Annotated in this window: 58 protein-coding genes (2 of these 58 only partly in view); 31 read left to right on the top strand and 27 right to left on the bottom strand. The window is 64.0% G+C overall.

The features are described 5' to 3' along the window. The 4 genes from xth to AC1RLU_RS20740 all read left to right on the top strand — a co-directional run. On the top strand, positions 1–82 hold the end of the coding sequence (xth, locus tag AC1RLU_RS20755) for an exodeoxyribonuclease III (RefSeq protein WP_492797939.1). The gene continues 689 nt to the left of window position 1, outside the view; only the last 82 of its 771 coding nucleotides appear in the window; its start codon lies beyond the left edge, outside the window; its stop codon occupies positions 80–82. 57 nt (positions 83–139) lie between these two features. Further along, positions 140–265, top strand: a complete 126-nt coding sequence (locus AC1RLU_RS20750; RefSeq protein ID WP_492798219.1) for a DUF4113 domain-containing protein — start codon at positions 140–142, stop codon at positions 263–265. A 108-nt stretch (positions 266–373) separates the two neighbouring features. Further along, complete coding sequence (locus AC1RLU_RS20745) at positions 374–808, top strand: pyridoxamine 5'-phosphate oxidase family protein (RefSeq protein WP_492797938.1); 435 nt, start codon at positions 374–376, stop codon at positions 806–808. 172 nt (positions 809–980) lie between these two features. Further along, a complete protein-coding gene (locus AC1RLU_RS20740; RefSeq protein WP_492798218.1) occupies positions 981–1,583 on the top strand; it encodes a hypothetical protein in 603 nt (200 codons plus the stop codon). A gap of 64 nt (positions 1,584–1,647) precedes the next feature. Here the strand turns inward: AC1RLU_RS20740 and AC1RLU_RS20735 are convergent, their stop codons facing one another. From AC1RLU_RS20735 to AC1RLU_RS20725, 3 genes are all read right to left on the bottom strand, one after another. Further along, complete coding sequence (locus AC1RLU_RS20735) at positions 1,648–1,881, bottom strand: hypothetical protein (RefSeq protein WP_492797937.1); 234 nt, start codon at positions 1,879–1,881, stop codon at positions 1,648–1,650. A gap of 292 nt (positions 1,882–2,173) precedes the next feature. After that, complete coding sequence (locus AC1RLU_RS20730; protein ID WP_492797936.1) at positions 2,174–2,593, bottom strand: phosphatase PAP2 family protein; 420 nt, start codon at positions 2,591–2,593, stop codon at positions 2,174–2,176. A 128-nt stretch (positions 2,594–2,721) separates the two neighbouring features. Beyond that, complete coding sequence (locus AC1RLU_RS20725) at positions 2,722–2,934, bottom strand: DUF2934 domain-containing protein (RefSeq protein WP_492797935.1); 213 nt, start codon at positions 2,932–2,934, stop codon at positions 2,722–2,724. 366 nt (positions 2,935–3,300) lie between these two features. On the opposite strand from AC1RLU_RS20725, the gene AC1RLU_RS20720 reads away from it, so the two are divergent. The 8 genes from AC1RLU_RS20720 to AC1RLU_RS20685 all read left to right on the top strand — a co-directional run bounded on the left by AC1RLU_RS20720 (position 3,301) and on the right by AC1RLU_RS20685 (position 10,540). Further along, positions 3,301–3,507, top strand: a complete 207-nt coding sequence (locus AC1RLU_RS20720; protein WP_492797933.1) for a hypothetical protein — start codon at positions 3,301–3,303, stop codon at positions 3,505–3,507. Between the two features lie 455 nt (positions 3,508–3,962). Further along, entirely contained in the window at positions 3,963–4,172 is a 210-nt protein-coding gene (locus AC1RLU_RS20715; RefSeq protein ID WP_492797931.1) for a cold-shock protein, read from the top strand. Positions 4,173–4,394: 222 nt separating this feature from the next. Beyond that, positions 4,395–5,648 (top strand): phospholipase D-like domain-containing protein, encoded by a 1,254-nt coding sequence (locus AC1RLU_RS20710; RefSeq protein ID WP_492797930.1) that lies wholly within the window; start codon positions 4,395–4,397, stop codon positions 5,646–5,648. Between the two features lie 737 nt (positions 5,649–6,385). Then, entirely contained in the window at positions 6,386–6,829 is a 444-nt protein-coding gene (locus AC1RLU_RS20705) for an acyloxyacyl hydrolase (protein WP_492797929.1), read from the top strand. A 60-nt stretch (positions 6,830–6,889) separates the two neighbouring features. Continuing rightward, on the top strand, positions 6,890–7,513 hold the full coding sequence (locus AC1RLU_RS20700) for an SH3 domain-containing protein (protein WP_492797927.1): 624 nt from the start codon (positions 6,890–6,892) through the stop codon (positions 7,511–7,513). 116 nt (positions 7,514–7,629) lie between these two features. Continuing rightward, entirely contained in the window at positions 7,630–8,184 is a 555-nt protein-coding gene (locus AC1RLU_RS20695; protein ID WP_492797926.1) for a lipocalin family protein, read from the top strand. 1,145 nt (positions 8,185–9,329) lie between these two features. Continuing rightward, positions 9,330–9,584, top strand: coding sequence for a hypothetical protein (locus AC1RLU_RS20690; RefSeq protein WP_492797925.1), 255 nt, complete (start codon positions 9,330–9,332; stop codon positions 9,582–9,584). A 395-nt stretch (positions 9,585–9,979) separates the two neighbouring features. Further along, the gene (locus AC1RLU_RS20685; protein ID WP_492797924.1) at positions 9,980–10,540 is read left to right on the top strand and encodes a hypothetical protein; all 561 of its coding nucleotides are present in this window, start codon (positions 9,980–9,982) and stop codon (positions 10,538–10,540) included. A 351-nt stretch (positions 10,541–10,891) separates the two neighbouring features. Here AC1RLU_RS20685 and AC1RLU_RS20680 read toward each other — a convergent pair whose 3' ends face one another. From AC1RLU_RS20680 to htpG, 6 genes are all read right to left on the bottom strand, one after another. Next, entirely contained in the window at positions 10,892–11,080 is a 189-nt protein-coding gene (locus AC1RLU_RS20680) for a hypothetical protein (RefSeq protein ID WP_492797922.1), read from the bottom strand. Positions 11,081–11,907: 827 nt separating this feature from the next. Beyond that, positions 11,908–12,258: a hypothetical protein gene (locus AC1RLU_RS20675; RefSeq protein ID WP_492797920.1), complete on the bottom strand. Its 351-nt coding sequence runs from the start codon at positions 12,256–12,258 to the stop codon at positions 11,908–11,910. Continuing rightward, positions 12,242–12,541, bottom strand: coding sequence for a hypothetical protein (locus AC1RLU_RS20670; protein WP_492797918.1), 300 nt, complete (start codon positions 12,539–12,541; stop codon positions 12,242–12,244). The genes AC1RLU_RS20675 and AC1RLU_RS20670 overlap by 17 nt, the downstream gene beginning before the upstream one ends. A 773-nt stretch (positions 12,542–13,314) precedes the next feature. Next, positions 13,315–13,518, bottom strand: a complete 204-nt coding sequence (locus AC1RLU_RS20665) for a CsbD family protein (RefSeq protein WP_061966307.1) — start codon at positions 13,516–13,518, stop codon at positions 13,315–13,317. Between the two features lie 40 nt (positions 13,519–13,558). Next, positions 13,559–13,960: a PRC-barrel domain-containing protein gene (locus AC1RLU_RS20660; protein WP_492797916.1), complete on the bottom strand. Its 402-nt coding sequence runs from the start codon at positions 13,958–13,960 to the stop codon at positions 13,559–13,561. Positions 13,961–14,159: 199 nt separating this feature from the next. Then, the gene (gene htpG, locus AC1RLU_RS20655) at positions 14,160–16,043 is read right to left on the bottom strand and encodes a molecular chaperone HtpG (protein ID WP_492797914.1); all 1,884 of its coding nucleotides are present in this window, start codon (positions 16,041–16,043) and stop codon (positions 14,160–14,162) included. Positions 16,044–16,508: 465 nt separating this feature from the next. On the opposite strand from htpG, the gene AC1RLU_RS20650 reads away from it, so the two are divergent. Both AC1RLU_RS20650 and AC1RLU_RS20645 read left to right on the top strand, forming a co-directional pair. Continuing rightward, entirely contained in the window at positions 16,509–16,928 is a 420-nt protein-coding gene (locus AC1RLU_RS20650) for an MOSC domain-containing protein (protein WP_492797913.1), read from the top strand. 337 nt (positions 16,929–17,265) lie between these two features. After that, positions 17,266–17,676, top strand: coding sequence for an antitoxin Xre/MbcA/ParS toxin-binding domain-containing protein (locus AC1RLU_RS20645; protein WP_492797911.1), 411 nt, complete (start codon positions 17,266–17,268; stop codon positions 17,674–17,676). 44 nt (positions 17,677–17,720) lie between these two features. On the opposite strand, the gene AC1RLU_RS20640 is transcribed toward AC1RLU_RS20645, so the two are convergent. Further along, positions 17,721–18,386: a DNA-binding protein gene (locus tag AC1RLU_RS20640; RefSeq protein ID WP_492798217.1), complete on the bottom strand. Its 666-nt coding sequence runs from the start codon at positions 18,384–18,386 to the stop codon at positions 17,721–17,723. Positions 18,387–18,483: 97 nt separating this feature from the next. On the opposite strand from AC1RLU_RS20640, the gene AC1RLU_RS20635 reads away from it, so the two are divergent. The 4 genes from AC1RLU_RS20635 to AC1RLU_RS20620 are packed head-to-tail and all read left to right on the top strand — an operon-like array spanning position 18,484 to position 23,680. Continuing rightward, complete coding sequence (locus AC1RLU_RS20635) at positions 18,484–18,645, top strand: hypothetical protein (protein ID WP_492797910.1); 162 nt, start codon at positions 18,484–18,486, stop codon at positions 18,643–18,645. Positions 18,646–18,656: 11 nt separating this feature from the next. After that, a complete protein-coding gene (locus AC1RLU_RS20630) occupies positions 18,657–20,012 on the top strand; it encodes a TniB family NTP-binding protein (protein WP_492797909.1) in 1,356 nt (451 codons plus the stop codon). Then, positions 19,960–20,724: a hypothetical protein gene (locus AC1RLU_RS20625; RefSeq protein ID WP_492797907.1), complete on the top strand. Its 765-nt coding sequence runs from the start codon at positions 19,960–19,962 to the stop codon at positions 20,722–20,724. The genes AC1RLU_RS20630 and AC1RLU_RS20625 overlap by 53 nt, the downstream gene beginning before the upstream one ends. A gap of 19 nt (positions 20,725–20,743) precedes the next feature. Then, positions 20,744–23,680, top strand: coding sequence for a TniQ family protein (locus AC1RLU_RS20620; protein WP_492797905.1), 2,937 nt, complete (start codon positions 20,744–20,746; stop codon positions 23,678–23,680). Positions 23,681–24,269: 589 nt separating this feature from the next. On the opposite strand, the gene gyrB is transcribed toward AC1RLU_RS20620, so the two are convergent. The 10 genes from gyrB to AC1RLU_RS20570 form a co-directional block, all read right to left on the bottom strand. Then, positions 24,270–26,708 (bottom strand): DNA topoisomerase (ATP-hydrolyzing) subunit B, encoded by a 2,439-nt coding sequence (gene gyrB, locus AC1RLU_RS20615; protein WP_492797903.1) that lies wholly within the window; start codon positions 26,706–26,708, stop codon positions 24,270–24,272. 143 nt (positions 26,709–26,851) lie between these two features. After that, entirely contained in the window at positions 26,852–28,690 is a 1,839-nt protein-coding gene (gene recQ, locus AC1RLU_RS20610) for a DNA helicase RecQ (protein WP_492797901.1), read from the bottom strand. 60 nt (positions 28,691–28,750) lie between these two features. Then, positions 28,751–29,104, bottom strand: a complete 354-nt coding sequence (locus AC1RLU_RS20605; RefSeq protein ID WP_113586144.1) for a hypothetical protein — start codon at positions 29,102–29,104, stop codon at positions 28,751–28,753. Positions 29,105–29,110: 6 nt separating this feature from the next. Continuing rightward, positions 29,111–29,725, bottom strand: coding sequence for a LysE family translocator (locus AC1RLU_RS20600; RefSeq protein ID WP_492797899.1), 615 nt, complete (start codon positions 29,723–29,725; stop codon positions 29,111–29,113). Positions 29,726–29,801: 76 nt separating this feature from the next. Then, on the bottom strand, positions 29,802–30,929 hold the full coding sequence (recF, locus tag AC1RLU_RS20595) for a DNA replication/repair protein RecF (protein WP_492797897.1): 1,128 nt from the start codon (positions 30,927–30,929) through the stop codon (positions 29,802–29,804). A gap of 10 nt (positions 30,930–30,939) precedes the next feature. Then, positions 30,940–32,055 carry a DNA polymerase III subunit beta gene (gene dnaN, locus AC1RLU_RS20590; protein ID WP_061970752.1) on the bottom strand — a complete coding sequence of 372 codons (1,116 nt, stop codon included), beginning with the start codon at positions 32,053–32,055 and terminating at the stop codon, positions 30,940–30,942. Positions 32,056–32,207: 152 nt separating this feature from the next. Continuing rightward, the gene (gene dnaA, locus AC1RLU_RS20585; RefSeq protein WP_244512008.1) at positions 32,208–33,728 is read right to left on the bottom strand and encodes a chromosomal replication initiator protein DnaA; all 1,521 of its coding nucleotides are present in this window, start codon (positions 33,726–33,728) and stop codon (positions 32,208–32,210) included. A gap of 780 nt (positions 33,729–34,508) precedes the next feature. After that, entirely contained in the window at positions 34,509–34,775 is a 267-nt protein-coding gene (gene rpsT, locus AC1RLU_RS20580; protein ID WP_061970750.1) for a 30S ribosomal protein S20, read from the bottom strand. 181 nt (positions 34,776–34,956) lie between these two features. Continuing rightward, positions 34,957–35,940 carry a threo-3-hydroxy-L-aspartate ammonia-lyase gene (locus AC1RLU_RS20575; protein ID WP_492797895.1) on the bottom strand — a complete coding sequence of 328 codons (984 nt, stop codon included), beginning with the start codon at positions 35,938–35,940 and terminating at the stop codon, positions 34,957–34,959. Between the two features lie 108 nt (positions 35,941–36,048). Continuing rightward, the gene (locus AC1RLU_RS20570) at positions 36,049–36,822 is read right to left on the bottom strand and encodes an enoyl-CoA hydratase (protein ID WP_492797894.1); all 774 of its coding nucleotides are present in this window, start codon (positions 36,820–36,822) and stop codon (positions 36,049–36,051) included. A 414-nt stretch (positions 36,823–37,236) separates the two neighbouring features. On the opposite strand from AC1RLU_RS20570, the gene AC1RLU_RS20565 reads away from it, so the two are divergent. From AC1RLU_RS20565 to AC1RLU_RS20555, 3 genes are all read left to right on the top strand, one after another. Beyond that, entirely contained in the window at positions 37,237–37,674 is a 438-nt protein-coding gene (locus AC1RLU_RS20565; RefSeq protein WP_492797893.1) for a hypothetical protein, read from the top strand. After that, positions 37,671–38,864: an HlyD family secretion protein gene (locus AC1RLU_RS20560; RefSeq protein WP_492797892.1), complete on the top strand. Its 1,194-nt coding sequence runs from the start codon at positions 37,671–37,673 to the stop codon at positions 38,862–38,864. Before AC1RLU_RS20565 ends, AC1RLU_RS20560 begins: the two co-directional genes overlap by 4 nt. Before the next feature lie 176 nt (positions 38,865–39,040). Next, positions 39,041–39,634 carry a class I SAM-dependent methyltransferase gene (locus tag AC1RLU_RS20555; RefSeq protein ID WP_492797891.1) on the top strand — a complete coding sequence of 198 codons (594 nt, stop codon included), beginning with the start codon at positions 39,041–39,043 and terminating at the stop codon, positions 39,632–39,634. Positions 39,635–40,150: 516 nt separating this feature from the next. Here AC1RLU_RS20555 and mutM read toward each other — a convergent pair. Beyond that, complete coding sequence (gene mutM, locus AC1RLU_RS20550; RefSeq protein WP_492797889.1) at positions 40,151–41,047, bottom strand: bifunctional DNA-formamidopyrimidine glycosylase/DNA-(apurinic or apyrimidinic site) lyase; 897 nt, start codon at positions 41,045–41,047, stop codon at positions 40,151–40,153. A 99-nt stretch (positions 41,048–41,146) separates the two neighbouring features. Here mutM and ubiE point away from each other — a divergent pair, with 99 nt between their 5' ends. Then, entirely contained in the window at positions 41,147–41,923 is a 777-nt protein-coding gene (gene ubiE / locus AC1RLU_RS20545; protein ID WP_492797887.1) for a bifunctional demethylmenaquinone methyltransferase/2-methoxy-6-polyprenyl-1,4-benzoquinol methylase UbiE, read from the top strand. 16 nt (positions 41,924–41,939) lie between these two features. Next, positions 41,940–43,496, top strand: coding sequence for a 2-polyprenylphenol 6-hydroxylase (gene ubiB / locus AC1RLU_RS20540; RefSeq protein ID WP_492797886.1), 1,557 nt, complete (start codon positions 41,940–41,942; stop codon positions 43,494–43,496). Between the two features lie 7 nt (positions 43,497–43,503). Here the strand turns inward: ubiB and AC1RLU_RS20535 are convergent, their stop codons facing one another. After that, positions 43,504–44,958 (bottom strand): AMP nucleosidase, encoded by a 1,455-nt coding sequence (locus tag AC1RLU_RS20535; RefSeq protein ID WP_492797885.1) that lies wholly within the window; start codon positions 44,956–44,958, stop codon positions 43,504–43,506. Between the two features lie 154 nt (positions 44,959–45,112). On the opposite strand from AC1RLU_RS20535, the gene AC1RLU_RS20530 reads away from it, so the two are divergent. From AC1RLU_RS20530 to AC1RLU_RS20515, 4 genes are read left to right on the top strand one after another with little or no spacing between them, the layout of a single operon-like run. Beyond that, positions 45,113–45,460, top strand: coding sequence for an ArsR/SmtB family transcription factor (locus AC1RLU_RS20530; RefSeq protein ID WP_492798216.1), 348 nt, complete (start codon positions 45,113–45,115; stop codon positions 45,458–45,460). A gap of 40 nt (positions 45,461–45,500) precedes the next feature. Continuing rightward, on the top strand, positions 45,501–46,046 hold the full coding sequence (locus AC1RLU_RS20525) for an SRPBCC family protein (protein WP_492797883.1): 546 nt from the start codon (positions 45,501–45,503) through the stop codon (positions 46,044–46,046). A 41-nt stretch (positions 46,047–46,087) separates the two neighbouring features. Next, entirely contained in the window at positions 46,088–46,570 is a 483-nt protein-coding gene (locus AC1RLU_RS20520) for a DUF1579 domain-containing protein (protein ID WP_492797882.1), read from the top strand. Positions 46,571–46,602: 32 nt separating this feature from the next. Beyond that, positions 46,603–47,037 (top strand): VOC family protein, encoded by a 435-nt coding sequence (locus AC1RLU_RS20515; protein ID WP_142114369.1) that lies wholly within the window; start codon positions 46,603–46,605, stop codon positions 47,035–47,037. Between the two features lie 122 nt (positions 47,038–47,159). Here the strand turns inward: AC1RLU_RS20515 and AC1RLU_RS20510 are convergent, their stop codons facing one another. The 5 genes from AC1RLU_RS20510 to AC1RLU_RS20490 form a co-directional block, all read right to left on the bottom strand. After that, a complete protein-coding gene (locus AC1RLU_RS20510; protein ID WP_113586133.1) occupies positions 47,160–47,915 on the bottom strand; it encodes an SDR family NAD(P)-dependent oxidoreductase in 756 nt (251 codons plus the stop codon). Further along, complete coding sequence (locus AC1RLU_RS20505) at positions 47,888–48,925, bottom strand: ketopantoate reductase family protein (protein WP_492797880.1); 1,038 nt, start codon at positions 48,923–48,925, stop codon at positions 47,888–47,890. The genes AC1RLU_RS20510 and AC1RLU_RS20505 overlap by 28 nt, the downstream gene beginning before the upstream one ends. Next, the gene (locus tag AC1RLU_RS20500; RefSeq protein WP_113586131.1) at positions 48,922–49,869 is read right to left on the bottom strand and encodes an isoaspartyl peptidase/L-asparaginase; all 948 of its coding nucleotides are present in this window, start codon (positions 49,867–49,869) and stop codon (positions 48,922–48,924) included. Before AC1RLU_RS20500 ends, AC1RLU_RS20505 begins: the two co-directional genes overlap by 4 nt. Positions 49,870–49,945: 76 nt before the next feature. Continuing rightward, positions 49,946–51,538 carry an ABC transporter substrate-binding protein gene (locus tag AC1RLU_RS20495; protein ID WP_142114372.1) on the bottom strand — a complete coding sequence of 531 codons (1,593 nt, stop codon included), beginning with the start codon at positions 51,536–51,538 and terminating at the stop codon, positions 49,946–49,948. Then, positions 51,535–52,101, bottom strand: a complete 567-nt coding sequence (locus AC1RLU_RS20490; RefSeq protein WP_492797879.1) for a MarR family winged helix-turn-helix transcriptional regulator — start codon at positions 52,099–52,101, stop codon at positions 51,535–51,537. Before AC1RLU_RS20490 ends, AC1RLU_RS20495 begins: the two co-directional genes overlap by 4 nt. 139 nt (positions 52,102–52,240) lie before the next feature. On the opposite strand from AC1RLU_RS20490, the gene AC1RLU_RS20485 reads away from it, so the two are divergent. The 4 genes in view from AC1RLU_RS20485 to AC1RLU_RS20470 are tightly spaced (at most 22 nt apart) and all read left to right on the top strand, a layout consistent with a single transcriptional unit that may run on beyond the window. Beyond that, positions 52,241–52,942 carry a creatininase family protein gene (locus tag AC1RLU_RS20485; protein WP_492797878.1) on the top strand — a complete coding sequence of 234 codons (702 nt, stop codon included), beginning with the start codon at positions 52,241–52,243 and terminating at the stop codon, positions 52,940–52,942. Between the two features lie 22 nt (positions 52,943–52,964). After that, positions 52,965–53,939: an ABC transporter permease gene (locus AC1RLU_RS20480; protein ID WP_492797876.1), complete on the top strand. Its 975-nt coding sequence runs from the start codon at positions 52,965–52,967 to the stop codon at positions 53,937–53,939. Then, positions 53,936–54,814 (top strand): ABC transporter permease, encoded by an 879-nt coding sequence (locus AC1RLU_RS20475; RefSeq protein WP_492797874.1) that lies wholly within the window; start codon positions 53,936–53,938, stop codon positions 54,812–54,814. Before AC1RLU_RS20480 ends, AC1RLU_RS20475 begins: the two co-directional genes overlap by 4 nt. Beyond that, positions 54,811–54,927 carry the 5' end (the start) of a dipeptide ABC transporter ATP-binding protein gene (locus AC1RLU_RS20470; protein WP_492797872.1) on the top strand. The gene runs 1,596 nt beyond the window's last position, so the window shows 117 of its 1,713 coding nt (coding positions 1–117); its start codon is at positions 54,811–54,813; the stop codon falls past the right edge of the window. Before AC1RLU_RS20475 ends, AC1RLU_RS20470 begins: the two co-directional genes overlap by 4 nt.

The raw sequence follows: 54,927 nt of genomic DNA, 5'->3' as shown, positions 1-54,927 counted from the left end.
GCTCAAGCGCGCCGAGGTTCGGCGTTCGCCGCGCGGCTGGGAGCACACCAGCGACCACGCTCCAGTGATGATTGAGCTCTAGTGCCCCGGGCCCCGGAGAGCTCGTTCGTTTGGGAGACAGCCGGCTGGCAGGCATGTCCTGCTTCCTGCCGCGGCACTGGTGGCGACCCAGCGCAAGGCCTGGGTCACCAAGTTCGACCGCCGCTCGCCGCACGACACCGCGCGGCTCGACGAGGTGCCCGTCGTCGGTTCGCGCGCCCACTGACAAGCCGCGAGATCCGTCGCGAGCCGGACGGGATCGCACCGAAGGGAACACGACCTTAGCCCGCCCGTTCGATCTCCATCGAAAGCGGTCAACAGGCTGGAGGATACCATGGGCGAGCTCACACTCAGCGACATCGCAGAGAAGATGAAGGACATCGATTTCTGCATGCTCACGACCGTGACGGAGGGCGGCAAGCTTTCCAGCCGGCCCATGAGCAACAACCGCGATGTCGAGTACGATGGGGATTCCTGGTTCTTCGCGTATGATGATGCGCGGTTCATCCAGGACATCCAAACCACTGATCAGGTCGGCCTTACCTTCTCGGGCAACAAGAGCCTGCTCGGCAAGCCAGGCATCTTCATCGGCATCGAGGGCAAGGCCAGCTTGACCAAAGACCGGGGCGCTCTCGAAGAGCACTGGGTCGACGATATGGAGCGCTGGTTCCCGCAGGGCATTGAGACCCCGGGCATCGTCCTGGTTCAGGTTCACGCGTCGCGCGTGCACTACTGGGACGGCGAAGATGAGGGAGAGGTCGCGGTCTGACCGCTTCCGCCCAGCGCGGCGAGGTTGCGGCCCCTCAGCCGCCGTGCCCGAATCCCCCCAGCCTTCGGTTTTGCCGGCGCCAAGGGTCAGAGCGTCGCTGCGTCGAGGCCGACCCGGGCGATCGAACCGCGGTAAGCAAGCCTGAGCCGAGCATCATGTGAAGCGCACCGCAATGCATCTGGCCGAGTGGCCTCTTCCTTCGTCCGTCACCTTGGGATCGTCGGTTCGCGCCAAGGGGATCGAACGCGAAATCAAGCGTCGACTGCCTTGGGCATGGAGGAAATGCCTGAAGGTCGAAGCCGGCAAGGTGACACTCGATGCGCCGGGCGCCGACGCGGCGGAATTCGACGCGCTTTCAGCAATCGTCGGCGAGACATTGGCCGGCATCGCTGCGTTGCCTGTCCTCCCGAGCGAAGCTGAGGACATTCTAGCCATCTCTTCTCGCCAGCGCCACAAATGGCTCGACGACGGTCGCCTTCAGAGTGCGGGGACCAAAACGGTCAAGCTGCGTGGCCGCGCCAAGGCCGTCACATTCCACGTATTCGATCCTCGCTTCATTGAGCATGTCCTTGACAGCGGACTGACAGAGATCTGGCGGGAAGAGGATATCGCCGCGGCAGCGGAGAACAGGCGGCGCGCCGCGGGAAAGGCGGCCCAGACCCGCCCGGGCAAACGGCCTGACAAAGCGCAGAAGGCCGTGAGCAGCTCGAACGACGAAGTCCCGCCGGACCTAGCCGGCTGGGATGAATTCGATGCTGAGGGACTGCTTCGCTAGCGCTCCCGTGGCGGCGCGAGGAGCGACGGCGATCACACTTCGAATGAGCAGCCAGCTCGCGGTTTCAATCAGCCAAAGGTGTTTCGATACGGAGCTGGTTGATTTCCCTGGTCGGCATAGAGTGCGACCCGAGCGGATGTTCGATCGGCGGATCCACCGCCACCGCGGTCGCGCACACCTTGAGGGGAATTGCGGCCGCCCGGAGGACAGGAACCTCGGCCTCGCCTTGAGGCGCGGCTGCGTGGGCGAACGAGTTCCAGCCCATCGAGAAAGCGGCGAGAAGAAGAAGCGATTTCATGCGGAGACCTCGAAGGCTGGACGGATCACAACCGGCCGCCTCAGTCAGAGTTCCCCTCGCCCGTCAGCAGCATCCGCCGCGGCTCGAAAATTCGTTGGCGGGCTCTGGGAACCAGCGTTTTCCAGCAGCGTTCATGCGCTCAAAGTGGAGGCGAAAATGTTGCGTCTTTCGTTTCTTTCGGCGCTGTTCTCCGTAGTAGGCATCACCTCGGTCCTGGCATCCCCCGCGATGCGCGCTCCTTGGGTCGGCGATCTGGCGTGGCTTATCATCGCGGCGACTTGCATCGTCGCCGTTATGGCTTCCGAGAGTGAGAGCGCGTAACCCACCTGGTGCAACGCTCGACAACCACGCCGCCGACGAACCCCAGCGCTACGCCCGAGGGCCAATGCGCGAGCATGCCCACCCGGGCTGACGCCAAACCCAAAGCAGCTGACCACAGAGCCGCGGGACAAGCCACGCCGTCAGCGAAGAAGGCCGCCATCGCACCTGCATGCATCGCGTGGCCCGAAGGCATCGCGTCGAGCGCTCTGCCGGTCTTCAATCGCCCGGATCCAATCACTCGGTCTGGCCGTATCTGGTCGACGATCTGCTTGACGGCATGATGCAAAGTAGCCGTGGCGGCAATAGTCGACAGAAAGCGAACAGCATCACTGCGGGCAGCGCTTTGGCCCGGCGTCGCCAGAAGCCAAAGTGCGCCCCCTCCCAGCAGCACGCGCGCATCGGCTACCCACCCGAGTGAGAACGCGACACGCGCACCCGGCGAAGGCAGACGGGCGGCTCGCGTGACTGCGCGATCAATCTCAGACACTGGCAGTGCAATGCGCGGCACCAACTGGCGACTCAGCTCTTTTTCGTACGCGGCTTGCGAATGGGCTTTTCAGGGTCGGCACCGGCTTGCTGCTCGCTTACAGCGTGCAGCCCGTGCCTCTGCATGGCCCACGCAGCTTTTGCTGCGGCCCAGTGTTCTCGGTCTCGCCCGTCTGGCTGCCCCTCCTTCAACCAAATCTGGTAGGCCAGTCTGCGGATTTCTGCGTGGTCACCGTCGTGGTTCATCGGTGTCGTCTCCGGGGTCTTCGCGGCGGAAAACGCCCTCGGTGGACCTACAGTTCCGCCTCCGTTGCCGACTTGCCGACCGGTTGCGAATGCGGCGCCCCCAGGTGCTGCCCAGATCTTCCTGATCGCGCTTCACCTCGCGCGTCCCTGACGGCCATCTGCCGGGACTGCCTAATCCCGCTCGCGGGGCCGCCCGTCGCTTCGCGTTCGGCGGCTTTGTCGAGCGACGGTGGCGGACGGCGCCCCTTTCGCTGGCCTCTAAGCAGACCGGAACTGGAGCCGAACGGCGACAGTTGACCTGTTTCAGGGATCGAACGATTCCCGGAGCATTCGGCCCCCGCCAGGACACCAGTGAGGACGATTGAATTGGCCGAGGAAGAAGCCCCCGAAACTGCCCAGAGACCTTCATTGGGCGGCCCGCGATTTTCCCCTCTGCGTGGCGTGCTGAAATTGCTCGTCGAGGCAGACGGATCCCGTCTGGTGCTGAGCCGTCTGCGAGCGGCCACCATTTTGGTCGCGGCTCTGTCGGTCTTTGCATTCCTCGGATATCTGCTGCCGACGCTGGTGTGGTGAGGGCGCAAGCCCCACCCTTCTTCCAGCGACACAGCGGGTTGTTGTAGGCCCGCCATAACGATGGCGGGCTGCTGCTTTGTCGACCTAGCGCGAAGCGTAGTGAACGACAATCCATGCTACTCCGACGAGGAGGAGCCCGCCTATCAATACCGCGAGCACTGGACGACCCAGGAAACCCTGCCGCCCTTCGACGGGCGTCTCCACGGCCGGCTCAATCGTCGAGTGCTTGTCTGCCCGCAGCGGCGCGACCACCCCCCCACCCGGACCTTCACTCTGCTGGTCTGCACGCGCGTTTGCCGCGCGGACCTCTGTGTCTTGGCTGTTGGTCATCGCCTATCTCCATTTTGCATCTGATAGGGAGACTGTGTGTCGCTTCTGATTGTTCCGCCAAGGTCGCCAACGCTTGCGCTCTTGGGCTGGAGCCAGCATCCTGCCGGTCCACTATGGAGATGCGTATGGCTACCGGCACTGTGAAATGGTTCAACGAGACCAAGGGTTACGGCTTCATCACCCCCGACGGCGGCGGCAACGACGTTTTCGTGCACATCAGCGCGGTGGAGCGCGCCGGATTGCGGAGCTTGAACGAGGGACAGAAGGTTTCCTACGAGATGGTCGCCGACAAGAGGTCGGGCAAGCAGTCGGCGGACAACCTCAAGGCGGAGTAGCGTCGCGGCCACTTTAGTCGGCTGAGACAGCCCGCCTCCATCGGGAGGCGGGCATATTTATCGGGCGCCGTCCTTCATGACCCGCTTCCCCCTTCTCAGTTTCGATCGGGAGCACAAAAAGGGCGCGCGCCAAAAGGCTCGCGGAACATCAATCAGAATGGGCTATCAGCACGTCTCCTGCGCGGCCTCACGGCCGTGAACCGTTGGCGAAACCAGCTCCTCGTGGGATTCCTGTCGGCATTGGCGGGTGCGGTCGGATGCCTCGTCGTCTATAACCTGATGCCTGAGCCCCAAGAGCTGAGGGAGCCGCTTCCCTATCACCTGGCTTCGTCCGATCGCCAGCTGAAGACGTCGATGGGCGCCCTTTTTGGGTCGAACTATATCCCCGGCAACAAGGTCGAGACGCTCGTCAACGGCAACCAGATCTTTCCCTCGATGCTGGGCGCCATCCGTGAAGCCCGGCAAACAATCAGTTTCGAAACCTACATCTACTGGCGCGGCGACATCGCGGTAAAGTTCGCGGATGCTCTCTCCGCTAAAGCCCGCGAGGGGCTGAGCGTGAAAGTGCTGCTCGACTGGGTCGGCAGCCTCCCCATGGACGAAGCGCTGATCAAACGCATGCAAGGGGCGGGTGTCGAGGTCGTGCGGTTCCGCCCCGTTACCTGGTACACGCTCGACCGCGTCAACAACCGAACCCACCGCAAGCTCCTGGTCGTGGACGGCCGCGTTGGCTTCACCGGTGGCGTCGGCATTGCGGATGAATGGAACGGTGATGCTCGCTCACCAAGTGAGTGGCGGGACAATCACTATCGCGTGGAGGGGCCGGCCGTGGCTGAGTTCCAGGCGGCCTTCGCCGAGCACTGGATCGAGGCTACCGGCGAACTCCTGCTCGGCGATCGCTATTTTCCGGATATTGTGCCGATAGGCGAGCGTGCCGCGCAGGTCGTCGTCAGCTCGACCCACCAACGCAACGTCATGCATCTGATGCTGATGACGGCGCTCGCTTCAGCGAAGAAGAGCATCCGGATCGCGACGCCGTATTTCGTTCCGGACAAACTCACGCGCCAACAGCTGCTGGAAGCGCGCAAGCGCGGTGTGGACATCCAGATTATCGTGCCCGGTCCCCAGACCGATGCGCGCGTGGTCAGAAAGGCATCGCGGCACCTTTGGGGCGATCTGCTCGAAGCCGGCGTAAAGATCAGCGAGTACCAGCCGACCTTTTTCCACTGCAAGCTCGTGGTCGTCGACGACGTCTGGGCCTCGGTGGGCTCGACGAATATCGACGACCGCGCGCTGCGGCTCAACGACGAGGCCAACGTCAACTTGTTCGATCAGGACTTCGCCCGAACGCAGACGACCGTGTTCGATCGGGATGCTGCAGCCTCTCGGCCCTACACGCTCCTTGAATGGCAAAATCGATCAGCAGACGAGAAGTTCTCGGACTGGGTGTCGAGCTTGGCCCGGTCACAGATATGATCCGCCTCCTTGGCGACATGTTGGCGGCCGTCAGGAGCGGCAGAATGTAGGATGGCAATCGTCCTCATTGAAGCGAGGAGCTCGGCGTGAATTCCAAGCGTGGGCACGGCAGCGCCGCGACCGCAGTCTCCCGGCATACAAGGCTCGATGACCAACCTGGGGGCGGAGCCCGATCGAAAGTGCGTTGGCCTGCGAGAGAGCGGCCGGGTTTATGACTACTGAAGCTGCGTGACGACCTGCTCAGTCCAGAGCGAGACCAGTTGTCCTGTCGGGCGGGGAGGAGATGGTCAAGCTCCGGATCGACAGCGATGTCTTGGCCAATTTCAAGGATGGAAGGGCCAGGCTGGCAGGATCGGATCAACGAGGCGCTTCGGAAGGCGTTGCCGGCACCGGCAGACCAAGGGCTCAGGCCCGAGGATGTCAACTCGTCGAATGACGGTTGATCGCGGCTACGCGATCTTGGAGCGCTTAAAGACAACTTGAGGCGGCGGCGCCACAGCCGGCAAATTTTACGACGCGAATATGGTTAGCGATTTCCTAATAATCCGCCCCCGATAACCTGTAGCGGGGGAATCGCTGGGAACGCTGCTATGTGCCGTGCGCTGACTTGCCTTGCCTTCGCCCTGTGTCTCCTGATTGGCGCTACTTGGGAAGCGAGCGCGGCTGACCTCGCCAACCCTCTCGCATATGCCCCGCCCGTCGTAGCCCGTTCGCTAATCTCCGAGATTCGCGGAGGGGTGTTCGCCCATGCCGTTGGGACTCGCGAGGATGGATCAATCGACATCAACGGCGAGGTGCTATTCTCGAAGCCGCTAACGCCGGCCGACCCGCTCATGGCTTTTCTTGTGCCGCGGCTCCACCTTGGCACCACGATCAACACAGCCGGCGATACGAGCCAGTTTTACGCCGGTTTCACCTGGACCTACGACCTCACGTCCAAGGTCTTCGTCGAGGCCGGCGTTGGAACGGCCTTCCACACCGGGGAGACCGGGCGCTTCCGTGTGCCGGATCGACTGAGCCTCGGCTGCTCGCCTTTGATCCGAGGGACCGGCTCGGTCGGCTACCGCTTCAACGAAAATTGGTCGATCATGGCGACCGTCGAGCACATCTCGAACGCCAATCTCTGTCATGCCAACCAAGGCCTGACTAACTACGGCGTCCGCGTCGGCTATACCTTCTAGACCGGGTTCGTCACCATTCGTCGCTAGGCTTCGTATCACAGCGCCAAGGCGGAGATGGCAATGGATAATGCGTCGAGCGTAGCCGCACTCATCTTCGGAGCCATGCTCTGCATCACCGCAGGACCAGTGAGCGCCCAGCAGGCGCCGCTCCCCGCGGGAGCTCAAGCCTGTAAGTTCCACGCATTCATCGTCGATGGCGATGGCAAGACAAATGTGCGATCGGCGCCTTCTGCTCGGGCAACCGTTGTTGGCACATTGCCGACTGCAAGCAAGCGCCTGCAAAGCCCGAACGAGGGCGCGCAGGTGGACGTCATTGCGACCAAGGATGGCTTCTTCCTGATTGAGAATGGCAACGTCGATGACATCGAGACAGCTGACGAGAAGCGGAAGCTGGGCAAATGGCATCGAGGCCGAGGCTGGGTGCACAGATCGCGGCTCGATTTCCACATTCAATCTGGCGACGGCCTGCGAGCCATTCCGTCACCTGATGTGCCCGTTTCAATCTGCTTCCCGAGCGGGGATGGCGAACCCAGCGTTCATGTTGCCGCCATTCACGCTTGCCGAGCGGGAAGCGTAGAGGTGACGATACACTCTCGAGGACAAGCCGATCGGGCGGGGGCTGGATTGTACCCGGAGCCGCGTCCGGCGGCTCTCCGCCCATCACGATCTGCTCGGCACAGTTGACCACCTACAGCTGATCTTGTCTCAGGCGGGCCGGCGAGAGGGATCCGCGCGGCGCCCTCAAGCGTAATACTCGGGAGGCGCCTGGAGAACGGCTGCCCGTCGCCAGGAAGACAGCCATGAAATCGATCCTGCTTGCCGCCGTCGCCACAATTTCACTTGCCGGCTGCGCGGGAAACTCAATGTCTGACGCGCAGAGGGCCCCAGAGCCGCGGAAGCGGGTCGACGTTCAGCGCTTCTATACGGGGACCTGGCATGAGATTGCCCGGCGCCCCATGGCGATCACCGATGGCTGTGTCGCCGGCGCGACGGAGTATCGGCCTGAACGCGCAGACGGCATACACGTTCTCGATTCCTGTCGGATGGGCAGCCCGCGCGGCGAGCTCAAGACGGTCGGCGGGCCGGGCACCATTCTTGATCCCGGCTTTAATGCCAAACTCAGAGTCGACTATAAGCTTTACGGCGTCGTGCCGGTACAGCGCGACTACTGGGTGCTGGACCGGGCGAACGACTACAGCTGGTTCATATCGGCCGATCCGACTCTGCGCGATCTGTATATCTTCACGCGCGACCCGCGGATCAATCCGGCGCAGCGCTACCAGTTGGTCGCGCGGGCGGCCGCGCTGGGGTATGACGTCAGCAAGCTCGAATTTCCCGAGCAACCGCGCCGCTAGATAAAAAGGGGCAACCGGAAGTGCCGAGTCGGGCAAATTCGCGGCGACGCGGCCGTGGCCTACAAGCCGGGAATACCTTCTACGCCGCGCCCTGTCGCAGCACTACAGCAGCCAGCGGCGCGAAGCGAATCAGGCGATTGCAGCTATCGCCCTCATCCCCGCAGCAACGACGAGCGGGTCGTCCATCGGATCATTCCTGCGGATCGGTGATGTAAAAGCCGAAAGCCGATGCACAGGCCAGAACGACGCTAATCTCAAGCAATCTCATTGTTGCCTCCTACCTGACGATGGAGAAGCAACAAGCTGAGGCTCGCCATTGTTCCGCCATGAGTATGACCACGTCGCGGCTGGCTGTCAGGGCTGCCAATAGCGTTCCAAGCAACGCTCGATCAGTTCCTGCTCGTCATGGTTCGTTGGCACCAGCGACGCAATAATGAAGATGAGCCGGGCATGCTAGCGTTCCAGATCGGGCTCATCGAGCAATGGCTTCAGAAGCGCCAAGTGGCTTCGAGCGCACCCTGTGCGCGGGAGAGGTCATCGGGTTCCTTGAACGAGAACAGCGGCATCGTGGCCTCATGCATTACCGTTCGCGGGCCCTAGCGAACGGCGACTGACGAACCGTTGACGCAAGACCAAGTTCCTTCGGCAAACAAAACCCCGCCGGGATCTCCGACGGGGTTTGTGGGCCTCCAGGCCCTTTGCTCTGCCGCGAGGACGAGCACTACCGAATTTCGCGCCAGCCGTAGACAGCTACCGGTATATCGGCGGCTCGCTCCCCGATCGGGGCCGAAGAAGCGAGCCGGCCGGCTGGGGGAAGTTACGCCGGCTCGCTTCTGGTGGTCATCTTCGCAGAGGGTCCACCGCTGTCGTCGATGGGTGCAACGACGATAGCGGCTTACAAACCAGCTTGTGCTTCTTGAGTTCCGACGCGTGGCAAATAGTTCGCCACCCAACGCGCCGGGCTGGCTTGGAGGCAGGTTGAGACAAAGCGCCCGCGGTCCTGGCGCAGAGGAACGATGCCGAGCGGCCGGCCGCGGCGCCGATGATGAGGAACTTCAGCTATTATACAGAACCGCTGAGGAACAGCCGGGCACGGCAACCGTTCTCCGAGGGCGCTGCTCTATAGCGCGTCCGGAGCCAGCCCGATGACGATCGAGGAAGCGACTGAGATTCTTGGCGTGCTGGGTAGCATGGCCTGCACAATCCATTTTTGGGGAACTGATACGCCGTCGCAAAAATTCGACACGGTGCACGGCGGACTGAACTTCATCACGGAGGCAGGCAAGCACGAGCCGCTTCCCGACCTTCATATCTACGGGAACCAGGGGGACATCGCCGTAAACGGCCCCGACCTTGAGAAGCTGATAGCTGCGGCCGGCGCAATTCGGGCGGTTCCTTAGGCGTTCGCGCTCAGCCTCAGGCCGCCAGCTTTATCGGCTCGGCGTGTGGCATCCGCCTGATCAGCATAATCATGAGGGAACCGGATTAACATGTGCCAGTTTATACAATCTCGACTACCAAGCACGCACTGCGCCCTGTCATCTCCAATATGGCAGGGCATTTTTTTGTGCCGCTGAAGGCCACTTCTCCTACTCGCTCCAAAATTCTGGAGACATGCGGTCTGGCGCGGAGCCACCGCACAAGGCCAATCCAAGTCAATAGGGGGAGCCTTCGGCAGTCAGGCTCGCTTTGATGGCGCTACCGCGATAGCCCAGTTCCCATGTCAAATGACAACCGGCTGGCGCTTTAAACTGCTAAGGTATTCACGGCTCCGAAGACAATTGAGGAGTTCCCCATGCCACATCACTATCAAGCGGGCGAACGTGTGCGGCTGGCATTTGGCTTCCATGATCAGGATGCCGTCGGCCTTTACGAGATTACGGCATTGCTTCCGACGAGGCTGGGCGGTCAACCACAGTATTTGATCAAAGGCACCGACGACCGTGAGCGCGTTGTCGGGGAAGGGCAAATTGGTGAACGGAAGAGCACCGACATCGTCGAGCGCTCTCGTAGCCCTTACAACCCGATTACCAGCGAACTGAATCGTCTAAGCAAGATGGCGACCATCGATGAAACACCTTCGGCGCAGTCGAACTCGTCCGGCGGCCAGCTCGATGGCGCCCCTGTCTACGATCCTGCGGACATCAAAGTTGGAAGAGTGGAGCAAATCCACGGCGCGGGCACATCGCTACGTGTCGTCGTAGAGGTCGGCGGCTTTCTCGGCATGGGCGCCCGACAGATTATGCTGGATGCAAGCGAGATCAAATTCGCTAGGGCTGCCGACGGCTCGATCTATGCGGTCACCACAGTATCCGAAGCAGCTCTGAAGAAGCGAACTCCGCATAACGAAATTTAGCTCCGCATCTTCAACCGCCACGGCAAAAGGAACCTTTCTTGCCTGCGCGCGTCCTGACTGCGCGAGTTTGTGACGCGGAAGGCTATCGATGCCCAATCCTAATCCGTTTGCCATCCTAGAAGACACGCAGGAAATTGCACGAGCAGAGAAAGCGACGGAAATCGCTTGGAGCTACGTCGAAGGCACTATTCCGTCTAGGGACCGAGAGAGGCAACGCATCCGGATGGTTTACGTGGTCGTGTCGCTCGCGATTGAACGGTCGGACGAGCCGACCGACCTTGCTCATCGAGCGATCCGGCGATTTCAGGAGCGACAACTACGCGGCACATAACAGGTAGTGAACCTGCCGCCCTATTCGCCCCGACCTGCCGCGGGCTTCTCACGCGGCTTTACGTTTGGTTTGTCTGCTTCGCCGGTGTCCTTGCCGCCGTTCGGGTCGATGGAAATGCCGCTGACTGACTTTTCGTCTGGAGCGCCTTGGATCGAGCGCACCTTTTGCTGCTCTTCCGGGGATAGTTTGTTGCCTTGACCGTCGCGCATCGGAGCCTCCTCGGTGCCCCCCTTAGGTGAACGGTCTGCCAAGCTGACTGTTCCCCGCACCGAGGCCTAGTTGCACGTCTCTTCGTTGAGGGCGTCCTCGTATTCAGCCTGAAATTTGATTTTCGCTTCCATGGCCATGGAAGCGGACTGGAGGGCTTTCGTGCCCGGAGCCCCCTGTCGTCCGCTGCTGAGCCCGCGCATCCTCTAGTCGCTCTTCGTTCACTGCGTTCGATACTGCGGCTATAGCTCCTTAAAGCGCACTTTCGCTACTTCAAGGCTTTCGACGTAGAAGTGAGCGCGTCGCGGGGAGATTGCCAGGCCCGACGAGAACAGCCAACGACCCTGTGAGGTCGCAACCTCTCTGTAGATTCTGCCGATGATGTTCGCCTGTCGATCAAGCACGAGAATTCGTTTTCATCTTCGCCCGGCCATGTCAGCCGCAGCCGGAGCGAGTCCTCGCCCAATCGATCAGGCCTTGTCGCTTGGCGGCCTGGAAGCCTTCATCAGCTTGCGAAGTTGCTCGAAGAGCGCGGGACCAGTAAGCTGTTGCTGAGCATACCCCTCCGCGGTGAGGCTTCGCTGTAGCTCTTTCATGCTGGCGAATTTTCCAGAGCGCGCCAGTTCAAACGCTCGCTCTAATGTCGTTTTCATACTGCGAAACAGAGCACATTACTCTTCGCCCCGCGTTAGCATTTGACGGGTGGGCTCGATCCGGAAGTACCATTGTCCCTCGTAGTGGACCGGCGTTCCGCCTTCAGCTGTACGCAGTCAAGCTTTGTGGCGGGCAAATCCCGCCAATGATGCGGTGTACGGAGGTGTTCCCGGTGTCAGCTTGTGGAGCCCGGTAGTCCACTTGGATCGATGGCAACACCTATTCCGCCGGTCTTACTACCGGCGCTTGACGCCTTCCCTTCAACGTATTTCAACCGAGCGACGGCAGAATTGGGAAGCCCTTCCGCCTCCAACCAGGCAAGAAACTCATCCGGCCTGACGGTGACAATCTGAAGGGCTCGCCCACGCGCGAGCCAGGCATTCATGACGTCGACTGCAGCGGCGTGCCAAACCTCATAGTCGCCCGGCATCTCGTCGCGGTCGTGGGCGAGTTCCCATAGGCGTTGATAATCCTCGCGCTCGTACCACGGCAATGCGACTGTATAGGCTTCAACGGTCGGCTTCATGTCCCCCGAGCCTTCCGGCTAGCCGCGCTATCAGAGCGCGAAAGCGGCCCGTGGATTTAGGATCGTCCTTGGCCAACGTGCCAACCGACTGGCCGGCCATCACCGCTCGATAGTGGGCTTCAGCTTCACGCGAAAACTCAATGTGAGCACCGATGCGGCGCGCCATCTGTTGCGCTGCGTCGTAGACGTTTCGAATATCAGGCGATCGACCGTATGCCTCACCCGTGACATCGCGGACAATCCAGTCAGGGTCGCTCCGGCACACGGTCAAGGTTTGAACCATTATCGTTCCTGCATGAGACCGCTTTGAACGCGCCGCCGTAGAGCAAGTTCCCTCTCATGAGAACGATCACGATTTAGACGATTTGAGTGAGGCTAGGCCGCCAAGCAAACGCGGCCCGTAACCGCCAGATATCGGTCGCTTGAATGCATAACCGCAACAAAAACGTTCGTGCCATCTTCACACAGCACACGCAATCGATCGTGCAGCAGGGCTGGATCGACATCAGAGGTGTTGCAGAGCAAATACCCCGCCCGCGTATCGTCGTAGTTGCTTCCAAACTGATATGAGACCGCAATCCTGCGGCCATCGCGTAGGATCAAATTGCCTTTCCCAGCGAGCATAACGTGTCTCCGCCTAGGCGGCGTCAATGCGCGCCGCCAGCGGTCATTTCCAAAAAAGGCATGGAGACAACTGCTTTGTGACTTTAGTCGCTTGCGAGCGAGCGTCTGTGTCATTTGATGGAGCCGGAGTGGCTTGCCTGCACGCCAACCTCACTCAATAAGCGGGCTATCGGCGACACCCCGATCTTTGCGGCCCGGCTGTAATCCGCAGAGGTTTGGCGCGCTCCGCGAAATGGGAGCACAGCAGCCACCATGTTCCGGTTATAAATCAGTTCGTGCCGGCTTAACCTTGAGTGAGCCTGGGCTTTCATAATCTCGGTTCTCAACACGAGACGGGCGTTTCCCACGCGAAAGCCCGGCCCCACTGGAAAGGACCGGGCTTCCTCACGCGGCGAGCACACGCTGGGCAGCGAGGGGCTCAGCCGTCGGTGATCACCATGTCTGGCGATTGTACCAGGTGTCGACGTCAGTCTTCACCTTGTCCTTCTCGATGCCGTAACGCTCCTGGATCTTGCCTTCGAGCTGATCGCGCTTGCCGGCGATGACGTCGAGATCGTCATCGGTCAGCTTGCCCCACTGCTCCTTGACCTTGCCCTTGAGCTGCTTCCAGTTTCCTTCGACGCGATTCCAGTCCATCGGGACCTCCATCAGTTTCGAGTTGCGGGCAAACGGCGCGTTAGCGCTTCCAGCGGCCTTCGTACTTGAACTCCGGCGCGGCCTTCAGGGCTTCCTTGGTCGTGTCCATGGTCGCGGACCACTTCTTGTCGTTCTCGGAGTAGACGACCTTCACAGCAGACGGGGCGACAACGACGTAGCGCTCGCCGATACCGAGGAAGCCGCCCACCGACAGGATCAGCCCCGACAGGCTTCCATTTGAAACGACAAGATCCTTGATCTCACCGACGTTGTCCTTGGCGTTATTCTCAACGTTCAAGCCAATGAGATTGCTGCTGAGAACGTCCGTCGGCTGCGCCTTGATATAGATTTCGCGCGCAGTAGTCGTCGCGGTCTGAGCATAGGCGGCGCCACCTACGAAGATCGTCGAAGTAACAGCGAGAGCGACGAGCATTTTACGCATTTTAGAATTCTCCAGACGTATTTCCCAGCCGTCTCCACAACCGAGCCCGGACGCCAATGTTCCTTCCGAAAACATCGGACAACAAAAAACCCGCCAGCGCTGCCGCTAGCGGGTGAGTTCGATCTGTCGGGGCGAGACAGGAGAATACTCACCAAACGAGTTTGAGCCGTTTACGGTTCCAGCGAGCTTTCCACGACGATCATGAGCCCACGCCGAGACTCCTCGAAATCAGGCGGCCAAGACGCTCAGCGAAGCTGCTGGGATCGGCGGGGCGTTCCCCGTCTAGGACGCGCGCGGTGTCGAGGAGCAGATGAGCGACATCCGCGCGAACCGTTTCGTCTTTTACACTTGCGAGCACCGCGACCATCTTGTGGCGGGTGTTGACCTCGAGGATCGGCTTGGCCGCGCTATCGATGCGGCCGGCGGCGCTGAGCAAGCGTTCGAATTGACGATCAGGCCCCTGGTCCGAGGCAACGAGGCAAACCGCGCTATCGGTCAATCGATCAGAGGCGCGGACGTCCGCGACCTCGCCGGCCAACGTCTCCTTCATCGAAGCGAGTAGCGATGCGATCGCATCGTCGGTTTCGGGTGGGGGAGGCTCAACACCATCAAGGAGAGGAATGAGGCCGAGATCAGCCGATCCTTGCGTCACCGACTTGAGCGGCTTCCCTACGAACTCGGGCGCCGCCGAGGCCCAGAAGCTGTCGACGGGATCGGAGAGCAGCAGGACCTCGATCCCGCGTGCGCGGAAGCCTTCCAGCTGCGGCGAGTTCGCAATCCTCCCGGCATCGTCGCCGGCGATGTAGTAGATTGCCGTCTGGTTGTCCTTGAGCGCACCGACGTAGTCCTTAAGACTTCGCAGGCCGTCCCTGGACGCCGTGGTTCGGAACCGCGCGAGAGCGAGCAACTGTGTCCGGCGCTCGTAATCCTCGTAGAGACCTTCCTTGATAACCGAGCCAAAATTCTCCCAGATTTTCGTGAAGGCTTCCGGATCCTGCTCGGCGAGCTTGGTCAGTTCGGACAGCACCCGATTGGTAACGCCTTTCTTGATCGCAGCCAGAAGCGGGCTGTCCTGAATCATCTCGCGGGAGACGTTGAGCGGCAGGTCCGCGGTATCGACGATGCCACGGATGAAGCGCAGATACCGCGGCAGCAATTCGGCTTCATCGGTGATGAAGACACGCTTCACATAGAGCTTGATCCGCCCCTTGCGATCGGCATCGAAGAGATCGAATGGCCGACTCCCAGGCACGAAGGCGAGCGCGGTATATTCATGGAGGCCTTCCGCACGGAAGTGGATCGTAGCGGCGGGCTCGTCATACTGCCCTGCCACGCTGCGATAAAAGTCGGCATATTCTTCCTTTGAGATCTGCGTCTTTGGCTTGGTCCAAAGCGCCGCACCGTCTGCCAGCGTGGCCTCCTCCGCTCCCGGCTCCGCTATCAAGGCGATCGGGACTGGAACGTGGCCGGATTGCTCTTTGACAATCCGCTCCAGTGTCCAGCGTTCGGCATAGGTTTTCGCATCGTCCAGCAAGCGCAGCGTCACCCTCGTGCCGCGAGCCGGCGCATCCTCCAGGGCGGACGGCGCGACCGTGAATTCGCCCCGGCCGTTCGACGACCATGTCCAGGCCTCCTGGCTCCCAGCACGACGGCTGACGACCTCGACCTCGCCGGCGACCATGAAGGCTGAGTAGAAGCCGACGCCGAACTGGCCGATAAGCTGCGCGCCTTCCTTGCCCTCCGCTGCTGCGACCCGCTCCATGAAGCTGCGCGTCCCCGAGCGAGCGATCGTGCCGAGCGCTTCGATCATCTCGTCGCGGCTCATCCCGATGCCGTTATCGGCAATGGCGAGACTTCCCGCCTCTGGGTCGGCAGAAATCGTTATGGCAAGCCTCGGGGCGTCGCCGAGGAGGTCCGGATGGGCGATTGCCTGGTAGCGCAGCTTCTCGCAGGCATCCGCCGCGTTCGAGATCAGCTCCCGCAGGAAGACATCCCGGTCGGAATAGACCGAATGCACCATCATGTGGAGGAGGCGGGAGACGTCGGCTTCGAAACTGCGGTGCTCAGTGGTCGCGGAGGTCATTGGTGCGGTCCAAGTAGCTTCAGGCGATGAGTGACCCGAACTTAGGTTCTGTGTCCGGGCGGCGAAAGTGGCAGCCGAGCAAGACGCGGGCGATTGTTGGAGCGTTGGAGTCGGACTGCCGCCGCCCTGAACCGGCGCGCTCTGTCGAGCAGAGAACCAACGCGGCCGAGGAGCGTTACAAACTCTCGGGATGCGCCGCGAGGCGCAAATTGCAGAGGGTTGATATGATCAGATTGATCTTGGCTGGCGCCGCTGGTTGGATGCTCGCTACACGTCCCGAACTCCGTGAACGCGTATTCGGCGTAGCCAGGGATATCTTCCAGCGACTAATCGCCCGTTGAACAAATTGGCCAGATACCGACCGTGCCCTTTAACCCTTAATCCTCGCTCACGAAGCTTTTGAACGCACAGGTGAGATCGGGACAGGTTGTTTGGATTGGTGTCCGCCCCAGCCGCCGAGAGCCCATGCTGGCGATCGAGACCGCAAACCTCGATGTTGAGAGAGGGGTCATCGGCGATCGTTACACTCGACCGGCCGGCAGCCGGCAGGTCACTTTGATCCAGGCTGAGCATTTGGCGGCTATCGCCAGTCATTTAGGCCGCGATCAGATCTTTCCCGCGGATTTGCGGCGCAATATCGTTACCCGGGGTATCAACCTGTTTGCTCTCAAAGAGAAGCGCTTCAAGTTGGGCTCCGCCATTTTGGAGACGACGGGCGAGTGTCATCCGTGCTCTCGAATGGAAGAGATACTGGGCGTGGGCGGATACAACGCCGTGCGGGGTCTTGGCGGGATCACCGCGCGCATCATTCTGGGCGGCGAGGCAAGGGTCGGCGACACCCTCTCCCGGCTGTCGCCCGACGAGTTGTCGGTCATTCAGATCTAATAAGCACGTGCTGAGTGGGCTGTTTCGCGATTTTTGAGCGCGTGGCCTTGTTGGAACCAAACTGACCACTGTCTCGTTGTCCGCGCGGTGCGTCACGGCACCGAATGCTCTCCAGTTGGATGCGTTGCCGCGGATGTACCGGCCGCAACCGACAGGAGGGCAAAACCAGTTCCCCGGCGATGGCCGGAGCCGCCAAGTCCTGACAGAAGTCAGAGGCCCGCCGTTTCCCAGACGGCGGGCTTATTTTTACTGGGCGGCAACAATGACGGCAAAGTCTCGCTCGATTGCAGCTTGAACGCCGGATGGTATAGCCTCGTGGGGACAACGGGTCGGTTCGATGATGATTGAAATCCCTCGCACGGCTTCCAATCCTCAAATCCCGCAGATCACGGCTGAGGAGGCTTCCGCAGCGGCTCGGGCAGTCATCGAGCTGTTCGCAAAATGGAACCTCGGCGATGCAAAGGCCCGAGAAATTCTCGGCGGTATCTCGCCAAGAACTCATGCCCGCTGGAAATCAGGACATCATCCCCGGATCACCAGGGATCTCGCGACGCGCCTATCCCTGCTGATGGGGATCCACAAGGCACTGCGCATTGTATTCAGCGACGCTCAACGCGCCTACGACTGGGTGAGCAAGCCGAATGAAAATTTCAATGGCTGCTCGCCTGCCGAGATGATGGCGGAGGGTAGCATTTTCGCGCTCGCCAGGATGCGATCATATCTCGACGCAGAGCGCGGAGCGTGGTGAGGGAGCGTCGGTAACGGGTAACGCCGCCTGATACCCGTTACCTGTTACCCAGCGCTGCGATAGCCAGGCAGTAGCGCGAACGTCCCGGTTTCGACCTCCCTAATGAAGAACTTGCTGTGCTTAGCGCGGGTGGTCATTCGGCTGGTTAGCGTCGGGGCGTCTAGGACCTCACCGTGTCTCACAGCTTCACGGACCAGAGATTTCGGCAGTGCTGCGAGCAACTCTGGCGCCTTGAACTTTCCATCGCTGTTCCCGGAGTTGGTCATCCGTTCCATCCAGGCGTGGATTTGCACCATGACTTTATCCCAGATTTCGCCGGAGCTTTTCCGCTCGTCCTGACGGGCGGCAGCCGCTCCAGCACCGGTGGCATTCATGGCCTTTCGCTTACGAGTAAGGCCTTTGATTTGCTCGCGTGCTAGGGCGAGCTCGCAAGCCAGTTGCTCTGCACGATGCTCGGCCGCCGCTATGCGAGATTCGGCCAAGTCGGCCAAGGTCAGACCCTCGTCGCGTAACCGCTCCTCTCCAGCCTTAATTTCGTTTACGCGCGCGCGATCGGCTTCAAACGCGGCATGAGCTTCTCTCATTGAATGTTCCCAGAGGACCTCGCCGAGTATCACCAACTGCCGCTGAACCGCTTCGGGTAGCCCAGCGCTCTCCAGGGTTGGCTGATAAGCTCGCTCGGCTTTCCAGGATGCGAGATGTTCGCCGATTGGCGTTCCTTTAGACGAGCGCGATCCAGAGGTTCACCGCGAGGAGACGCTGCGGGAGGCCGCTGCCATCAGCGAGGAAAGTCAGCACCAGGAGCGAGTGATCCGTGAGGCCATAGCCTTGGCCGGGGAGCACCTCAACTCCGCGGGAAAGCTGCCGCCTCCCGCAGCGGCGCTGATCGACAGGGGCGCCGACGAGGCACTGCCAGAAGAAACCAAGGACTACGACGACCTCTCGCACTTCGAGATGTCCGACGACTGAGGGAAACTCCGATGAACGTTGCGGTCAAAATCAACCCGGACGACGCCTATTCGAAGGCGCCGGACTTTGAGCAGCGAGCCAAAAAAAGCGGCCGACACGCTCAAATAGCGGCGACGATGAAAAGCAGGCATCACTCCGCCGGACGCGAGAAAGCGGCGGAGTGGTTTCGGCGGATGCGCATGATTGAGGTTCCGACGGGGACTTGGGTGCAATCGCGCGATCTATTCGATCAGATCATCGCCGGCTTGGGCGAAGAGGAAGAGGGCAAGGCGTTCGCAGTCGATGGTCCCACGGGTGCGGGCAAGACGCACATTCTGCGGCGCCTCAGCCGTCACAAATGTCTTGAGATTATCGAAACTGAGGAGGGGCCTTTGCGGCCTCTGCTCAAGGTGGAGATTCCGGCTGCCTGCGACCTACGCAAGCTCGGCGTGCGGATGCTTCGCCGCATAGGTGTTGGGGTGGCGCTGGCTGAGGAAACTGGTGACGGTGAGTCCAAAATCACCAAGGGAATCCGGCTCGACGCCGAAGATATCTGGGATGTGATCCGTATTCAGCTCGCGGCTCAGGGAGTCATGGTCGTCATCATCGACGAGATCAACAACGTCTTCTCAAACCCCAAGAGCCATGAGCGCGCTCAGATCGCCATGAAGCTCAAAGAAATGCTGGTCGACAAAGAATGGCCGGTCTCCATCGTTCTGGCGGGAGTCAAGGCGGCGAAGTTTGTCGAGGAATACCCCGAACTTCGTCGTAGGACGCCGATCGTTGAGGTTCGACGCCTCGACAATAAGCGGCGAGACCATATGGCCCTGCTGCTGCAAAATTTCGAGAAAAGGCTGGGTTTCGAGCAAAAACTCGATCTCCACCTCCATGATTATCCCGAGCGCATGATCCATGCGACGGATGGAGAAGTTGGCCGCGTTGCAGACCTCTTCAAGCTCGCCGGTGCCCGAGCGGCTGCCGGTCGTTCTGGACGGACTCGTCGGCATGTCTGCCCAGCGCCCTTGGCGGTGGGGCCTCCTGAAGGCCTACGGCGAATTTTACGAGTGGCTGATGGACGAGCCGCAATCCGCGATCACCGACGCATTGCGGGCTGGTGTCGTAGCTCACGCGCAGGCTTCGGATCAGGTCACCTTCAAATCCAACACCAGCATCGCCGGCATTGTGATAGCGAGCTCCAAGCACATCCCCCTGACCGAGGCCGCTGCAGAATGCGGCATGGGGGCAGAGCGATTTCGGCGATTCTGCGAGGCGCAGGGCATCTTGCCTACCGCCAGGCTCCGACAGGGCGAAAGCGCAAAGGTCTCCCGTGCTTTCGTGGATCAGCTCAAGGAAATGGTTGCAGAGTGCTTCAACGCGACGGAGCTTGAAGTTGCTCTGGGTGTGTCGTCAGCTGCCGCCCGCGCGATCGCCGATGCTGGGCTGGTCGATCCCGTCGTGGCGGCCGAGCAGCGCCGCGAGCTCAGATTCAACGTCGCCCTGTTCTCGGTGCAGTCGGTCCGCAGGCTCCTTGACGACCTGGCTGCCAAGATCCAACCCGGCGGTGAGGAACTCACCCCGCTCCCGAAAGCCGCTGCAACCTTGCGGTTCGCTACGAGCAAGGCCGTCCAGCTCGTGCTGTCTGAAAAACTAGCGATCAGGGGCTACGACGGCAGCGCGCCGGGTCTTCAGGCGTTCCTGATTGACCGATGCGACCTCTCGAAAGCGATTGGCCAGCACCTAACCGACGAATTTGTGCCGATCTCGGTCGCTGCCGACCAAATCGGCATCAAGGGCGAAACCGCAAAGGCGTTGCGGGATCATAATCTCCTCGACGCAACCCGTCATCGAAACAGTCTCCTGGTTCGGCGGGATGAATTGCAGAAGTTCGTCGACGATCACGTCACGTCGCAGGGCCTCGCCCCCAAGGGCGGCTTTGGCTCGGCAAGCGCAGCGACCAAGCAGCTCAGGAAGGTGGGTCTGACTCCCATTTTGCCGGTCGAGCTAGCTCGGCAGGCAATCTATCGCCGATCTGATGCCGAGGCGGCACTGGCCAGGTGGCAACACCTCCAATCCGGCGCCGAGCGCGCTACCGAACATTGACTGACCTGGGGTCATCATCATGAGGATCAATTACGTCGCCGTTCATCCCATTCGCCAGGATGGAGAGCCGGCCTACGCCTATTTGATGCGTGTAGCTCAAGCCAATGGCGTAAAGCGCGTTGCGACCTTGGCGGCAAACCTCGGCTTGGAATCATATCGCCTGCATATGCGGTCTTCGCTGGCGACGATCGGGAGCGCAGGTCGCTCGGATACGGTCAGCCTCGCGCATGACACAGCCACTGATGATCGCGATATCGTCACCCTTCGAGGGGAGACGCTTAAGCGGGGTACGCAGTGGGCGTCACTTGGTGTCCGGCGCGCTTGCCCGGCATGTTACGCCGAGGACAAGCAGGCAGCCGAACCCCATAAGCGCCGGCTGCCGCGAGCATGGCACCGCACGTGGTGGGACGTGGCCGCGGTCACCGCCTGTCCAGTTCACTACTGCCGTCTCATTTCGCGCTGCCCGCAATGCTCGGAGCCGTTCGACCCGGGTCGCGGAACGATTGATCGTTGCCCCAACAACCACGAGATCAGCCGTTTTGAGTGCGTTCCCGCTGACGTTCAGGAGGTCCGGTCTTCCACGTACGTCATAGGGCGCCTGGGAGGCGGGCCGCGCATCAGTGTCCCCGCCCTCGACGACATGCCCTTGCATTGGGCAATCGAGACAATGGAGGTACTGGGATACGCCGCAACCGAGCGAAGCTTCGTCAAGCAGCACGGCGATAGCCGAGGGGCATCCAGCCAAGCGTGCGGCATCGGCCTATCTGTAGTCGAAGATATTGCAACCGCCGCTCCCGGTCTAGTTGCTGGTTTGCGGGAGGGCGCCCATTCCGTACGGGGCACGGGTAAGGAAAAGGCTTACGGTGGCTTCGACAAGTGGGCTTTTGGGCTTCCCGAAGGCGTCGTAAGGGGCCATCTCACCAAGGCGATCGAGCGGGATATGGCTTCCGCCGGTATCGGAAGAGCGTTTCGCATCGCGCCCGTGAACGGCTCGGGGATCAGTCTGTCGAAAGCAGCGCAGATGATCGGCACGAACGTCGAGTGGGTCCGACGGGTGGCGATCGAAAAGGGCTTCATTGAGCCGCGGAAGCGATGGAAGGGAGCTCCGATAACGCTTTCCGAGCAAGCCGTCGAAATTATCCGCGAGCAGAAGGACAAATGGCTCAACCTCGAAGAGACCGCGTCTCGTCTCGGCGTCGAGGTAACCAGCATGAAGCGATTGCTGGATGCGGGGCACTTGGACGGCATCGCGTCGGACAACCCGAGGGTCGAGGGTAGCGCCGGATCCGCGCTGTGGCGAATTTCGCCAGAGACGGTCGATGCCTTCATCGAGAAGCTGGCACAGACATTGGTCCCGAGTCAGAGTCCATCTTTGTCGATAATCGAGGCCAGCTTCGCCGCGTCGAAGAGTCTAACTCGTGTGGTAGGTTTGATTCTGCGGGGCCATCTTGCGGTATGCGCCGTCGACGAGGACGCCGACGGGCTCGCACAACTGAAAGTCTGCGTCGCCGACATCAGGACCGCGCTTCAGAAGGACCGTGGCGACATGCTCACGTTCCTCGAGGCGAGCGCTGAAATAGGTCTGTCGCCGGCTGTAGCGAAGGAGGTTCGCGATGCTGGATATCTGCCGGCAGTAAAAACTGGCAATCGCTACGACGTATCGAGGCAGGACGTTGACCGTTTCAACGAGCTCTACACGACGTCAGCCAAACTGGCAGAGACCTTCGGACTGCAGGGCTGGCAATCCGCTGATCAGCTGCTGAAAATGATCGGGATCAAGTCGCTAGGCGGCCGAGATTTCAAAAACAGCTTCGTCTACCACCGTGCGGAAGCCGAGGAAGCCATCCGCGGCTGGTCCGAATCGGAACACAAATCAGAGACGTACTCCGCCGGCGGATGGGTGACTGCAAAGCACGCTATCGCTCAACTGAGACTGTCAAACCCGTTCGGCATGGAATTGATGGCTTCGGGCATACTCGCGAGTGAACTCAGCGCTAGGGGGCGCCGGTTAAGCGAGGAGGACGTTGCCGCCTTCAATTCCCGCTACATATCAACGATCGAGGCGGGCGAGCTCCTGGGGTGCAGTCCTCAAAAGGCCGTTCATGCGCTGCGAGACGAGAAGCTCGTGGCAGGACCGCCAGACTATTGCAGCTACCTTTGGGAGCGAGAGTCCACGGTCGCGGTAATCGAACGCCTGCTTTCCGTGGTGGAGGAGGAGCCGGCGCGCTTCATTTTCAACGCCGAGGAGCACCTCATCGCGACCCAGATTATGGAGATCATGGGCGTAAATCGCGATACAGTCACGCTGATCCAAAAGCAGGGCCTGATCTCGGCGGTTCGAGTGAGCGGGCAGTACTATTTTTCCGTGAGCGAGGTTGCCGCTTTCCGCGAGCGCTATCTTTGTGGGAAGGACTTGGCCGAGGCGCTTGAGGCAAACACAAAAAATCCGGGCATGGCACCGATTTGGTTCGCCAAGCGGCTCGGGTTGGTGCCGGTTTTCGCCCCTCCAGCGGGAAGGATCCAGATTTTTGACCGCGTCGAGTTTGTCGAAGCGGTCCGTCAATTCGAGATCGAACGGCAGGCCGAAGAGGAAAGGCAGGCGAAGATCGCGGAGATTCCGGTTCTGACTTCGCTCGAAGCGGCTGAAAGACTGAGACTAGGGCCTCCATTCCTATCGCGCGTTGTCAAAGCCGGCCTTTTGAGTGGCGAAGAAAGGAAGCGGTGCTTCGTTTTCACGGTCGAAGAGATCGAGCGGTTCGAACGCGCTTACATTTTGGCAACCGAGGCGTCGGAATTCATCGGAAAGAAGGGCGCTATGACGGCAGTAGCCGCTCTGGCGCGGTTGGGCGTCGCGCCAGTGGTCCCGTATAAGCAGATTGGTGGCTACATCTATGATCGGGAGCGGGCTATTGAGGCGCTTGGCGGACTCGCCAGGACCGTCGGCCCGCAGCCTTAACGAGTGAGGTTGGAGGAGCGATCCAAAGTTCCTCTCGATTGTCAGGGCGCCTTCTTGCTGCGCTTTTGCTTCCGAGCCTGCGCTCGAAGTTCGCGCACACGCTGCCTGCTAGCGTCGGCCAAATCGGCCTGGCTGCGTTCGCCTTTCTGGGTGAGCGCAACCGAGACCGGCCCTTTGAGGGCCGGTTTTGTCCGTTCCGGCGATTGAGGCGGCCGATCAGTCAATTCAAAGTCCATTGATCAATTTTGATCGAGACGGCACTACCGACAACATGTGTCAGTTGGACCATCCTGCACGCTAGCGGTGGCTGACCATCTCAGCAGGCACTACGGGCACTACCGCCATCTAACCGCGCTGCCGGTAGTGCCGTCAGACTAGATCTTGCGAACACCCGACGACAAGCCAGTGATTGAGGATCGCCGCGCCGGAGCGGGCGATACCCGATCAGCCCGGGGCACTCGCGCATTCGCCAAAGGGTCCGTGCTCCACAACGCCCAACATCGATCTGAGTCGATGATCAACGTTATTTGAGTCTGGATACCCGGCCTGGGAGTCAAACTTTAGGGTGCCCCTACAGTCGTCGCGACGATCAGATGTCGACCGTCGCGTTCAGCGCGTTGGTCTGAATGAACTCGCGCCGCGGCTCGACGACATCGCCCATCAGCTTGACGAAAAGATCGTCGGCCTCGTCGTTCTGGTCGTTCTTGACGCGCAGCAGCGAGCGCACGTCGCGATCGAGCGTCGTCTCCCAGAGCTGGTCGGGGTTCATCTCGCCCAGGCCTTTGTAACGCTGCAGCGAGACGCCCTTCTTGCCGATGGCCGAGACCGCGTCGAACAGGTCGCTCGGGCCGTTGACGGTGAAGTCGTCGCCCTTGCGTGCCAGCACGCCCGGCTTGGCATAGGCTTCCTGGAGGGAGGTTGCGGCGGCATCGAGTTTGCGGGCCTCGGCGCTGGCGAGCAGGCCTGCATCGATCGTCGCCGCCTGCTTCACGCCGCGGATCATCCGCGAGAACACGAAGCCGCCCTCGCTGACCTTGCCCTCCCAGCCGCGCTCCAGCTCGTCCGAGATCGCATCGAGCCGGCGCGCGATAGTGGCGGCCGCTTCGTTGGCCTTCGCTTCGTCATCCTCGCTGATCGGATGCAGCACACCGGCGATCGCCATCTGCTCGACGATGCGACGGTCGTAGCGCGAATGCAGCTGAGCGAGCGCATTGCGGACGTTGCGGGCTTCCTCGATCAGGGCGCGGAGATCCGCGCCGCCGCGCTCGACGCCCTCGCTGGTGCGGAAAGTCGCGCCGTCGAGGGTGGAGTCGACCAGATACTGCTCCAGCGCCCGCTCGTCCTTGAGATAGACATGGCTCTTGCCGCGGGCCGCCTTGTAGAGCGGCGGCTGGGCGATGAAGAGATGGCCGGCATCGATCAATTCCGGCATCTGCCGGTAGAAGAAGGTCAGCAGCAGCGTGCGGATATGGGCGCCGTCGACGTCGGCGTCGGTCATGATGATGATCTTGTGGTAGCGCAGCTTCGCCAGGTTGAAGCCGCCCTGCTCGGCGTCCGCCCGGCCGATGCCGGCGCCCAGCGCCGTGATCAGCGTGCCGACCTGGTCCGACGAGAGCATCTTGTCGAAGCGCGCCCGCTCGACGTTGAGGATTTTGCCGCGCAGCGGCAGCACGGCCTGGTATTCGCGGGCGCGGCCCTGCTTGGCGGAGCCACCGGCCGAGTCACCCTCGACGATGAAGAGTTCGGACTTGGCGGGATCGCGCTCCTGGCAATCCGCGAGCTTGCCGGGCAGCGACGCGATATCGAGCGCGCCCTTGCGGCGGGTGAGGTCGCGGGCCTTGCGGGCGGCCTCACGGGCGGCCGCGGCTTCCGCCACCTTGCCGACGATGGTCTTGGCCTCGCCCGGATGCTCCTCGAGCCACTCCGACAGCGCCTGGTTGACGACGTTCTCGACGACCGGGCGAACCTCCGACGAGACCAGCTTGTCCTTGGTCTGCGACGAGAATTTCGGGTCGGGCACCTTGACCGAGACGATCGCGGTCAGGCCTTCGCGGCAATCGTCGCCGGTGAGCGAGACCTTCTCCTTCTTGGAGATGCCCGAGCTTTCGGCATAGCCGGTGATCTGGCGCGTCAGCGCGGCGCGGAAGCCGGCGAGATGGGTGCCGCCGTCGCGCTGCGGGATGTTGTTGGTGAAGCAGAGCACGTTCTCGTGGTAGCTGTCGTTCCACCACAGCGCGACATCGACGGTGATGCCGTCCTTCTCCGAGGTCAGCATGATCGGCTTCTCGATCACGGAGGACTTGGCGCGGTCGAGATAGCGCACGAAGGCCTCTACGCCGCCATCGTACATCAGCTCCTCGCGCACCACCTCGGCATGGCGCGCATCGGTCAGGACGATGCGCACGCCCGAGTTCAGGAAGGCGAGCTCGCGCAGGCGGTGCTCCAGCGTCTTGTAGTCGAACTCCACCATGGTGAAGGTCTCCTGCGAGGGCAGGAAGGTCACCTCGGTGCCGCGCTTGTCGCCCTGCGGGCCGACGACGGCGAGCGGCGCGACCGCGTCGCCATGGCGGAATTCCATGTAGTGCTCGTGGCCGCCGCGCCAGATGCGCAGCTTCAGCGAGACCGAGAGCGCGTTGACGACGGAGACGCCGACGCCGTGCAGACCGCCAGAGACCTTGTAGGAGTTCTGGTCGAACTTACCGCCGGCATGGAGCTGGGTCATGATGACCTCGGCCGCCGAGATGCCTTCCTCGCTGTGGATATCGGTCGGGATGCCGCGGCCATTGTCGGTCACGGTGACCGAACCCTCGGCATTCAGCGTCACCGTGACGAGGTCGGCATGGCCGGCAAGCGCCTCGTCGATCGCGTTGTCGACGACCTCGTAGACCATGTGATGCAGGCCCGAGCCGTCATCGGTGTCGCCGATATACATGCCGGGCCGCTTGCGCACCGCGTCCAGGCCCTTGAGAACCTTGATGGAATCGGCGCCGTAGTCGTCGGGCTGGGCGCTGAGGGCGGCATCGGTCATGAAGTGGTTCCTGAGCGGGCGAGCGAGCGCCCGCGATGATCCTGATTCGAAACGACAATATAGGGTGAGACGATGGCTTTTTCACGCGCCTACGCGTGCGTGCGCGTAGAGAGGCCGACGCGGCGGCAAATTCGCGTCGATGGTCAGCCCCGGAACTCCGAGATCGCCTCGACGAAGGCCTCGCCATACTGCGCGAGCTTGCGTTCGCCGACGCCTTCGATCGTCCGCATCTCGTCGAGCCCGAGCGGCCGTTCCCGCGCCATGGCGATCAGGGTCCGGTCGGTGAAGATGATATAGGCCGCGACGCCCTCCTCGCGGGCGATCTGGAGCCTGAGCTTGCGCAGATGCTCGAACAGGCCGGCCGTGCCCTCGTCGAGCCCGTCGGCGCGGGCCGCATCGCGCTCGGAGCGGCGGGAACGCTTCTCCGTGAAGGGATCGGCCCGCAGCGCGATGCTCTCGCGGCCGAACAGGATGTCCTCGCCTTTCGGCGTCAGGCAGAACCCGCCATGCTCCATGCTGGCTTCGGCCAGCGCACCGGCCGCGAAGAGCTTGCGCGTCAGCCCCATCCAGGCGGATTTGGGCTTGTCGGCGCCGACGCCGAAGGTCTTCAGGCCGTCATGGTTCTGGCGCCGGATGACCTCGGTCGTCGTGCCCGTCAGGATGTCGGCGAGATGGCCGGCGCCGAAGCGCTGGCCGGAACGGATCACGGCTGAAAGCAGTTTTCGCGCATCGAGCGTCGCGTCCTGCAGGGCTGGCGCCTCGGCGCCGCAGAGATCGCAGCGGAACGGCGCATTGCCATGCCGGCAGGGCGGCGTCTCCTCGCCGAAATAGGCGAGCAGCGCGCTGCGCCGGCAGAGCGCATTCTCGCAGAGATCGATCATCGCGTTGAGGCGCTTGTGCTCGATGCGCCGGCGCTCGTCGTCGATCTGCTTCTCGTCGATCTGGCGCCGCCTCAGCGACATGTCGTCGACGCCGTAGAGCGTCAGCGTATCCGCCGGCAGGCCGTCGCGCCCGGCACGGCCGATTTCCTGGTAATAGCCTTCGATCGAGCCGGGCATATCGGCATGGACGACGAAGCGGACGTCCGGCTTGTTGATGCCCATGCCGAAGGCGATGGTGGCGCAGACGACGACGCCGTCCTCCTGCAGGAAGACGTCCTGGTTGCGGTTGCGCGTCTCCTGTTCGAGCCCGGCATGATAGGGCAGGGCGTTCCAGCCTTTTTCGCTCAAGGCGGTTGCAAGGCGCTCGGTCTTGCTGCGCGAGGAACAGTAGACGATGCCGGAGCCGTTGCGGTGCCGGCGCAGGAAATCGTCGATCTGCCGGCGCGGCTGCTCCTTCGGCGCGAAGGCGAGCTTCAGGTTCGGCCGGTCGAAGGAATGCACCACCATATGCGGCGGCTGCGGAAACAATTGCTGGGCGATATCGGCCTGGGTCTGCCGGTCGGCGGTCGCGGTCAGCGCCGTGACGGGTACGCCGCCGAGCGCCTCGCGCGTCTTGGCGAGGAGGCGATACTCGGGCCTAAAATCATGGCCCCATTGCGAGACGCAATGCGCCTCGTCGATGGCGAGCCGGTTCACGCCGAGGCGCTTCAGTCGGGAAACCAGCCCCTCGCCGGCCAGCCGCTCGGGCGATACGAAGAGCAGCCTGAGATCGCCGGAATTCAGCCTGTCCCAGGCTTGCGCCGCCTCCTCCTCCGTATTCATCGAGTTGAGCGAGGCGGCCGGGACGCCGGCCCGGACGAGCTGGCCGACCTGGTCGCGCATCAGGGCGATGAGCGGCGAGACGACCAGCGTCAGCCCGCCCGCGACCAGCGCCGGGAGCTGGTAGCACATCGATTTGCCGGAGCCGGTCGGCATCACCGCGAAGACGTCCTCGCCATTGAGCGCGGCTGCGATCACCTCCCACTGGCCGGGGCGGAAATCGTCATAGCCCCAGACCGACTTGAGGATCGCGCGGGCGTCTGATTCGCGGGATGGCGACATGAAGAAGGGATGTGCCGCAGCCGAAGGCGCTTGGCCAGCCTTTCGCCGGATATCCTGTGCCTAGACCCGCACAGCGAGCAGATGGACCACAGCGGTCACTGCGAAAACCGCCGCGATCAGCTTCGACGGCCACGGCTTGAGGTCGAACCAGATGAATTGCAGAGCGAGCCGCAGCCCCCAGAACGCGGCGCCGACCAGCGGCAGCACGGGATGCACGCTTCCCTGCCCGGATAGCCAGATCAAGGCCGCGCCATAGGCGAGGAAGACGAAGATCAGCATCGCGTTGAGCGTCTGCGTGATCGCGGTGTTCAGGCTGCCGGAGGGCGCAAGGCGCTCCGGCCAGCCAAACAGCCGCCGGAACGCGGCGTGGAACAGCGCGAAGCCGAGATCGATGAGGCCCGCCGCCAGAGCCAAGGCCGCTCAGCTCCGGGTGGCGATCGCGGCGGCCGCGCCCGCCATCACGCCGCCGGTCGTGCGGTTGATCCAGCGCATCGCGCGCGGGCTGGCGACGAGCCGCCGTGCCCGGTCAGCGGCATAGGCATAGGCCATCAGCGTGCCCGTGATGATCGGGGCGATCAGCGCGGCGACCTCGGCGAAGGCGAGCGTGCTCATGGCGTTGAGATCGATGACCAGCGGCAGGATCGACAGGAAGAACACCATGACCTTGGGATTGCCGAGTGTCAGCGCGATGCCGCCGAGGAAGAGGCGCACCCCCTCGCCCCGCGCAGCGGCGGACGGCTTCGGCGCCTCGGCCGGGGCCGTCCAAGCCTTCCAGGCGAGATAGAGCAGATAGGCGCAGCCGGCATATTTGATCGCGACGAAGACGCCGTGGAAGCTCTGCATCAGCACGCTCAAGCCCAGCGCGGTCAGCGTGAACCAGACAAGATCGCCCATGACGATACCGGCCAGGAAGGGTAGCGAGCGCCGGAAGCCCGAGGATAGGGAGCGCGCGACCAGGGCCGCGATGGCCGGTCCGGGCGAGGCGACGGCGAGGAAATACACGCCAGCGAACAGGGCAAGGCTGGAGATGTCCATGGTCCAAGTCTCCGAGGATGGCGGAGACTAGCAGGACCAGCGGCAGGCGTCCCATCGCAAGCCGTGGCCTGACCGATCAATCGAGCGGATCGATCCGTCCCGGCGTGACCGAAAAGCGCTGCGCGCCGGCGGGCAGGTCGCCGAACAGGGCGGCGTCAGCACCGGTCATCCAGACCTGACAGCCGAGCCCCGTCAGCCCCTCATAGAGCGCAGCCCGCCGGCGCGGGTCGAGATGGGCGGCGATCTCGTCGAGCAGGACGAGCGGCGCGATGCCGCTCATCGCCGCGACCAGCCTGGCATGGGCGAGCACAAGCCCGATCAGCAGAGCCTTCTGTTCGCCGGTCGAGCCCTGGCCTGCGGGGATGTCCTTCGGTCCGTGCCGGACTTCGAGATCGGAGGCTTGCGGCCCCGTAAGCGTGCGCCCGGCCGCCTTGTCGCGATGGCGGCCTTGGCGCAGCAGGTCGCGATAGGCGTCCTCGGCATCGACGGCCGGCAGGCGGGCGACCAGCGCATCGATCTCGCCGGAGAGCGCGATATCGGCGAAGGGGAAAGGCGAGGCCTCGTCGCGCGTCTCGGCGATGATGGCGGAGAGCCGGGCCACCGTCTCGGCTCGCGCGGCCGCGACCGCGACGCCGAGCTCAGCGACCTCGCGCTCGACCGCGTCGAGCCACTGGCCCTGGCCGGGGCTTTCCTCGAGGATGCGATTGCGTGAGCGCAGCGCCCGCTCCAGCGCGTTCGAGCGGGTGGCGTGGCTCGGATCGATCGCCAGCACGAGCCGGTCGAGGAAGCGGCGCCGGTCGCCGGCAGCGCCCCGGAACAGCCCGTCGAGATCGGGCGTCAGCCAGACCACGCGGAGGTAGTCGCTGAAAGCGAGCGCCGAGCCGACATTGGCCCCGTCGATCCGGGCGAGACGCGGCCTACGCCCCTCCGCATCGAGTGCGCCGAGCCCGATGCCGAGCCGGCCCGCGTCGTCAGCCAAGGTGACGGAGGCGGCGAAGGAGCCGTCGCCGCCTTGCCGTGCCATCGCCGTGATCTCGGCGCGGCGCAGGCCCCGCCCCGGCGTGAACAGCGAGAGCGCTTCGAGGATATTGGTCTTGCCGGCTCCGTTCTCGCCTGCGAGCGCAACGATTTGGCCCTCGACCGGGAGATCGAGGGCCTCGTAGGAACGGAAATCCTGCAGGATCAGGCGCGCGACGGCGGCCATGAGCCAGCTGCTAGACGCGCATCGGCATCAGCACATAGAGCGCGGAGGCCCCTTCGCGGTCCTGGATCACCGTCGGCGAACCGGGATCGGCGAGCTTGAGCAGGGCGGTGTCGCCGTCAAGCTGGGCGGCGATGTCCATCAGGTAGCGGGCGTTGAAGCCGATATCGAGCGGGCTCGCTTCGTAATCGACCTCGATCTCCTCGGTCGCCGAGCCGGAATCCGGGTTGGTGACGGAAAGCGTCATACGTCCCTCGGCCATCGAGAGCTTCACGGCGCGGCCGCGTTCGGACGAAATCGTCGAGACGCGGTCGACAGAAGCGGCGAAATCACCCCTGTCGACGGTGAGGCGCTTGTCGTTGCCGCTGGGGATGACGCGCTGGTAGTCCGGGAAGGTGCCGTCGATCAGCTTGGAGGTCAGTACGACGTCGGCGGTTGCGACGCGGATCTTCGAGCCGGACAGCTCGACCGCGACCTCGCTCTCGCCGTCTTCCAGCAGCTTCTGGATCTCGGCCACGGCCTTGCGCGGCACGATCACGCCGGGCATGCCGACCGAGCCCTGCGGGGCGGCGGTGTCGACGCGGGCGAGACGGTGACCGTCGGTCGCGACCGCACGCAGGACGGGGCGGCCGTCGACATCGATGGTGTGGAGATAGATGCCGTTGAGGTAGTAGCGCGTCTCCTCGGTCGAGATCGCGAACTGGGTCTTGTCGATCAGGCGCTTCAGCTCGCCGGCCGGCAGCACGAAGCGATGGGCCATGTCGCCGGCGGTGATATCCGGGAAATCGCTTTCCGGCAGGGTCTGGAGCTGGAAGCGCGAGCGGCCCGAGCGCAGCACGAGGCCGCTATCGCCGGTGGTCTCCAGCGAGACCTGCGCGCCATCGGGCAGCTTGCGGACGATGTCGTAGAGGGTATGCGCCGGAACGGTCGTGGCGCCGGGCTCGGGCGCGTCCGCCGCGATCGTCTCCACCACCTCGATATCGAGATCGGTCGCCTTCAGCCGCAGGCCGCTCTCGGAGGCCGAGAGCAGCAGGTTCGACAGGATCGGGATCGTGTTGCGGCGCTCCACCACGCGATGGACGTGACTGAGCGACTTGAGCAGCGTGGAACGTTCGACCGTGACCTTCATGATTGTCTAGTCTTCTGGCGCTGGTCGCCCGCGCGCGGACGCGCGAGCCGAATGAATGGCCAGCGACATTGCAGGACACCGGGCGGGGGCGCAAGGCCTGCCCGCCCGGGCAACCACAACCATTTCACGGGCGTGGCGAACGCTTTCCAGGCTTACTCCTGCAGCATGCGCTTCAGCAGATCGACCTCGTCATGCAGCGAGCGATCCTCGCTGATCGCCTTCTCGATCTTCCGCACGGCGTGCAGCACCGTCGTGTGGTCGCGCCCGCCGAAGCGGCGGCCGATTTCGGGCAGGGAGCGGGGTGTCAGCGCCTTCGACAGATACATCGCGATCTGGCGCGGCTTGACCACGGCCGCCGTGCGGCGCTCCGAGAGGATGTCGGCGCGGCTGACATTGTAGCGCGTCGCGACGAGCTTCTGGATGTCCTCGATCTTGACCCGGCGCGGCTCGCGGGTGCGGACGAGATCGCGGATCGCCGCTTCCGCCGTCTCCAGCGTCACGAGCTGGCCGGACAGCGTGGCATGGGCGAGCAGGCGGTTGGCGGCGCCGTCGAGGTCGCGGCCATTGGTCGCGACGACGCGCGAGACATAGGCGACGACGTCCGGGCTGACCCGGAAGTTCGGGTGGGTCGCCTGCAGCGCCTCCAGTCGGCTGGACAGGATCGTGGCGCGCAGGGTCTCGTCGAGTTCTCCGACTTCGACCACCAGGCCGCCGCCGAGCCGCGAGCGGATGCGTTCGTCGAGCGCTTCGAGCTCTCCGGCGAGGCGGTCGCCGGCGACGACGATCTGCTTGCCGGCATCGAGCAGGGCGTTGATCGTGTGGCCGAACTCCTGCTGGATCGACTTGCCCTGGATGAACTGCACGTCGTCGACGATGAGCAGGTCGATGCCGCGCAGCTTCTCCTTGAAAGCGAGCGCCGTCTGCGACTTCAGCGCCGCGACGAAGCCGTACATGAAGCGATCGGCGGTGAAATACGCGACGCGCTTGCCCTGGCGGCGCGCATCCTGCGCGATCGCCTGCAGGAGATGCGTCTTGCCGAGGCCGACGCCGGCATGAAGGTAGAGCGGGTTATAGGGGCTCTGGCCTGCGGGCGCAGCCGCAATGCGCTCGGCCGCGGCGAAGGCGAGCTGGTTCGACTTGCCGACGACGAAGCTCTGGAAGCTCATGCGCCGGTCGAGCCCGGTGCCGCAGGCATCGACGAGGTCGCTTTCGCCGGCCTGGGACAGGCTGACAGTGGCAGGGCGGCCGGCTTCGGCCGGCGTGGGGCTCGCTACCGTTGCCGGGCGGCTGCGCAGGGCTTCGATCTGCGGCTGGGCGGCCGGGTCGCGCGAGACGGTGCGGACCGAGAGCAGCACGCCGTTCGGGGCCGGCAGCTCGGCGATGCAGTTCACCCGCAGGCGCTCGGTATAATGCGCCTCGAGCCAGCTCTTCAGGAAGCGGGTGGGGACGGTGAGATAGGCCACGCCCTCGACGATCCCCGCGATCTCCAGCCGGCCGAACCAGCTCGAGAAGACATCCTCGCCGAGCTCCGCCCGCAGGCGCCGGCGCACACGCTCCCATGCGTCCTGAATCGATGCCTCCTCCACCCGGATGACGGCGGTCTCTTCCGCAGCGATCGTCACCACCACCGGCGTCGTCTCGACCATGTCCCCGAAATCCTGCCGCTCGAACATCAATGGCCCCGTTCTTTGAAAATGTGCGCAGCTGGGGTTCGGCGGTCGCTTCCTGGCCACCGTCCCGGCGCTGCTGTCTGGTCAAAATGGTTCCGGTCCCGGCGGGCGCATGACGCCGCGGCAGGCTCCGGTCCCGCTTGTGGTGATTACGCTTGGAAGGCTCGCCGAGAGACGACGCCACCCTTCATCTCGATCAAGAAAGACAAAGGGTCACATCCTCCAACCTCCATGGTCGCGAGCCAAAACGCTGATCATCTCTGGAAATCCCGTGGCAGTCATTGCTGTCCGCCCGGCGATGAGGGGACCTTACAAGGCGCCCTCGACGGGCTGCAACACCCCTTTCAGCCGGCTTCCGAGACTCGTCGTGCGGCGGCTGTTCGTGACCATGGGGCAGACCGCCGCAATTGGTTGGGGAACTTAAGATTTTCTTCACGGTCCCCCTTTCGGGGGCGGCCGAATCTTTTTTTGCGCGCCCCCGGAAAGCCTGCCACAGAGTCGCCGTGATTCCGTCTTCCAAAATCCTTTGCCTGCTAAGATGATGAAAAATCACATCTTTTTATGAGCGGCCAAGCCGGGCTCGGAGCCCGGCTTCGCGCCCTGAACGGCGCCCGAGAGTCAAGTCGGCAAAGCCGTGGAAAGCTTGGGAAAATAGCTTGAAGGCAGCTTTGTTTTGTTCCTCGGAAGGTTGTGGCGGGGCTGCCACAGAGACCTTGAAGCCAACGAAAAAGCCCGGCCTTGCGGCCGGGCTTTTTGATCGTCGAAACGCTAAAGACGTTTGGCTCAGGAAGCCAGGGCGCCGATGCGATGAGCGAGGCGCGAGACCTTGCGCGAGGCGGTGTTCTTGTGAACCACGCCCTTCTGCGCGGCGCGCATGATTTCCGGCTGGGCGGCCTTCAGGGCCTCGGCAGCGCTGGCCTTGTCGCCGGAGGCGATCGCCTCCTCGACCTTGCGCAGGAAGGTGCGCATCCGCGAGCGGCGCGCCTTGTTGACCTCGGTGCGGCGAGCGATCTTGCGCGTAGCCTTCTTGGCCGACGTCGTATTGGCCATCGAAACGTCCTCGTCTCTTCATCGCGACCGGTCGCCTGGCGTCATTGCCGGCGGGGCTGGCCGCATCCTTGCTGGAAAAACGTGCGCGGCGGCCGAGCTTGCGCGGGCCGCCGCGAGTGGTGGGGCTATAGTCGCTTGCCGGCGCTACGTCAACGCCGGAATCGTCGCAAGCCTGCCGATCTCAGGCGGACGGCGCGATGAAGGCCGCGAAACTCGCCAGATCGACATTGCCGCCGGAGAGGATGATGCCGACCCGCTTGCCGGCGACCGGCACGGCGCCGGTGAAGGCGGCCGCCGCCGCGAGGCAGCCGGTCGGCTCGACCACGAGCTTCATCCGCTCGGCGAAGAAGCGCATCGCGTCGACGAGCGCTGCGTCGCTGACGGTGACGATATCCTCGACCTCGCGCTGGATGATCGGGAAGGTCAGGTCGCCGAGGAAGGCGGTCTGTGCCCCATCGGCGATCGTCTTGGGCACGCCGATCGCGACGATCTCGCCCTTGCGCAGCGATTGCTGGCCGTCATTGCCGGCTTCCGGCTCGACGCCGAAGACACGGCAGCCCGGGTTCAGCGCCTTCGCGGTCAGCGCCGCGCCGGCGAGCAGGCCGCCGCCGCCGAGCGGCACGAGCAGGATGTCGAGCGGGCCGGCATCCTCGATCAGCTCCTTGGTCGCGGTGCCCTGGCCGGCGATGACATGCGGATGGTCGTAAGGCGGGATGATCGTCAGCCCGCGCTCGGCGGAGAGCTTGTTGCCGATCTCGAGCCGGTTCTCCTTATAGCGGTCATAGCGCACGATCTGCCCGCCATAGCCTTCGGTCGCCGCGACCTTCGCGGCCGGCGCATCGTTGGGCATGATGATCGTGGTCGGCACGCCCAGAAGCTGGCCGGCATAGGCGATGGCCTGGGCATGATTGCCGGAGGAATAGGTGACGACGCCGGCCTTCTTCTGCTCGGCCGAGAGCGAGGCGATCGCATTATAGCCGCCGCGGAACTTGAAGGCGCCCATGCGCTGCAAATTCTCGGGCTTGAAGACGAGGCTGGCTTGCGTCCGCCGGTTGGCGGTGGCCGAGCTCATCGCCGGCGTGTGATGGGCGATGCCCTTGAGCCGCCCTGCCGCGGCCTCGACATCGGCATAGGTCGGGAGGGACGGTCCGGCTTGGGCGTTCATCGCGGGAATTCCTGCTGGCGAAAGACGGGAGCTATCTGCCAGCAGGAGCGTCGTTTCATCAAGGCGGCGGGACTCGACGCCGCCATGCGGCAGGTGAGGGCCGGCCGCTCAGGCATTCTTGAAATCGGGCTTCCGCTTCTCGGCGAAGGCGGACATGCCCTCCTTCTGGTCGGCCGTCGCGAAAAGCGAGGAGAAGACGCGGCGCTCGAAGCGCAGGCCTTCCTGCAGTGTCACCTCGAAGGCGCGCTCGACCGATTCCTTCGCCATCAGCACGGAAGGCAGCGACTTCGCCGCAATCGCCTCGGCCGCCTTCAGCGTCTCGGTCATGAGGTCGGCCAGCGGCACGACGCGGGCGACGAGGCCGGAGCGCTCGGCCTCCTCGGCGCCCATCATGCGGCCGGTCAGGCACAGGTCCATCGCCTTGGCCTTGCCGACCGCCTTGGTCAGGCGCTGCGTGCCGCCGGCGCCGGGGATGACGCCGAGATTGATCTCGGGCTGGCCGAACTTGGCGTTGTCCGCGGCGATGATGAAGTCGCACATCATGGCGAGCTCGCAGCCGCCGCCGAGCGCGAAGCCCGCGACCGCGGCGACGATCGGCTTGCGGCGCCGGCCGATCCGGTCCCAGTCCTCGAACTTGTCGTCGAGATAGGTGCCGGGGAAGGTCCGGCTCTGCATTTCCTTAATGTCGGCGCCGGCGGCGAAGGCCTTCTCCGAGCCGGTGAGGACGACGCAGCCGATGCCGGCATCTTTCTCGAAACCGTCGAGCGCCTGGTTGATCTCGCCGATGAGCTGGCCGTTCAGCGCGTTCAGCGCCTGCGGGCGGTTGAGCGTGATCAGCCCGACCCTGCCCTTCGTCTCGACGAGAATGGTCTCATAAGCCATGGCGGCCTCCCGGATGCTCCTGTGCCGCCAGCTTTAGCGGGCGGCGGGAGAGCGGTCCATGCGCGTCGCACGCATCCGCGCATTCGCGCTGCCTCCCCGCCGCCGCCTGTCGTCATGGTCGGGCTTGTCCAGGCCATCTCGTGATCGTTTGCCCTTTGTCAGGCATTCACATGGCGAAACGCCGCGAGACCCTTCATCCGTCCCGACTACGCCGAGAACCCTTCTCCCGCAGGGGGAGAAGGGTTCTCGGGATGAGGTGGAACGAGGATAAAGGTGGTATGAAGGGCGGGAATTATTTTCCGGGCAATGTCGGCTGACGGCCCATTCCCGACATGTCCTAACGCGCTTACAATTCGCAGTTCGTATACGAACGCCTGATAGGCTGCCGCGTATTGCTTGCTAAGGGATTGTTTTATGGCGACAGAAGCCAGTCTCGGGCACTCAAGCCCATCCTGGTTCACCGCTCCAGGCGAGACCGACATGTTGGCGTGGGTGGCTTTGGCACTCATCTGCCTCGCGCTGTACGGGATCGTGACACTCTATGCTGCGTTCGACCGCTGGGCCGAACACAGCTCGAAGGGCACCCCGCTTGCAAAGACAATCCCGACATTGTTGGCAATCGCCCTGCTCTACGAAGTCTTTCCGCTCGAGCATTTCCACGTTTTCCTTCCGCTGAGCGCAATCCTTATCGCCCTGATGGCGGACTGGTCGCGCTTCCACGTTCCGCGAATTCACGAAGGTGAAGGCGCGGGCGAAGAGCACGCCGTCGTCTCGCCGGTGGCCGTCGGAGCGGGATCCCCGGAGGTTGCGGTCGTTGCCGGCCCTGCCCCGGCCGAAGGGGGGCAGAAATGATCGAGCTCCTTCTGACCTCCTTTCCGGCGATTTTCCGCTACTACCAGTTGAAGCGTCGTGGCGAAGCCATGACCGTTTGGAACATGCGCACGGCGGTGTTCCTGTGGGCCTTCCTCGCATTCTCCCTGTTCGTCACGATCTTCTATTTCCATCCGAAGTCCTATTCCGGTCTCCTGCCTTACCGCACCGTATCGATCGTCGCGCAGACGAGCGGCCCGGTCACGGAGGTCGCCGTCAGGAACATGCAGAGGGTCTCTGTCGGCGATCTGCTTTTCCGGATCGAGAACAACACCCAGAAGGCGGCGCTGAAGCAGGCGGAGGCCGAATTCGACAAGATCACGGCCGCCGCGGCCAAAGCCTCTGACACTCTGAAGGTTGCGGAGGCGAGCGTGGCCGTATCGAGCGCTTCGCTGGACAAACTGAAAGGCGACCTCGAAAACGCGCAGGCTCTGGTCGCCAGGAACTCCGGCACAAGGGAAGCCGTGCGCCTGGCGGAGTCTTCCTTCGCGATCGGCGAGGCCAATCTGGCGTCGGCGCAGGCACAACAAAGCCTGGCCCAGGCCGAGATTTCCCAAACCATCCCGGCGCAGCGAAAAGCTGCCGAGGCCGCTCTGGAAAGCGCCAAGGTTGCGTTGGGGATGACCGAGGTGCGCTCGTTCACCGATGGCGTCGTGACCCAATTGGCCATGAGCACGGGAAGCCCCGCGTCCACGCTGATATTGAGCCCCGCGATGGTGATCATTCCCGACCGCCCGAGCGATCTTCCGCTGAGAATCACGGCGGGCTTTCCCCAGGTCGCGCGTTCAGCCCTCTACGAAGGGATGCCTGCGGAAATTTCCTGCGACACCAATATCGGCCTGAGCTTCAGCAACACGGTCCTCCCTGCACGGGTCCGCCACATTCAGCCGGCGATAGCGACCGGCCAGATCGTGCCGGGAGGGCAACTGATCGATCTCAGCCAGCGAGTCTCGCGCGGATCGCTTCTGGTCTATCTGGAGCTTGAGCATAAGGACCAAGAGAAGATCATGGTCGACGGTACCGGCTGTATCGTTCAGACCTACACCAACGATCTCGGCGGATTCACGGGGCACCTGATCGCGGCCACGGGCGTGGTCAAGGCTGTCGGCTTGCGCTTGAAGGTGTGGGGCGCACTGATCGCCGGAATCGGCCTGGCCGGAGGCAGCCATTAACCAACGTCGCGTCGACGCGGGCGTTGGCTGGTGCATTGCCGGGCGGACGCCAATTCGGCTGCCGACCCGTTGCGGACATCGTAGCAGAGGCTACTCTGTGTGAGGCGACGTTTTGACCCGAGGCCGTTGTGGATTGGCAAACTTGGCACGGCAAATACGACACTCCCCACTCACGGATGGCCGAGCGACTGCGGACTGTTCAAGCTCAAATCGACCTTGCTCTCAACCGCTGCGATCCGGGTCCGATCCGCGTAATCAGCCTATGCGCAGGCCAAGGCCGGGATTTGCTCGAGGTTCTGCAGGGGCATCCGCGCCGGAATGACGTTCAGGCCCGCCTTGTCGAGCTGGACCGTCGAAATACGGAGTTTGCCGAGCGGCTCGCCTTCTCCAGCGGGCTTCATCAGATCGAGGTCATGACCGCTGACGCTTCGATCAGCGATCATTATCGCGGCATGACGCCAGCGCATCTCGTGCTGATCTGCGGCGTGTTCGGCAACATCCATGATGGTGATATCGAGCGCACGATCGACCACTGTCCGCAACTGTGCGCAACCGGTGGGCGCGTTATCTGGACCCGCCACCGCCGAAAGCCGGATCGGGTGCCCATGATTTGCCGACGGTTCGAAGGGCTAAACTTCGAACAACATTGGCTATCTGCCTCCGAGACAGAGTTGGCAGTCGGGGTCCACCAGTTTCGGGGAAAACCTTCCCCTCTCGCGCTGGGCGAACGCATGTTCACGTTTGTCGGTTACGACAAGTTGATATCGTGAGCTCAGGGGTGCCTCGGAGATGAGGTCCTCGGAGAAGGGGTAAGCGCTGCGATCGATTTCCGCTCCCGACCCATAGCGGGAATTGTCGCGACGCTGAATTCGGGCCATCGTGAGCCATCGAATTCGGGGGCTCCTTTGAGGCTTGGCATCAACCTTCGCGGCGACCTTGCCAAGTTGACCGACGAGCAGCTAGCCGCTCACCTGGATAAAAGTATCGCACATCGCGAGGAACTTGCCCCGCGTGCAGGAGACCGTGCCAACCGGTGGATATACAACGGCGGCGCCGGGATGCCGTTCGGCAGAGGCTTGCTGCACGCTCGAATTTTTTATCGCCTCATGGGCTTCTGGTACGACGGTCCTCTGAACCGACGCTCCCTAGGCGACCTTTATGTTCTGGATTGTGAGATTAAGGACATCATGGACGAATTGAAGCGACGAGTTCGTATGAGGCGGACGCGGGGGCTCGGCTGAAGTTTCCTGCTTTGCCGCTCCCGACCCTAAGCGGAGATCGGACCGCTAGCGAACGGCCCGCTTCTGGCAGCTCTCGCAATAGAACGTCGAGCGTCCCGACTGCACCAGACGCTTCACCAGCTTGCCGCAGCCGGACGTGACGCAGGTCTCGCCCTCGCGGTCATAGACCTTGAAGCGGTGCTGGAAATAGCCGAGCGAGCCGTCGGCATGGGCGAAGTCGCGCAGCGTCGAGCCGCCGGCTGCGACCGCTTCCTCCAGCACTTCGCGAATGATGCGGGCGAGCTCATGGGCCTTCTCGCGCGGCCGGCCGGTCGGCGTCGCGATCGTTCCGGCTTCAGCTTCCGGGTGGAGCCCGGCCCGGAACAGAGCCTCGCAGACATAGATATTGCCGAGGCCCGCCACGAGCCGCTGGTCGAGCAGCGCGGCCTTCAGGGGCGCGAACTTGCCCGCGAACAGCTTCGCCAGCGTCTCGCCGGAGAGTTCGTTGCCGAGCGGCTCGATGCCCATGCCTGCGAAATGCTTCGACGTGGCCAGTTCGGCGCGCGGCACGAGGTCCATGAAGCCGAAGCGGCGCACGTCGTTATAGGTGACGCGCGCGCCGGTCCCCATCTCGAACACGACATGGTCATGGATCAGGTGCCGGCCGATCTCATTATAATAGGAGCCGGGCTCGGTCGGTGGCGTTCCGGGCGCCTCGACGATGAAGCGCCCGCTCATGCCCAGATGCATCACGAGCGCCGCGCCGTCGTCGAGATCGGCGATCAGATATTTCGCCCGGCGCGACAGGGCGTCGATCCGCCGCCCGGTCAGCCGCTCGGCGAAGCGCTCGGGCAGGGGGAAGCGCAGATCCGGCCGGCGCAACTCGACGCGTTGGAAGCGCTCGCCCAGCATGGCGGGCTCCAGCCCGCGCCGGACGGTTTCGACCTCGGGTAGCTCCGGCATATCAACGACCTTCGTAAAGCCTGCGTCGAGACGGGCCGCGACAAGCCCGCAACCTTTGGCTATTCATCGCTTCAGCCAAACACAAGAGCGGCCAGAAACGTGACAGCAGCCCAGAATACCGGACCCGGGGACACCACCCATTTCGGCTTCGAGACGGTGAAGCTCGCCGAGAAGCAGGCCAAGGTCGACGACGTCTTCCACAAGGTCGCCAACCGCTACGACTTGATGAACGATCTGATGTCGGGCGGGCTGCACCGGGCCTGGAAGAGCGCGCTGCTGACCGCGATCAATCCTGCGAAGGATTGCCCCTTCCATCATCTCGACGTGGCCGGCGGCACGGGCGATGTCGCCTTCTCGGTGCTGGAGGCCGGCGGACCTGAGACTGATGTCACCGTGCTCGACATCAATGCCGACATGCTGCGCGTCGGGCGCGAGCGCGCCGATAAGCGCTTCCCGGACAATGATCGCATCCGCTTCGTCCAGGGCAATGCCGAAGAGCTCGGCCTGCCCGACAATCATTTCGACTGCTACACCATCGCCTTTGGCATCCGGAACGTGCCGCGCATCGACAAGGCGCTGGCCGAGGCCTATCGCGTGCTGAAGCGCGGCGGGCGCTTCCTCTGCCTCGAATTCAGCCATGTCGACGTCCCCCTGCTCGACAAGGTCTACGAGAGCTATTCCTTCAAGGTCATCCCGCCGATGGGCCGCATGGTCACCGGCGAGGCCGAGCCCTACCAGTATCTCGTCGAATCGATCCGCAAGTTCCCGAAGCCGCAGGCTTTCGCCAACATGATCGAGGATGCCGGCTTCCGCCGCGCGAAGTTCACGCCGATGACCGGCGGCGTCGTGGCGCTGCATTCCGGCTGGAAGCTGTGATGCTGGCTCAGGCGGCATGATCTCGTCCTTCTTCCACATGCTGCGCGGCGCGCGCGTCGGCTTCGTGCTGGCGCGCGAGGGTGCGCTGGCGCTGGTCGACCCCTCCGTGCTGCCGCCGCTGGCGCGCGGGCTGATCCGTGTCGGCCGCCTGATCGAGCGGCGCGGCGCCGGCTCCTCCGCCACCCGCCTCGCGGCAGCGATGACCCGGCTCGGTCCCTCCTATGTGAAGTTCGGCCAGTTCCTGGCGACGCGGCCCGATGTCGTCGGCATGAGGATCGCGCAGGATCTCTCGGCCTTGCAGGACCGGATGCCGGCCTTCCCGATGGCGGAAGCGCGCGCCATCGTCGAAGCCGCGCATGGCGGAAAGCTCGAAGACCTTTTCGTCGAATTCAGCGAGCCGGTCGCCGCAGCCTCGATCGCTCAGGTTCATCGCGCCCGCCTGAAGGACGGCCGCGAGGTCGCGGTCAAGATCCTCAGGCCCGGCATCCGCGACCGCTTCAACCGTGATCTCGCCGCGATGCGTTTCGGCGCCGAAACGGCGGAAGCACGCTCGGCGGAGGCGCGGCGGCTGCGCTTCAGCGGCGTGGTCGAGACCCTGGCGCGCTCGGTCGCGATGGAGATGGACCTGCGGCTCGAAGCCGCCGCCCTCTCCGAATTCGCCGAGAATACCAAGGGCGACACCGATTTCCGCGTGCCGGAGCCGGACTGGCAGCTCACGGCGCGGGAGATGCTGGTCGACGAATGGATCGACGGCGTCCGCCTCTCCGATGTCGAGGGCCTGCGTGCCGCCGGCCACGATCTGCCGGAGCTCGCCCGCAACATCATCCAGTCCTTCCTGAAGCATGCGATCCGCGACGGCTTCTTCCATGCCGACATGCATCCCGGAAACCTCTTCGTCGATGCGGAGGGGCGCCTCGTCGCGGTCGATGGCGGCATCATGGGCCGGCTCGGCCTGAAGGAGCGGCGCTTCCTCGCGGAAATCCTGCTCGGCTTCATCACCCGCGACTACACGCGCGTGGCGCAGGTGCATTTCGAGGCGGGCTATGTCCCGGCCCATCACGACGTCGCGGATTTCGCCCAGGCGATCCGCGCGGTCGGCGAACCGATCCATGACAAGAGCGCCGACCAGATCTCGATGGCCAAGGTCCTGACCCTGCTCTTCGAGATTACCGGCATGTTCGACATGGCGACGCGCACCGAGCTCGTCATGCTGCAGAAGACCATGGTGGTGGTCGAGGGCGTGGCGCGCACGCTCGATCCCCATCTCGACATGTGGGGCACGGCCGATCCGGTGGTGCGGAGCTGGATCACCCATAATCTCGGTCCGCTCGGCCGTCTGGAAGAGGCCGGGCGCGGCGCCCGCTCCCTGCTCGGCTCGCTTGCGAGCCTGCCCGACACGGTCATCCGCGCCGAGCGTGTGCTCGGCCAGCTCGAGGATGCCTCGCGTCACGGCTTCTCGCTCGACGAGCGCAGCGTCGAGGCGATCGGTAGGGCGGAGGCCCGGCGCAATCGCTGGGGCAATCTCGCGCTCTGGGTGATTGCGGGGCTGCTGGCCTATGGGGTGTTCGGCTGAGCAGCGCTTACCTAAACGGCGGCTCGTCGAAGCTCCTGAGCTTGCGCGAATGGATCGTGGCGCCCGCTTCCTTGAGCTTCTCCAGCGCATCGAGCCCGATGCGCAGATGCTCGCCGACGGCGCGCTCGTAGAAGGCGTTGGCGGCGCCGGGCAGCTTGATCTCGCCGTGGAGCGGCTTGTCGGAGACGCAGAGCAAGGTGCCGTAGGGCACGCGCAGCCGATACCCTTGCGCCGCGATCGTGCCGGATTCCATGTCGACCGCGATGGCGCGCGACAGGTTGATGCGCCGCCGCTCCTTGGTCCATTGCAATTCCCAGTTGCGGTCGTCCTGGGTCACGACGGTGCCGGTGCGCAGGCGCTGCTTCAGCCGGTCGCCCTTTTCGCCGGTGATGTCGGCCGCCGCTTGCTGGAGCGCGACCTGCACCTCCGCCAGCGCCGGGATCGGGATGTCCGGCGGCACGAGGTCGTCGAGGATGCGGTCCTGCCGGAGATAGGCATGGGCCAGCACATAATCGCCGATGATCTGGGTCTGGCGGAGCCCGCCGCAATGGCCGACCATCAGCCAGCAATTCGGCCGGAGCACCGCGAGATGGTCGGTGATGTTCTTCGCGTTGGAAGGGCCGACGCCGATATTGACCAGCGTCACGCCCTCGCCGCCCTTTCGGATCAGGTGATAGGCCGGCATCTGGAAGCGGTGCCAGGGCGCTGACATCACCCGCTCGGCGGCCGAGACGTCGATCCCGTCCCTGTCGATGCGGATGCCGCCCGGTGCGATCAGCGCCTCGGCCGTGCCGGCCTCGATCTCGGCGAGGCCGAGCCGGACGAACTGGTCGACATAGCGATGGTAGTTGGTCAGCAGCACCCAGGGCTGCACGGCCCGCCAGTCGGTGCCGGTGTAATGCACCAGCCGCCGCAGCGAATAGTCGACCCGGACCGCGTCGAACAGCGAGAGCGGGCGCGGCTCGCCCTCGATCAATTCATAGCTGCCGTCCGCAATCTCGTCTCCGACCAGCGCCAGCAGCGGCGTTGGGAAATGGCGTGCGAGCTCGGCTGCCGTGATCTTGCCGCGCCCCAGCTCGTCGCCGCCTTCGAGCGCGTAGGGGTAGGGGATTTCCTGCGTGCTGACGCCGGTCTCGATGGTCGCGCCGTATTCGGCGACGAGCGGCTTCAACTGGTCGAGCAGATAGGTGCGGAACTCGGCCGGCTGCGTCACCGTGGTCGAATAGATGCCGGGCACCGCGAATTTGGCATAGCCGCGCCGCGTCGCCGCCGGCAGCTTCGAGGGCTCGTAGGTCACGCGCAGCATCGGATAGCGATAGCGCTCCCGGTCCTCGGCCGTCGGCGCCTCGCCGGTGTCGAAGAAGCGCTGCAGGTCGCCGCGCAGGGCCGAGCGCGCCTCGTCATAGAGCCGTTCGAGCCGGTCCACGGCGGCTTCCGGTGTCGCTGCGGTCTCGAAGCTCATGAACCCTCCTTGTATCGCACTGGTTCTAGCCGTGGCGCGCCGCTCCTGACAACAACCGGCGGTGGCCCGCGCCAGCTTGCGGCCCGCATGGTTGACAGGCAGGAGGAATGCAATTAGTAAACCGATCAGTTAATTAACTGATCGGTTTCATATGATGTCGACGGACCCGCTCAGCCTGACCTTCGCAGCCCTCGCCGATCCGACGCGCCGCGCCATCCTGGCCCGGCTGTCGCAAGGCGAGAGTTCGGTGAAGGAACTCGCCGAGCCCTTCGCGATGAGCCTTCCCGCGGTTTCCAAGCACCTGAAGGTGCTGGAGCGTGCTGGGCTGATCACGCGGGGGAAGGAAGCCCAGTGGAGACCTTGCCGGCTCGATCCCGGCCCGCTGCAGGACGTCTCGCAATGGCTGGAGCATTACAGCCGTTTCTGGGACCAGAGCCTGGGGCGGCTGGACGAGATGCTCCGCGCGATCAAGGCGAAACCACCCGATAAATCAGGCGTTTGACGCCGAAGCCATTCCTGCAGCCCCATTTCAGGTGTTCGTCATGCTCAAGACCATTCTTCTCGGCCTGCTCGGCCTTCTCGCGACCGGCGTCGTCGTCGTGCTCATCCTGGCCGCCCGCAAGCCCGATACCTTCCAGGTCACCCGCTCCATCGCGATCAATGCCGCACCCGAGCGCATTTATCCGCTGATCGCCGATTTCCGGGCCTGGAGCGCCTGGTCGCCCTGGGAGAAGAAGGACCCCGCGATGAAGCGCACCTATGGCGGCCCCGAGACCGGCGTTGGCGCGACCTATGCCTGGGCCGGCGACAAGAATGTCGGCGAGGGCAGCATGCGCATCACCGAGGCGCAGGCGTCGGGCAAGCTCGCGCTCAAGCTCGATTTCCTCAAGCCCTTCGAGGCGCATAACGATGTCGTCTTCGCGCTGACGCCACAGAGCCAGGGTACGAACGTGACCTGGATCATGACCGGCCCGACGCCCTTCATCGGCAAGATCATCCACGTCTTCATGGACATGGACCGCATGGTCGGCGGCGATTTCGAGGCCGGACTCAAGGCCATGAAGGCCGCGGCCGAGCGCCCCGCCTGATCCCGATCACCCAGAGAACGAAAAACCAGAGGAGAGAAACCATGATGGGCGAACCGCAGAAGGAGCATGAGTGGCTCCACCAGCTGATCGGTGATTGGACAGCCGAGATGAACTGCTCGATGGGCCCGGATCAGCCGCCATCCTCGTCGAAGGGCACCGAGAGCGTGCGCTCGCTCGGCGGGCTCTGGACGCTCGGCGAGGGGCAGGGTGAGGGGCCTGAGGGCAAGCCGGTCACCAGCCTGATGACGCTCGGCTTCGACCCGGCCAAGGGCCGCTTCGTCGGCAGCTTCGTCGCCTCCATGATGACGATGATGTGGACCTATGACGGCGCGCTCTCGGATGACGGCAAGTCGCTGGTCCTCGACACCGAGGGGCCGAGCATGACCGGCGACGGCTCGATGGCGAAGTATCAGGACATCATCACCTTCCTGTCACCTGACCACCGCACCCTGACCTCGCGTGCGCTTGGGCCCGACGGCCAGTGGGCCGAGTTCATGGCCGCCCAGTATTACCGCAAGCGCTGAACGCTTCCCGTAAGCACGCAGGAGGATACGCGATGAAACTCTCGACCTATCTGATGTTCGAAGGCAATTGCCGCGAGGCCTTCACCCATTACGAGAAGGTGCTGGGCGGCAAGATGCTGGCCATGATGGACCACAAGGGCACGCCGGCCGAGGAGCATGTCGCGCCGGAATGGCGGGACAAGATCCTGCATGCCTGCCTGGAGATTGACGGCCAGATGCTGATGGCCTCCGATGCACCGCCCAATCAGAGCGACGGGCCGATGCGCTCGGTCTCCGTCAGCGTCGGAGTGAAGACGCCCGAGGAGGCCGACCGCATCTTCGCCGGCCTCGCCGAAGGAGCCATCAGGATCGCCATGCCGATGGCCGAGACCTTCTGGTCGCCGCGCTTCGGCATGCTGACCGACCGTTTCGGCACGAGCTGGATGGTCGGTGCCGAGATGCCGGCCGATCAGGCGAATTGCGGGTGAGGCACGGGTGGCGTCATTCTCGGGCTTGACCCGAGAATCTCACCCAGAACAAGGCGCTGGAGCCTCCTTCGGGACGAGATGCTCGGGCCAAGCCCGAGCATGCCGGCGCGCTCCAGCCGTCGCTACGACCGCCCGCCATCCACCGAGAGCACCTGCCCGGAAATCCAGCCGGCCTGCTCGCTCAGGAAGAACAGCGTGGCATTGGCGATATCCTGGGGTGTGCCGAGCCGGCGGGTATGGATGCTCTCGACCAGCTTTTTCTGCCCCTCAGGCCCGTAGCTCTGCCATTGCCGCTCGGTCGCGGGGTTGGAGCGCACGAAGCCCGGCGCCACCGAATTCACCGTGATGCCATGCGGCCCGAACTCCCAGGCGAGCTGCTTCGTCAGGCCGACCAGCGCGTGCTTGGCGCTGGCATAGGCCTGGATGCCGGTGAGGCTTGGCCTCAAGCCCGCGCCCGACGAGATCGTCACGATCCGCCCATAGCCGGCCTGCTTCATCACGGGCGCTGCCGCCTGCGCCAGGAAGAAGGCGGCGTCGACATTGGCAGCGAAGATCACGCGCCAGTCTTCCTCGGAAACCGCCTCGATCGCCCCGCCGACCTGCCCGCGCACGCCGCCGGCAGCATGGACGAGAAGATCGAGCTTGCCATCGGCCGCCACGATCGCGCGTACCAGCGCCTGCGCCGCATCAGGCGAGCCGAGATCGGCCGCGTGCCCGGTCGCGCCGATCTCCTTCGCCGTGGCCTGCACCCCCGCCGCATCGATATCGGCGAGATGGACGCGCGCGCCGGCCTCGGCCAGCGCGACGGCGATCGCGCGCCCGATGCCCTGGGCTGCGCCGGTGACGAGGGCTACGCGGTTGTCGAAGCGGATCTGCATCGGTCGATCAATACCTTGAGCGTCTCGAAGGCCATCGGGCGGCGGCCTTCCTCGATGTCGTGAATCAGCGAGACCAGCGTCTCGATCGCGGGCGTCGCGATGCCGACCTCGCGGCCGAGCGTGGCGATGACGCCGATCTGCGGATCGACTTCGGTCTTCCGCTTGCGCACGGCGAGATCGCGCCAGATGCCGGAATGGGTCTTGGCGGTTTGCGAAGTGTAATGCGCGAGCCAGTTGATCGTTTCGATCTGCGGCCCTTCCGGTCGGCCGGGTGCGAACACCATCGGGTCGAAATCGCCGAAGCCGAGCGAGGTCACGCCACGTCTGGCCGCGACAGCCCCGACCTCGCGTCCGAGCGCGAGCCAGACCGGCAGCCGTTCCGGGTCCGAAAAGTTCGCCGACATCGAATCGTCGGTCAGGGCGGTGGCGAACAGCATCGCGCCATAGGCGAGCTTGCCCCAGAGATAGCCGAAGATGTTGTCGGTCAGGATCGCGTCCGGCTCGAACAGCCTCATCAGCCGGTGCATCTCGACGGCGCGTTCACTGATCGAGCCGTCGAGCTCGCCGACGACCGTCGCACCGCGATTGCCGTAGAGGATTTCGCCCGGCCCGAGCCAGTCGGCACCGAAATTGACGAAGCAGCCCATGGTGCGCTGTTCGCCGACCGCCTTGGCGATGGCGAGTTCGTTCAGGCCGTTCTGCGCGGAGAGCACGAAGCCGTCGTCAGTCAGATGCGGCTTCAACGCAGCGAGCGCAGCTTCCGTCGCGCCAGCCTTCACGGCGAGTACGATGCGGCTGTAGCGGCCGGTCAGTTCACCCGGCGTCGCGGCCGGCACGACCTGCGTAAACTCCTCGACCGGCCCGGAAATGGCGAGCCCGCGCGTGCGGCAGGCCTCGACATGCTCCGGCACGATATCAACGAGCAGAACCGGCACGCCGGCGCGCGCCCAATAGGCACCGAGCGTGCCGCCGATGGCGCCTGCGCCCCAGATCAGGATGGGTTCGCTCACGCCTGCCCCGCCAATTCGACATGGTCGTGGGTCGCGACATGGACGAGCCCGTCCGCCGTCACCCAGCCCCGATACATGCCCTCGGTGTTGTAGGGCGCGACGACCGTGCCGTCGGCACCGACTGCGACCAGGCCGGCGCCGATCCTGTGCTCGGACAGTTCGGCCAGAACCGCGTCCGTCGCCGCTTCCAGCGAGAGGCCCTTATAGGCGATCAGCGACGCGATCTCGTGGCCGACGCAGTAGCGGATGAAATACTCGCCTTTGCCGGTGCCGGAGACGGCGCAGCGCCCGTCGCGGGCATAGGTGCCGGCGCCGATGATCGGGGAATCGCCGACGCGGCCGACCGGCTTGTTGGTGTAGCCGCCGGTCGAGGTCGCGGCGGCGAGATGGCCCTGCGCGTCGCAGGCGACGGCGCCGACCGTGCCATGCTTCTCGGCCTCGCTCGCCTCGGCGGCGGTGCCGACGATCTCGCGCAGCTTCATCGAGGCGAGGTTCTTGCGCCGGCGCTCGGTCGAGAAATGCTCGTTCTCGACGGTGTCGACGCCGTCATGCTCGGCGAAGTCGTCGGCGGCGGGCCCAGCGAGCATCAGCGGGTCGCCGCGCAGCATCAGTGCCTTGGCGGCGCTGATCGGGTTGCGGATGCGCTTGGCCCCGCAGATCGCGCCGGCGGCGAGCGTCGCCCCGTCCATGATCGAGGCGTCGAGCTCGTGCTCGCCCTCGCTGTTGAAGGCCGCGCCATGGCCGGCGTTGAAATGCGGGGAATCCTCCATCACCCGCACGGCCGCCTCGACGGCGTCGACCGCCGCGCCGCCCTTGCTCAGGATCGCCCAGCCGGCGCGGAGCGCACCGGCGAGGTCGGACCGGGCCTGGGCCCATTCGCCCTCCGTCATCTCGGCCTTCGGCAGCGTGCCGCAGCCGCCGTGGATGGCAAGCGCGAGGGTCATATCGGTATCCTGTCGGGTCTTGAAGGCGTGATCCGCCACGGCCGGACAAACGGCCGTGGCGTGGAAGGCGGCCGCGTTACTTCTTAACGGGCTTGATGTCCATCGCGAGGGTGTCCTCGTCGACGCGCGGCGAGATCGTCACCTTGTCCTTCTGCATCGCCCAGGCCGAGCCGATCGAGGTGACGGCGATGCGCGGCCGGTCCTTGGCGACGATCGCCGCGACGTCGGACAGCATCTTGTTGCGCTTCGCCTCGTCCATCTCGACCGAGGCGTCCTCGATCAGCTTGTCGACCTCGGCGTTCTTGTAACCGAGCAGGTTGAAGGCGCCGAGCTTCTTGGCGGGCTCGTTGGAGTGGACCAGCGAGGAGAGGGTGTAGTTGGCCTCGCCGGTCAGCGTGCCCCAGCCCGACATCGCCATCGAGTATTCGGAACGGGCGCGCGCCGGGAAGAAGACGGCCGCGGGCTGGGCGTTCGCCACCACCTCGATGCCGATGCGGGCGAGCATCTGGGCGATCGAGGTGCCGACCTGCCGGTCGCCGGGCAGGCGGTCGCTGGTGAAGGAGAAGGTGACCTTGAACCCGTCGGGATATCCCGCATCCGTCATCAGCTTCTTCGCCTTGACGGTATCCGCCTTGATCGCGGGCAGCTCCTTGTTGAAGCCGGCGATCGTGGGGGTGACCAGCTGGTTCGCGGCGGCGCCGAGCCCTTCCATGGCGATTTCGGCAAGCGCCGGCCGGTTGATGGCGATATCGATCGCCTCGCGCACCCGGACATCCTGCAGCGGGTTCTTCGGCAGGGCTGAGCCATCCTTGGCGGTGATCTGCGGGGGCTTGTCGCGCAGGTCGAGCTCCATGTTGAAGAGGTAGACGGTCTCGACAGTCGCGACGGAAAGCTTCGGGTCGCGCTTCAGCGTCGGCACGTCCGAGGCCGGCGCGCGCACGATGATGTCGACCTGTCCCGCCTTGAGCTGCGCGACGCGGGCCGCATCGTTGGGCAGCTCCTTGCGGACAACCTTGGCCCAGGGCTCCTTCTCGCCCCAGAAGCCGTCGAACCGCTCGAGCAGGAGCTGGTCCTTCGGCGTCCAGGAGACGAATTTGTAGGGTCCGGTGCCGATCGCGGCCTTGCCGGAATTGAAGGCCTCGTTGGCATTGTCCTTGGTCAGGCCGGCCGCCGCCTTGTGCGAGACGATGAAGAGCCGGATGAAGTCGTTCGGCAGGTTCGGCGCCGGGCCGTCGGTAACGACCCTGACGGTCAGCGGATCGACGATCTTCACCTCCTTGACGCGGCGGACATAGATCGTCGTCGGGTTCGGGCCGGCGACGACCGGGATGCGCTCGATCGAGAACTTGACGTCCTCTGCCGTGAAGTCCGAGCCGTCATGGAACTTGACGCCGGGGCGCAGCTTGAACTCCCAGACATCGGGCGAGACCGCCTTCCAGCTCGTCGCCAGCCGCGGCTCGAGCTGCAGCTTGTCGCCGGACCAGATCAGCGTGTCGAAGACCTGCTTCAGCGCTTCGGCATGGGTGCCGGTCGCGGTGTAATGCGGGTCGATCGATTCCGGGCCGGCGCGGACGCCGATGGTCAGGGTCTGGGCAAGCGCGCCGGTCGAGACGGCGGCGCCGAGCAGGGCGGCGAAGGCAGCGAGGCGGAAGCTTTGCGCGAGTTTCATGCGAGATCCCCTGTTGTTTTGTGTGGTTCTGGCTGGAGTTCCTGAGGCCAGGTGGGCGAGGCGATGACGAGCTTGTCCATCAGCACGCAGAGCTGCCGCTGCTCGTCTCCGCTGAGGCCGGCGAGCATCGTCGCCTGGTGCTGGATCATCGGCCCCATGGTCTCGTCGAAGATGTTGCGGCCGGCCGGCGTGAGATGGAGCACGTAGCTGCGCAGGTCGGCCGGATCGGTCTCGCGCTTGAGCAGGCGCCGCTGCAGCAGCTTCTGCACGGCGCGCGAGAGCGTGTTCTTCGGCAGGCCGGAGGAGGCGACGATGTTCTTGGCGGCGACGCCCTCCCTCAAGCCCACCGCATAGAGCGCGACGAATTCGGGGCGCACGAGCCCGTAGCGGGTTTCGATCCAGCGATAGACCGGGTCGTTGAAGCGGAACGCGATGAAGTTCAGCCGGAACGAGAGCCAGCAGGGATTGTCCCAGAGCTTGGTCACGGTCAGCGGGTCGAGATCGGCCAGCGCGGCTTCGCGCTCCGGTTCGACGCGGGAAGGAGAGGTCGGCGCGCGCCGCATCAGGAAATCTCTCGGCGGATTTAGTTCCAAATGGAACTTGACGCTCCCGGACGCCGGAGTCAAGGATGGCTGTGGCGGGCAGCCCGTGCCGCCTGCCGGGATTGTCTACCGCTTGTCAGAGCGAAGCAAGGATCGCGCCGTGCGTGTCGCCGATTTGAACTGGATGCAGATCGAGGCCCAGGCCAAGCGGGACGACCGCTGTGTGCTGCCGCTCGGCAGCGTCGAGCAGCACGCCTATCTGAGCCTCGCGACCGATGTGATCCTGTCCGAGCGCGTGGCGCAGGAGGCGGCCGAACCGCTGGGCATTCCGGTCTTTCCGGTGCTCGCCTATGGCCTGACGCCGGGCTTCCTGAATTTCCCCGGCAGCATCTCGCTGCGCCTGAGCACCTATGCGGCGCTGCTGGGCGACATCTTCGACGGCTTCTACCGCTCCGGCTTCCGCCGCATCGTCCTCGTCAACGGTCATGGCGGCAATTCGCCGGCCCTGAACTTCGCGACCGAATGGCTGGACAAGCACCCCGATGCCAGCATCCGCCTGCATAACTGGTGGGCGGCGCCGCAATTCCAGGCGGCGGTGAAGGCCGTCGACCCGGCCGCCTCGCACGCCTCCTGGATGGAGAACTTCCCCTGGACGCGGCTCGCCGGCGTCGCCATGCCCGAGACGTCGAAGCCGCCCTTCAATGCGGCCGAATATCAGGCGGCGAGCCCGGCGAAGCGTCGCGAGATCCTCGGCGACGGCAATTTCCACGGCCTCTACCAGCGGCCGGACGAGGAGATGCTTGGGCTTTGGCAGGTCGGCGTCGAGGAGACGCGGGCGGTGATGGTCGAGAACTGGCCGTGATGCCGCGCCGAAAGCTTCACCGATGCTAGGCCACGTCGCCAGCCGGCTCGCGCAGGCGCTCGTCGTCATGCTCGTCATGTCGGTGCTGGTCTTCGTCGGCGTCTACGCCATCGGCAACCCGATCGACGTGCTGATCGGGCCCGATGTCAGCCAGGAATTGCGCCTTCAGACCATCGCCCATTACGGACTCGACCGGCCGCTCTGGGAGCAGTACCTGACCTTCCTCGGCCGCGTGCTGCATGGTGATTTCGGCCGCTCCTTCGTCTTCGGCATGCCGGTGATGGACCTGATCCTGTCGCGGCTGCCGGCGACGCTGGAATTGACGCTGGCCGCCGTCTGCGGCGCGGCGCTGATCGGCATTCCCGCTGGAATCTATGCCGGCTACAGGCCGGACAGTTACGCCTCCAAGCTGATCATGACGGTCTCGATCCTCGGCTTTTCCGTGCCCACCTTCTGGATCGGTCTCGTGCTGATCATGGCCTTCGCCGTCGAACTGCAATGGCTTCCGGCGGGCGGGCGCGGCGAGACGGTCTCGCTCTTCGGCGTCGAATGGAGCTTCCTCACTCTGAACGGCTTGAGCCATCTGCTGCTGCCGGCGCTGAATCTGGCTTTCTTCAAGCTCGCTTTGATGACGCGTCTCGCCCGTGCCGGCACGCGCGAGACCATGCTCTCCGACACCGTGAAATTCGCCCGCGCCGCAGGCCTCTCCGAATGGACCGTGTTGCGTCGCCATGTGCTGCGCCTGATCGCGATCCCGCTCGTCACCGTCTTCGGCCTCGAATTCGGCTCCACGCTGGCCTTCGCCGTGGTCACCGAGACGATCTTCTCCTGGCCCGGCATCGGCAAGCTGATCATCGACTCCATCCAGTCGCTCGACCGGCCGGTGATGGTCGCCTACCTGATGCTCGTCGCCTTCGTCTTCATCACCATCAACTTCCTCGTCGATCTCGCCTATGTCGGGCTCGATCCGCGGTTGCGGAAGGGAGGCGCGCGATGAAGGACGCATCCCCCGCCGCTCGCTTCTGGGCCGAGTTCCGCGAAAGCAGAACCGCTGTCATCGCGCTCGCCGTCGTCGTCCTGATGATCGGCATCGCCTTGCTTGCGCCGCTGGTCGCGCCGCAGAATCCTTACGACCTCGCCAATCTCTCGCTCTCCGATGCGCGCCGCCCGCCCGGTTTCGTCGGCGAAGGCGGCTACACCCATTGGCTCGGCACCGATGCGCAGGGGCGCGACCTGCTCTCGGCCATCCTCTACGGCCTGCGCATCTCCCTGCAGATGGGGCTTGTCGCCGGCGCCTTCGCCTTCGTACTCGGTGTCTCGCTCGGTATCGGCGCAGCCTATGCCGGCGGGCGCCGCGAGGCCTTCATCATGCGCGTCATCGACCTGCAGCTCGCCTTCCCGGCGATTCTGCTGGCGCTCGTGCTCTCGGCCTCGCTCGGTCAGGGCAAGATGCAGCTCATCGTCGCGCTCGCCGCTGCGCAATACGCCTATTTCGCCCGCACCGCTCATGGCGCGGCCTCGGCCGAGCGCGGCAAGGACTATGTCGAGGCCGTGCTCTCGACGCCGCTGCCGGGTTGGCGCGTGGTGCTGCGCCACATCTTCCCGAACTGCCTGCCGCCTTTGATCGTGGTCGCGACCGTGCAGGTGGCCAATGCCATTGCGCTGGAGGCGACGCTCTCCTTCCTCGGTGTCGGCCTGCCGGTGACCGAGCCCTCGCTCGGCATGCTGATCGCGAACGGCTTCCAGTACATGCTCTCGGGCCGCTACTGGATCTCGATCTATCCCGGCATCGCGCTGATCGTGCTGATCGTCGCGATCAACCTCGTCGGCGACCGCATCCGCGACCAGGTCAATCCGAGGCTGAAGCGATGAGCGACGCGCCTCTCCTCGAAGTGACCGATCTCACAACCCATTTCCATACCCGTGCCGGTGTGGTGAAGGCGGTCGACGGCGTCTCCTTCGCCCTGAAGCGCGGCGAGGTGATG

The organism is Allobosea sp. GW822-FHT05A11 (assembly GCF_058800455.1).
This window is presented reverse-complemented; position numbering and strand designations above follow the sequence as displayed.

Coding starts and splice junctions, on each gene's coding strand:
- AC1RLU_RS20745 (WP_492797938.1), top strand. CDS start 374: ATGGGCGAGCTCACACTCAGCGACATCGCAGAGAAGATGAAGGACATC.
- AC1RLU_RS20740 (WP_492798218.1), top strand. CDS start 981: ATGCATCTGGCCGAGTGGCCTCTTCCTTCGTCCGTCACCTTGGGATCG.
- AC1RLU_RS20735 (WP_492797937.1), bottom strand. CDS start 1,881: ATGAAATCGCTTCTTCTTCTCGCCGCTTTCTCGATGGGCTGGAACTCG.
- AC1RLU_RS20725 (WP_492797935.1), bottom strand. CDS start 2,934: ATGAACCACGACGGTGACCACGCAGAAATCCGCAGACTGGCCTACCAG.
- AC1RLU_RS20715 (WP_492797931.1), top strand. CDS start 3,963: ATGGCTACCGGCACTGTGAAATGGTTCAACGAGACCAAGGGTTACGGC.
- AC1RLU_RS20700 (WP_492797927.1), top strand. CDS start 6,890: ATGGATAATGCGTCGAGCGTAGCCGCACTCATCTTCGGAGCCATGCTC.
- AC1RLU_RS20695 (WP_492797926.1), top strand. CDS start 7,630: ATGAAATCGATCCTGCTTGCCGCCGTCGCCACAATTTCACTTGCCGGC.
- AC1RLU_RS20690 (WP_492797925.1), top strand. CDS start 9,330: ATGACGATCGAGGAAGCGACTGAGATTCTTGGCGTGCTGGGTAGCATG.
- AC1RLU_RS20685 (WP_492797924.1), top strand. CDS start 9,980: ATGCCACATCACTATCAAGCGGGCGAACGTGTGCGGCTGGCATTTGGC.
- AC1RLU_RS20680 (WP_492797922.1), bottom strand. CDS start 11,080: ATGCGCGACGGTCAAGGCAACAAACTATCCCCGGAAGAGCAGCAAAAG.
- AC1RLU_RS20675 (WP_492797920.1), bottom strand. CDS start 12,258: ATGAAGCCGACCGTTGAAGCCTATACAGTCGCATTGCCGTGGTACGAG.
- AC1RLU_RS20670 (WP_492797918.1), bottom strand. CDS start 12,541: ATGGTTCAAACCTTGACCGTGTGCCGGAGCGACCCTGACTGGATTGTC.
- AC1RLU_RS20665 (WP_061966307.1), bottom strand. CDS start 13,518: ATGGACTGGAATCGCGTCGAAGGAAACTGGAAGCAGCTCAAGGGCAAG.
- AC1RLU_RS20660 (WP_492797916.1), bottom strand. CDS start 13,960: ATGCGTAAAATGCTCGTCGCTCTCGCTGTTACTTCGACGATCTTCGTA.
- htpG (WP_492797914.1), bottom strand. CDS start 16,043: ATGACCTCCGCGACCACTGAGCACCGCAGTTTCGAAGCCGACGTCTCC.
- AC1RLU_RS20650 (WP_492797913.1), top strand. CDS start 16,509: ATGCTGGCGATCGAGACCGCAAACCTCGATGTTGAGAGAGGGGTCATC.
- AC1RLU_RS20645 (WP_492797911.1), top strand. CDS start 17,266: ATGATGATTGAAATCCCTCGCACGGCTTCCAATCCTCAAATCCCGCAG.
- AC1RLU_RS20630 (WP_492797909.1), top strand. CDS start 18,657: ATGAACGTTGCGGTCAAAATCAACCCGGACGACGCCTATTCGAAGGCG.
- AC1RLU_RS20620 (WP_492797905.1), top strand. CDS start 20,744: ATGAGGATCAATTACGTCGCCGTTCATCCCATTCGCCAGGATGGAGAG.
- gyrB (WP_492797903.1), bottom strand. CDS start 26,708: ATGACCGATGCCGCCCTCAGCGCCCAGCCCGACGACTACGGCGCCGAT.
- recQ (WP_492797901.1), bottom strand. CDS start 28,690: ATGTCGCCATCCCGCGAATCAGACGCCCGCGCGATCCTCAAGTCGGTC.
- AC1RLU_RS20600 (WP_492797899.1), bottom strand. CDS start 29,725: ATGGACATCTCCAGCCTTGCCCTGTTCGCTGGCGTGTATTTCCTCGCC.
- recF (WP_492797897.1), bottom strand. CDS start 30,929: ATGGCCGCCGTCGCGCGCCTGATCCTGCAGGATTTCCGTTCCTACGAG.
- dnaN (WP_061970752.1), bottom strand. CDS start 32,055: ATGAAGGTCACGGTCGAACGTTCCACGCTGCTCAAGTCGCTCAGTCAC.
- dnaA (WP_244512008.1), bottom strand. CDS start 33,728: ATGTTCGAGCGGCAGGATTTCGGGGACATGGTCGAGACGACGCCGGTG.
- rpsT (WP_061970750.1), bottom strand. CDS start 34,775: ATGGCCAATACGACGTCGGCCAAGAAGGCTACGCGCAAGATCGCTCGC.
- AC1RLU_RS20575 (WP_492797895.1), bottom strand. CDS start 35,940: ATGAACGCCCAAGCCGGACCGTCCCTCCCGACCTATGCCGATGTCGAG.
- AC1RLU_RS20570 (WP_492797894.1), bottom strand. CDS start 36,822: ATGGCTTATGAGACCATTCTCGTCGAGACGAAGGGCAGGGTCGGGCTG.
- AC1RLU_RS20565 (WP_492797893.1), top strand. CDS start 37,237: ATGGCGACAGAAGCCAGTCTCGGGCACTCAAGCCCATCCTGGTTCACC.
- AC1RLU_RS20560 (WP_492797892.1), top strand. CDS start 37,671: ATGATCGAGCTCCTTCTGACCTCCTTTCCGGCGATTTTCCGCTACTAC.
- AC1RLU_RS20555 (WP_492797891.1), top strand. CDS start 39,041: ATGGCCGAGCGACTGCGGACTGTTCAAGCTCAAATCGACCTTGCTCTC.
- mutM (WP_492797889.1), bottom strand. CDS start 41,047: ATGCCGGAGCTACCCGAGGTCGAAACCGTCCGGCGCGGGCTGGAGCCC.
- ubiB (WP_492797886.1), top strand. CDS start 41,940: ATGATCTCGTCCTTCTTCCACATGCTGCGCGGCGCGCGCGTCGGCTTC.
- AC1RLU_RS20535 (WP_492797885.1), bottom strand. CDS start 44,958: ATGAGCTTCGAGACCGCAGCGACACCGGAAGCCGCCGTGGACCGGCTC.
- AC1RLU_RS20530 (WP_492798216.1), top strand. CDS start 45,113: ATGTCGACGGACCCGCTCAGCCTGACCTTCGCAGCCCTCGCCGATCCG.
- AC1RLU_RS20525 (WP_492797883.1), top strand. CDS start 45,501: ATGCTCAAGACCATTCTTCTCGGCCTGCTCGGCCTTCTCGCGACCGGC.
- AC1RLU_RS20520 (WP_492797882.1), top strand. CDS start 46,088: ATGATGGGCGAACCGCAGAAGGAGCATGAGTGGCTCCACCAGCTGATC.
- AC1RLU_RS20515 (WP_142114369.1), top strand. CDS start 46,603: ATGAAACTCTCGACCTATCTGATGTTCGAAGGCAATTGCCGCGAGGCC.
- AC1RLU_RS20510 (WP_113586133.1), bottom strand. CDS start 47,915: ATGCAGATCCGCTTCGACAACCGCGTAGCCCTCGTCACCGGCGCAGCC.
- AC1RLU_RS20500 (WP_113586131.1), bottom strand. CDS start 49,869: ATGACCCTCGCGCTTGCCATCCACGGCGGCTGCGGCACGCTGCCGAAG.
- AC1RLU_RS20495 (WP_142114372.1), bottom strand. CDS start 51,538: ATGAAACTCGCGCAAAGCTTCCGCCTCGCTGCCTTCGCCGCCCTGCTC.
- AC1RLU_RS20490 (WP_492797879.1), bottom strand. CDS start 52,101: ATGCGGCGCGCGCCGACCTCTCCTTCCCGCGTCGAACCGGAGCGCGAA.
- AC1RLU_RS20480 (WP_492797876.1), top strand. CDS start 52,965: ATGCTAGGCCACGTCGCCAGCCGGCTCGCGCAGGCGCTCGTCGTCATG.
- AC1RLU_RS20475 (WP_492797874.1), top strand. CDS start 53,936: ATGAAGGACGCATCCCCCGCCGCTCGCTTCTGGGCCGAGTTCCGCGAA.